Here is a 57,210-nt window from a genome sequence, read left to right as displayed (position 1 = left end):
GCCGCCGGTACCTTCCCGTCCAGCAGGTAGCCGTGCACCGCGTCCTGCACGCACTTGTTCCCGCTGTCGTACGCGCCGTGCCCCTGCCCCCGGTACGTCAGCTCCACGCCCACGCCCTCGCCCAGCGCCCGCACCATCTTCCGCGCCCCCTCGTACGGGGTGGCCGGGTCGCCGGTGTTGCCGATGACCAGGATCGGAGGAGCCCCCGGCGCGCTGACGTCGGGATGGTCGGCGGCGCCCGTCACGGGCCAGCCGGTGCAGCCGACCATGCCCCAGGCGAGGAAGTCGCCGAAGACCTCGGAGGCGGCCCGGAACGCGGGCAGCCTCTCCTCGACGTGCCCGACGCCGTACCGCGGCCTGTCGTCGGCGCAGTTGACGGCGACGTTGGCGGCGACGAGGTTGCTGTACTCGCCGTTCTCGCTGCGCCCGTTCAGGGAGTCGGCCAGCAGCAGCAGGATCCGGCCGTCACCGTCGTACGCCTGCTGAAGCCCCTCGGTGAGGTACTCCCAGAAGTCCTTCGAGTACAGCGCCTGCGCGATGCCACCGGTCGCCGCCGTCTGGGTCAGTTCGCGCGGGAAGACGCCCGGGATCGGCCTGCTGTCGAGGTCCTTCAGGAGCCTGGCGATACGGTCCTTCACGTCCTGGGCGCTGTCGCCGACGGGGCACTCCTCGGTCCTGGAGACGCAGTCCTCGGCGAAGTTGTCGAGCGCGCGCTGGAAGCCCCTGGCCTGTCCCAGCGAGCCCTGCTCGGGTGTCTGCGTCGGGTCGACGACCGCGTCGAAGACGGCCCGGCCCACGTTTCCGGGGAACAGGTGGGCGTAGACGCCGCCCAGCTCGGTGCCGTAGGAGATGCCGAAGTAGTGCAGCTTGGCGTCGCCCAGGACGTGGCGCATCAGGTCCAGGTCGCGGGCCGCGTCGGCGGTTCCGACGTGCGGCAGCATCCTTTCGGACCTCTCCTCGCAGGCCTCGTTGAACTCCTTGGTGCCCTCCAGGTACTCGGCGCGCTCGGCAAAGTCGTCGGGCGTGGCGTCCTGCTGGAAGTAGGCGTCGAGCTGCTGGTCGGTCTGGCAGATCACCGGGGCGCTGCGGCCGACCCCGCGCGGGTCGAAGCCGACCAGGTCGTAGCGGGTGCGCAGTTTCGCGTAGTCCTCGCCGAAGGCGGGCAGCGCCGTGACGCCGGAGCCGCCGGGGCCGCCGAAGTTGAAGACGAGCGAGCCGATGCGCTCGCGTGCGTCGCCGTCGGCCTCCGCCCGGATCAGCGCGAGGCCGATCGTGTCCCCCTCGGGCTTGTCCCAGTCCAGGGGGGCCTTCATGGTCGCGCACTGCCACGTGTCGCCGTCCGGCAGGGGCGAGGGGGCGTCGCCCCCGCCCTGCGCCTCCGACGGAGCCGGGCAGTCCTTCCAGCTCAGTCTCTGCTCCGTCAGGTCCTCGTCCCTGGGCTCGTCGCCGCAGCCGCCCAGCAGGGCCGACAGCAGCAGGGCGGTGACGGTGAGGGCGGCGGCGCGCGGCCGGAAGGGGCGGGGCATGCCTCCATGCTGCGACCGTACGGGGCGCGACGCGCGCGGGAGGCGGGCCGTACGAGGGAGGGACGGGGGTCCGCCGGGGCGGGACGGCGCCGCGCGCGTTACAGGGCTTCCTTGCGGGTGAGCTGGGTGAAGGCCAGCCAGCCCGGCAGCACGGGCAGCCACAGCGTCAGCAGCCGGAACAGCAGGACCGCGGGCGCGGCGACCTCCTTGGGGAGCCCCACGGCGATCAGGCCGACCGTCAGGGTCGCCTCGACCGCGCCCACACCGCCCGGTGTCGGCGCCGCGGAGCCGAGCGCGTTGCCCGCGAGGAAGACGACGGCGACGCTGGCGAGGCTGATCGAGGTCGTCTCGTCGCCGAACGCCCGGATCGAGGCGTCCAGGCACATCACGAAGCACGCGGTCAGCAGCAGCATGCCGCCGATGCCGGTGACCAGCTTCTGCGGCCGCTGCAGCACGTCGAGCATGCGCGGCACGACCCCCGCGAACAGGGACCGCACGCGCGTGACGACGAACTTGCGCAGGAACGGCACCGAGGTCACCACGAGCACGAGCACCGCCACCGTCAGCAGACCGGCGATGACCGTCCGGGACGGCGACAGCGACGGCGTCTTCTCGGTGCCGGTCAGATAGCCGAAGGCCAGCAGCATCAGGATGTGGCAGCCCAGTCCGAACAGCTGCGAGGCGCCCACGCTCGCCACCGCGAGCCCCGGCCGCACCCCCGCGCGCTGCAGGAAGCGCGTGTTGAGGGCGACACCGCCCACCGCGGCCGGCGCGACGATCTTCACGAACGACCCGGCGACCTGCGCGGCCACGGTCCGCAGGAACGGCACCCGCTCGGGCACGAACCCGAGCAGGGCCAGCGCCGCCGCGAAGTAGCTGCCCGCCGAGAACAGCACGGCCGCGGCGACCCAGCCCCACTCGGCGTTGGCGATCAGCGGCCCGAACTCGATGTGCGTGAGCTGCGTCAGCAGGAAGTACGCGCCGATCGCACCGGCGATGAAGCTGATCAGCGTGCGCGGTCTGACCCGCTCCAGACGGGCCGGCTCCACCGGCGCCTGCGGCCTGATCCGCAGCACCTCGTGCCGGATCTGGCTGAGCAGGTCCTCCTCGCGCGCCTCCTCCAGCGCCTCGTCGATGGCCCGCTTCTCGGCTCGCTGCTCCGCGCGCACGGCCTTCTTGTCGGGCTTCTCCAGGACGGGCCCGGCGTCGTCGCCGGCCTCCTCCAGGCGCGCCTGCTTGGTCTGCCGGGAGGCCTCCAGGACCGCCTCGCGCTCGCGCTGCGCCCGCTCCCGGGCCAGTCTGCGCAGCGTCGCGCGCGTGGAGCGGCTGAGCGCGATGGGCTGGAGCATCGGCAGGCAGTCCGCCACGGCGTCGGGGCCGAGCACGCCCACCGCCGAGGCCACCGCGCGTTCGGCGCCCACCCGCAGGCCCAGGGTGACCAGCAGCTGGGAGACGTCCATGCGCAGCAGCAGGTCGCCGGCCGCGATCTCGCCGACCCGCAGGTCGGTGAGGATCACCGTGCCGGAACGATCCACCAGGATCGCGTCGCCCACCAGCCTGCGGTGGGCGATGCGCCGGGACTGCAGGGACCTCACTTGCTGCCAGGTGTCGCGCAGCAGTTCGTCGGTGATCTCCTCGTCCGGCAGCGTGTCCAGGCTGCGCCCGCCGGTGTGCTCGTAGACGAGCATCACGGCGTCGGGGCCGAGTTCGGAGGTGGCGATCAGCTTGGGCGCGTTGGCGCCGGCCGCGATGGCCGCGTACGCCAGCAGCGCCTCCTGCTCCAGTGCCTGGCGCAGCGACTGCAGGCTGCTGCGGGTGGCGAAGCCCCGCAGGGTCAGGTTGCGCCACGCGCGGTAGAAGAAGCCCTGCGCCTGCTGCTCCCGGTCGACCACCGTGACGTCCAGCGGGGGGCCGTCCTCCAGGGTGACGAAGTAGCGTCGGCCGCGGTCGCCGGTGTCGGGGTTGTCCGGCGTCTCCTCGCGGGACGCGCTCACCGGGCGGAAGCCGACGGTCCGCAGGCCCGCCATCAGGGTCCGCCCGGTGGGGCGGACGTTGGGGGAGCCGACCGCGTACAGCGTGCCGTAGGCCACGGTCCAGCCGATCAGCACCGTCAGGATGATCGAGAACGGGGTCGTGTACCCGGTGACGAGCATCGAGAAGGCGTCGAGCATCAGTACGACCCACAGCACCGCGCGCCAGCGCGGTCTGCGTGACATGCCCACGGCGGTCATGTACGCGATGACCGGAGCCAGGTAGCCGTGCACGGGATCGGTGAGGGCGTGGATGTCGCCGGGCGAGGGCTGGGTGAGCGCTTCCTGGATCGAGCCGGGGGCGGCCCGGGCGACCCACAGATCGGTGGCGAGGGTCACGCCGTGCGCGAGGACCGCCGCGAGCACGCCGTCGGCGATGCGCAGCCCGTCCCGTTTGATCAGCCGTTCGACGGCGAAGGCGACGGGCACCAGCAGGATCGCGATGCTGGAGGCCAGCCCGGCGACCTTGATGAGCAGGTCGGGGGCCTGCCCGGTGCCCTTGTTGATGTCCTGTTCCAGGCCCGAGGTGGTGCCGTGCGCGAACGCGGCGACCGCCAGCAGCACGATCACCGCGAGCACGCCCACCAGCAGGCGCATCAGGTCGGAGGGCCGGTGCACGCGCGCGGGCAGCAGCGGCTCGTCGCCCTCGACCTCGTCGATGTACGCCGTGTCGGTGTCGCCCGGGTCCATGCCGGCCCCGTTGTCGGCGCCGTCGGTGTCCGGGCGCGAGGAGGCGTCGGCGGTGTCCGGGCGCGAGGGGGCGCCGGAGGTGCCCTCCGTCTTCCCGGGGTGCGCACCCTGCTGCTTCATCGTCTCTTCTTGGTCTCGTATCACCGGTCACCGCCCGCACGATGGTGGCATGCCGCACCGACACACGGGGGCATCAGGGTGCACATGCGGGGGCGGACAGTCTGCCCGAAGCGCCGCCCGCGGGCGAGGGATGCGCTCCGTCACGAGCGCGTCGCGTTGTCGGTGGGGTGGGGCAGGATGGGGCGGATGAGCGAGCAGAGCCTTCCCGACGAAGCCCGCGCGCGGTACGCGGGCGCCCCGCCCGAGTACGCCGAGCGGGTCCTCGAGGTGGCCGAACTCATTCCGCCGGGTCGTGTCATGACCTACGGGGACGTGGCCGAGTGGCTCGGGGAGGGCGGCCCCCGCCAGGTCGGCCGGGTGATGTCCCTCTACGGGGGAGGGGTGCCGTGGTGGCGCGTGGTGCGCGCGGACGGCGTCCTGCTCCCGGGCCACGAACTGAGGGCGCTCGACCGCTACCGTGCCGAGGGCACGCCCCTGAGGGAGGCGGGCAGGGCGGCCGGGGGCCACCTGCCGCGCATCGACCTGAGGCGGGCGCGGTGGGACGGCGGCGGACGCGCGGAGGGTCACACCTGACAGCTTCCGCCATCCGGCGGGCCGCCGTGTGATCCGTGATCCGATCGAGCGAAGGGGGACATCTCTGTGGCATGACGTACGTTCGTGGGACGAGGGGCATGCGTGCCGTACGTGACCGGAGGGAAGAAGGGGAAGCCCTGCTTCCGTCTCGCCCGTCGGCGTAGCGTCGGCTGCACGCGCCTCACTCACCCTCCGGCCACCGCCCTCCACGCGCGGTAGCGCCCCCACCAGCACACCTTCCAGGACCGGCGAACCACGTGAGCTCCTCCTCCACCACCAGCGGCCTGTCGCACCCCCGGGTACGACAGGGGAACCGTGGCGCTTACCGACTGGTACGTACCCCGCCGGCTCGCACCGACCCCCCCCGTCTGGACGCCGCGCAGCGCCGTGTGGTTGACCACACGACCGGACCGCTGCTCGTCCTGGCGGGCCCGGGCACCGGGAAGACCACCACGCTCGTCGAGTCCGTGGCCGCGCGCGTCGCCCGGGGCGGCGACCCCGAGCGCATCCTCGTGCTGACCTTCAGCCGCAAGGCGGCCGTCGAGCTGCGGGACCGCATGGCGCTGCGCATAGGGGCGGCGCGCGCCCCGCAGGCGACCACGTTCCACTCGTTCTGCTACGCCCTGGTCCGCGCCCACCAGGACAGCGACCTGTTCGTGGAGCCGCTGCGCCTGCTGTCGGGTCCCGAGCAGGACGTCACCGTCCGGGAGCTGCTCGCCGGGCAGGCCGACCTCGAACGGCTCGGGCTGGCGCACGTGCGCTGGCCGGACGAACTGCGCGCCTGCCTGACCACCCGCGGCTTCGCCGACGAGGTCCGCGCGGTCCTGGCCCGCAGCCGCGAACTGGGCCTCGGCCCGGACGCCCTGGACGTCTTCGCCCGCCGCACCGGACGCCCCGACTGGCGGGCCGGGGCCGCCTTCCTCGCCGAGTACCTCGACGTGCTCGACCTCCAGGGCGTGATCGACTACGCCGAACTCGTCCACCGCGCGGTGCTCCTCGCCCACCGCCCCTGGGTCGGCGAGGAGCTCGCCGCCCGGTACGACGCGGTCTACGTCGACGAGTACCAGGACACCGACCCGGCCCAGGTGCGGCTGCTGCACGCCCTCGCGGGCGGCGGACGCACCCTCGTCGCCCTCGGCGACCCCGACCAGTCGATCTACGCGTTCCGGGGCGCGGACGTGAACGGCATTCTGGAGTTCCCGTACGCCTTCCCGCGCGCGGACGGCCGCCCCGCCCCCGTCGAGGTGCTGCGCGCCTCCCGCCGCTCCGGCGCCGCCCTGCTGGCCGCCACCCGGCTGCTGACCCGGCGCATGCCGCTGCCCCGGCTGCCCGCCGACAAGGTCCGCGCCCACCGCGAGCTCACCCCACTGCGGGACGGCGGCCGCGTCGAGGTGTACACGTATCCGACACCCGGTACGGAACTGGACAACATCGCCGACATCCTCCGCCGGGCCCACCTGGAGGACGGCGTCCCCTGGGGCGACATGGCCGTCCTGGTGCGCGCGGGTGCGCGCACCATCCCCGCCGTCCGCCGCGCGCTCACGGCGGCCGGCGTGCCCCTGGACGTCGACGGCGACGACCTGCCCCTGCGTCAGGAACCGGCGGTGGCGCCGCTGCTGACGGCACTGCGGGCGGTGGCGACGGCGGAGGCGGCGCGGCAGCCCGGCGCGGAGGAACCGGGGCCGGACACCCGCTGGCTCGACACCGAGACCGCCCTCACCCTGCTCACCTCCCCGCTCGCCGGCATGGACACCGCCGACCTGCGCCGCCTCGGCCGCGCCCTGCGCGAGGAGGAGCGGGCCGCCGGCAACCCGCTGCCGCCCCCCTCGGACGAACTGCTCGCGCGCGCCCTGGCCGAGCCGGAGCGCCTGGCCGTGCACGACCCCGTGTACGCGCGGGGCGCCCAGCGCCTGGGCGCACTGCTGCGCAAGGCCCGCGAGCGCCTCGCCGGCGGCGGTACGGCCGAGGAGGCCCTGTGGGACCTGTGGGAGGGCACGCCGTGGCCCGCGCGCCTGGAGCGGGCCGCCCGGCGCGGCGGCGCGGCCGGCCGCAACGCCGACCGCGACCTGGACGCCGTGTGCGCGCTGTTCGCGACCGCCGCGCGCGCGGAGGAGCGCACCGGCGGCCGGGGCGCCCTGAACTTCCTGGAGGAGATCGAGGCCGAGGACATCGCCGCCGACACCCTCACGCGGCGTGCCGTGCGCCCCGACGCCGTACGCCTGATGACCGCGCACCGCGCCAAGGGCCTGGAGTGGTCCCTCGTCGTCGTCGCGGGCGTCCAGGAGGGCCTGTGGCCGGACCTGCGCCGCCGCGGTTCCCTGCTGGAGGCCGACCGCATAGGCCGCGACGGACTCGCCGAACCCCTCACCCCGGGAGCGCTGCTCGCCGAGGAACGGCGGCTGTTCTACGTGGCCGCCACCCGCGCACGCGACCGGCTCGTCGTCACGGCGGTGAAGGCCCCCGCCGACGACGGCGACCAGCCCTCCCGCTTCCTGGCCGAGCTCGGTGTCGAGCCCAAGGACGTCACGGGCCGCCCGCGCCGCCCCCTGTCCGTCGCCGCGCTCGTCGCCGAACTGCGCGCCACGACGGTCGACCCGCGCGTGTCCGACGCCCTGCGGGAGGCCGCCGCCCGCCGCCTGGCCCGGCTCGCCGCGCTCGCCGACGAGGACGGCCGCCCCCTGGTCCCCTCGGCGCACCCCTACCGCTGGTGGGGCATGTTCGAGCCGACCGAGTCCAAGGTGCCGCTGCGCGACCGCGACCAGCCCGTCGTGCTGTCCGGCAGCGCCCTGGACCAGCTCGCCAACACCTGTGCCCTGCAGTGGTTCCTGGGCCGCGAGGTGAAGGCCGACGCCCCCGCGACCGCCGCCCAGGGCTTCGGCAACGTGGTGCACGTCCTCGCCGACGAGGTGGCCTCCGGACACACCCCGGCCGACCTCGCCGTCCTCATGGAGCGCCTGGACTCCGTGTGGAACGCGCTGGCCTTCGACGCGCCGTGGAAGTCGGCGCAGGAGAAGGAGAACGCGCGCGTGGCGCTCGAACGCTTCCTGAAGTGGCACGTCATGGACCGGGCCGGACGCACGCCCGTCGCCAGCGAGCACGACTTCGACGTCACCCTGGAGGCGGGCGACTACCAGGTCCGCATCCGCGGCCAGATGGACCGCGTCGAGGCGGACGGCGACGGCCGCGCCTACGTCGTCGACTTCAAGACCGGCAAACAGGCGCCCACCGCCGCCGAGGTGGCCCGCCACCCCCAACTGGCCGTCTACCAGCTCGCCGTCCGCGAGGGCGCCGTCGACGAGGTCTTCGACGGCCACCGCCCCGAACCGGGCGGCGCCGAGCTCGTCCAGCTGCGCCGGGGCGCCGCCCGGCGGGACGGCGGCGAGACCCTGCCCAAGGTGCAGGCCCAGGAGCCCCTGGAAGGGGCGGCGGGGGAGTGGGTCGGCGAGCTGCTGGCCACGGCCGCCGGCAAGGTCCTCGACGAGCGGTTCACCCCCACCGCCGGCCAGCACTGCACGCACTGCGCCTTCCGGGCCTCGTGCAGCGCGCGGCCCGAGGGACGGCACGTCGTCGAGTGACCCCCGCTGCGCGGCACCGCGCGCCGGCGGACGTGACGCACCACACCTCATGTGCTGACCTGTGTTTCTTCCGTCCCGTCCGCCGATCCGGCATCCGTTGTCGGCGGCCGCCGCTAGCCTCTCTCGGGTGCCCGCTCGTATCACCCACCCCGATCAGCTCAAGGAGCTCCTCGGCATCCCGTTCACCCCGGAGCAGACGGCCTGCATCACCGCGCCGCCCGCCCCGCAGGTGATCGTGGCCGGGGCCGGCTCGGGCAAGACGACCGTGATGGCGGCGCGTGTGGTCTGGCTGGTCGGCACCGGCCAGGTCGCCCCCGAGCAGGTCCTCGGGCTCACCTTCACCAACAAGGCCGCCGGCGAACTCGCCGAGCGCGTGCGCAAGGCCCTGGTCAAGGCGGGCGTCACCGACCCGGACGTCATCGACCCGGACAACCCGCCGGGCGAGCCGGTGATCTCCACGTACCACGCCTTCGCGGGCCGCCTGCTGACCGACCACGGCCTGCGCCTGGGCCTGGAACCTGCCTCCCGCCTGCTGGCCGACGCCACCCGCTACCAGCTCGCCGCACGGGTCCTGCGCGAGGCCCCCGGGCCGTACCCCGCGCTGACCCGCTCCTTCCCGGACCTCGTGGGCGACCTCCTCGCCCTGGACGCCGAGCTCGCCGAACACCTCGTACGGCCCGAGGACCTGCGCGCCCACGACACCGAGCTGCTGCGCACCCTGGAGACGGCCGAGCTCACCAACGCCGACCTGCGCAAGGTCCCCGAGGCGGCCGCCGCCCGCCGCGAGCTGGCCGGCCTGGTGATCCGCTACCGGGCCGCCAAGCGCGAGCGCGACCTGCTCGACTTCGGCGACCAGATCGCCCTGTCGGCGCGGCTCGCCGCGATCCCGGAGGTGGGCCGCATCCTGCGCGAGGAGTTCCGCGTGGTCCTCCTCGACGAGTACCAGGACACCTCCGTCGCCCAGCGCGTCCTGCTGGCGGGCCTGTTCGGCGGGGGCACCGGCCACCCGGTGACCGCGGTCGGCGACCCCTGCCAGGCGATCTACGGCTGGCGCGGCGCCTCCGTCGCCAACCTCGACGACTTCCCCGAGCACTTCGCGCACGCCGACGGCCGCCCCGCCACCCGCCAGGCGCTCAGCGAGAACCGCCGCAGCGGCGGCCGCCTCCTGGACCTCGCCAACGGCCTCGCCGAGCCCCTGCGCGCCCTGCACGCGGGCGTGCAGGCCCTGCGCCCGGCCCCCGGCGCCGAACGGAACGGCCTGGTCCGCTGCGCCCTGCTGCGCACCCACGCCGAGGAGATCGAGTGGGTCGCCGACTCCATCGCCCACCTCGTGAACACCGGCAAGGCGCCCGGCGAGATCGCCGTCCTGTGCCGCACGGCGGCCGACTTCGCCGAGATCCAGGGCGCGCTGGTGGCCCGGGACGTCCCCGTGGAGGTGGTCGGCCTCTCCGGACTGCTGCACCTGCCCGAGATCGCCGACCTGGTCGCCGTCTGCGAGGTCCTCCAGGACCCCGGCGCCAACGCCTCCCTGGTCCGGCTGCTGACCGGCCCGCGCTGGCGCATCGGCCCGCGCGACCTCGCCCTGCTGGGGCGGCGGGCCCGGCTGCTCGTGTCCCGCGCGCCCGTGACGGACGGCGACGACCCCGACCGGCGGCTCGCCGAGGCCGTCGAGGGGATCGACCCGTCCGAGGTGATCTCGCTCGCCGACGCCCTCGACACCTTCCTGGAGACGCCGCTGGACGGCCGCGGGGACGACGACGGCCTGCCCTTCTCGCCCGACGCGCGCGTGCGCTTCGCCCGCCTCGCCGCCGAACTGCGCGACCTGCGCCGCTCCCTGTCCGACCCGCTCATGGACGTCCTGCACCGTGTCCTGGCCGTCACCGGCCTGGAGGTCGAACTGTCGGCGTCCCCGCACGCCCTGGCCGCCCGCCGCCGCGAGACCCTGTCGAACTTCCTGGACGTCGCCGCCTCCTTCGCCGCCGGCGACGACGAGGCGACCCTGCTGGCCTTCCTCGCCTTCCTGCGCACCGCCGCCCAGTACGAAAAGGGCCTCGACAACGCCCTGCCCGGCGGCGAGAACACCGTCAAGGTGCTCACCGCGCACAAGTCCAAGGGCCTGGAGTGGGACGTGGTGGCCGTCCCCGGCCTGGTCACCGGCACCTTCCCCAGCACCCAGGGCCGCGAGAAGTGGACCGCGCAGGGCAGGGTGCTGCCGCACGCGCTGCGCGGCGACGCCGACACCCTGCCCGACGTGGAGAGCTGGGACTCCCGGGGCCTGAAGGCCTTCCACGAGGCCATGAAGGACCACCAGCACACCGAGGAGCTCCGCCTCGGCTACGTCACCTTCACCCGCCCCCGCTCCCTGCTCCTGGGCTCCGGCCACTGGTGGGGCCCCGCCCAGAAGAAGCCGCGCGGACCGTCCGCGTTCCTGTGGGCCCTGCACGATCACTGCGCGGCCGGGTACGGCGAGATCGAGGCGTGGGCGGACGAACCCGCCGAGGGCGAGGAGAACCCCGCCCTGCACCGGGCGGCCGCCGACCAGGTGTGGCCCCTGCCCCTGGACGACACGGCCATGGCCCGGCGCCGGGCGGCGGCGGAAACCGTCCTGGCCCACCTGGACGCCCTCGCCGCCCGCGAGGACGGCCGCCCCGCAGCCGTACACGACCCGGACAGCCACGACGACCCGGACTGGCCCCCGCCACCGGACGACGAGGAAGCCCTCCACGAGGAAGCCCTCCACGAGGAGGCCGCCCCCTTCTTCGAGGAGGACGACCCCTTCCTCGGAGAGGACGAGCACCTCCTCGCGCCGGACCCGCAGGACCCGGACGGATGGGAGTCCTGGCCGGCGGACCGCCCGGCCATTCCCCGCCAGGCGCCGCCCCCGGACCCGGCCGGACACCCCGCCGCGCGCGAGGGGGCGCGCCCCCACCCCGCGGGACCGGACCCCCTCACCCCCGAGGAGGCCCGCGTCGTCGCCTCCTGGGACCGCGACCTCGACGCCCTCACCGGAGAGCTCCTGCGCGCCCGCGAGAGCGTCACCGAGGTCCCCCTGCCCACCTCCCTGACCGCCTCCCAGCTGCTGCACCTGGCCGCCGACCCGGACGGCTTCGCGCAGGAACTGGCCCGCCCCATGCCCCGCCCGCCGCAGCCCGCGGCACGCCGGGGCACCCGCTTCCACGCCTGGGTCGAGGCCCGCTTCGAAGAGCTGACCCTGCCCATGCTGGAACCCGGGGAACTGCCCGGCGGCGACGCCGAGATCGCCGACGAGCGTGATCTGGAGGCCCTCAAGGACGCCTTCGAGCGCACCGAGTACGCGCACCGCACGCCCTACCGCGTGGAGGCCCCCTTCCAGCTCGCGATCGCCGGCCGTGTCGTACGGGGCCGCATCGACGCCGTCTACAAGGAGGGCGACGGCGAGGAGGCCAGGTACGAGATCGTCGACTGGAAGACGAACCGCGGCCGCACCGCCGACCCGCTCCAGCTCGCGGTGTACCGGCTGGCCTGGGCCGAGCAGCAGGGAGTGCCCCTGGAGTCGGTCACGGCCGCGTTCCTGTACGTGCGCAGCGGCGAGGTCGTCCGGCCGGACGGCCTGCCGGACCGGGCCGGGCTGGAGAGGCTGCTGCTGGGGGAGCCCTCCGGTGACGAACCGCACGATCAGGACGTCACCGCGGGCCGATAGGCTCGGGGACATGAGCCAGCCCGTTGACAGTGCCGTCAGCGCCGTCCGCACGTACATAGAGCAGCACCGCGCCGCCTTCCTCGACGACCTCGCACAGTGGCTGCGCATCCCGTCGGTCTCGGCCCAGCCCGAACACGCCCCCGACGTCCGGCGCAGCGCCGACTGGCTCGCCGCCAAGCTGAGGGAGACCGGCTTCCCGGCCGTCGAGGTCTGGGAGACGCCGGGTGCCCCGGCCGTCTTCGCCGAGTGGCCCTCCGACGACCCCCGGGCGCCCACGGTCCTCGTCTACGGCCACCACGACGTGCAGCCCGCCGCCCGCGAGGACGGCTGGCACAGCGACCCCTTCGAGCCCGTCGTCCGGGAGAACCGCCTCTACGCGCGCGGGGCGGCCGACGACAAGGGCCAGGTGTTCTTCCACACCCTCGGCGTCCGCGCCCACCTGGCCGCCACCGGGCGCACCACCCCGGCCGTGCACCTGAAGCTGCTCGTCGAGGGCGAGGAGGAGTCCGGCTCGCCGCACCTGCGCGCCCTCGTCGAGGCGCACGCCGGCCGACTCGCGGCCGACGCCGTGATCGTCTCCGACACCGGCATGTGGTCCGAGGACACCCCCACCGTGTGCACCGGCATGCGCGGCCTCGCCGAGTGCGAGATCCGGCTGCACGGCCCCGACCAGGACATCCACTCCGGCTCCTTCGGCGGCGCGGTGCCCAACCCGGCCACGGCCGTCGCCCGCCTGGTCGCCGCCCTGCACGACGAGCACGCGCGCGTGGCGATCCCCGGCTTCCACGACGGCATCGTCGAGCTCACCGACCGCGAGCGGGAGCTGTTCGCCCAGCTGCCCTTCGACGAGCGGCGGTGGCTGCGCACGGCCAGGTCGCACGCCACCCACGGCGAGGCCGGGTACACCACCCTGGAGCGCGTCTGGGCCCGCCCCACCGCCGAGGTCAACGGCATCCAGGGCGGCTACCAGGGCCCCGGCAGCAAGACGATCGTGCCCTCCTCCGCCCTGGTGAAGCTGTCCTTCCGGCTCGTCGCGGGGCAGGACCCCGACCACGTGGAGAAGGCCGTCCGCGCCTGGGCCGAGGCGCAGGTGCCTCCCGGGATCCGCTGCGACATCACGTTCGGCGCGGCCACCCGCCCGTGCCTGACCCCGCTGGACCACCCGGCCCTGCAGTCCGTCGTCCGCGCCATGGGCCGCGCCTTCGGGCAGCCGGTCCGCTTCACGCGCGAGGGCGGCTCCGGACCGGCCGCGGACCTGCAGGACGTGCTCGGCGCACCGGTGCTCTTCCTCGGCATCTCCGTCCCCTCCGACGGCTGGCACGCCCCGAACGAGAAGGTCGAGCTCGACCTGCTCCTCAAGGGCGTCGAGACCACCGCGTACCTGTGGGGCGACCTCGCCGAGCACTGGAGCCACGCGCCCTGAGCGCCCCGCGCCGTCCGGACCGGCGGCCCGCGCGGGGCACACTGGAGGAACCGCCCCGCACCGCCGAGTCCGGCCGCCTCCCGCCGCACGTCCCGCCGAACCGCCCGCGAAACCAACCGTTCCACCGGGGGAGTTGGAAGCACCCGTGACCACCTGGACCGATCACCACGCAGATCGTCCCATCTCGCTGACCGCCCCGAGCGGCATCGACCGGGCCGCGCACCACCGGCTCGACGAGGCCTGGCTCGCGGCGGCGTGGAGCCACCCGTCGACGCGCTGCTTCGTGGTCTCCGGCGGCCAGGTCCTCATCGACGAGACCCCCGACGGGCGCACCGAACTCGTCATGACCCCCTCCTTCGAGGCACCGCTCACCGAGGCGCACCGCTACTTCCTGGGCATCGACGAGGACGGCGTCAGCTACTTCGCCCTCCAGAAGGACTCCCTGCCCGGCCGCATGGACGACTCCGCGCGCCCGGCGGGCCTGCGCGAGGCCGGTCTGCTGCTGTCACCGCGGGACGTGGGCCTGATGGTGCACGCGGTCGGCCTGGAGAACTGGCAGCGCACCCACCGCTTCTGCTCCCGCTGCGGCGAGCGCACCGTCATCGCGGCGGCCGGCCACATCCGCCGCTGCCCCGCCTGCGGCGCCGAGCACTACCCGCGCACCGACCCGGCCGTGATCATGGCCGTCACCGACGAGGACGACCGCATCCTGCTGGGCCGCCAGGTCCACTGGCCCGAGGGCCGCTTCTCGACCCTCGCCGGTTTCGTCGAGCCCGGCGAGTCCATCGAGCAGTCGGTGCGCCGCGAGGTCCACGAGGAGGTCGGCATCACCGTCGGCCACGTGGAGTACGTCGCCAGCCAGCCCTGGCCCTTCCCCTCCAGCCTCATGCTGGGCTTCATGGCCCGCGCCACCTCGACCCGGATCGACGTCGACGGCGACGAGATCCACGAGGCCCGCTGGTTCTCCCGCGACGAACTGCGCGCCGCCTTCGAGTCCGGAGAGGTCCTCCCGCCGTACGGCATCTCGATCGCGGCCCGTCTGATCGAACTCTGGTACGGCAAGCCCCTGCCGACGCGGAGCGTGGCCTGACACCACGCGCGGCCCACCGGGCCGGAACCACGACGTCCACCACCGCGCGGTCCTCGCCGCGCTCGATGCTCCCGGCCGGCGAGGAGCGAGGGCAGCAACCAGGGCTTTCCGAACGGGAAAGCCGTCGCCCGGGGCCTTCTCGACTTCCGGGGGCCTCGCCGAGATGATGCGGAGCGGTGAGCACCGGGTTCCCGGCGGTCGGCGGACGGAGCGGAGGCAGCGGCGTGCAGGTGTACATCAGCGCCGACATGGAGGGCGTCACCGGATTGGTGGGCGCGCAGGACGTGCAGGTCGGCGGGCAGGACTACCAGCACGGCCGGGCCATGATGACCGAGGACGTGAACGCGGCGGTGCGGGGCGCGCTCGTGGCCGGCGCCACGCGGGTTCTGGTGAACGACGCGCACAGCTCCATGCGGAACCTGCTTGCGGATCGGATGCACCCCGAGGCGGAGCTGGTCAGAGGCAAGCCCAAGCGGATGGGCATGCTCGAAGGCCTGGACGGCGGCTTCGACGCGGTGCTGTGCGTCGGCTACCACTCACGCGCCGGTGCCCTGGGCGTCCTCAGCCACAGCTACATGGGCCACGAGATCGAGGACATGTGGCTGGACGGCCGGCCCATGGGAGAGACCGGATTCGCGCATGCCACGGCCGCCGCACTGGGGGTGCCCGTGGTGATGCTCTCCGGCGACGACGTGGCCTGCGACGAGGCGGCGGCCTGGGACGCCCGGATCGTCACGGCGCCGGTCAAGTACGCCAGGGACCGCTTCAGCGCTCGGCTGAGGCCCGCGACCGAAGCGCGCAAGGCAATCGAGGAAGCCGCCGCCGAGGGGGTGCGCCGTGCCGGCTCCCGCCCCCGGCTGCCCGGCTCGGAAGCCGCGGCGACCCTGGCGGTGCGGTGGCAGTCGGCCACCGTCGCCAGTCAGCTCGAGGCGATCCCCGGAGTCGGTCTGCGGGACTCGCGCACCGTCGAGGTAGCCGGGCCCGTTCCGCAGCTCTACCGGCTCTTCGGCGTCTTCATGCGGGTGGCGACGGCACTGACCGACCAGCAGCCGTACTGCTGAACGGCCGGACCGCGACGGGACCCGCGCCCGTGATCCTCGGGCGGGGTCCCGTGCGCCTGCTCCCGGGTCAGACGCCGAGCGCCTGCTTCACCTGGGCGAGGCTCGGGTTCGTCATCACGACCTCGGGGCCACCGCCGGAGGGAACCACCTGAACCGTCGGAACCGTCTGGTTCCCGCCGTTCGCCTTCTCGACGAACGCCGCGGACTCCGGGTCCTGCTCGATGTTGATCTCGGTGTACGCGATGCCCTCGCGGTCCAGCTGGCTCTTCAGCCGACGGCAGTAGCCGCACCACGTCGTGCTGTACATCGTCACAGTGCCCGGCATGTCTCTCGTGCTCCTTCGGCGGCTCGGAAAGTGTGCTCGCAGGGGAAAACGTGCTTGAAAGCGCAGGCATTCCCGTGAGCGGCGCCCGGCCGCGTGACGCCTGCCGCATCAGTACGACTGTCGGTGCAGCCCTGTGGACAACCGCCTCACCCGTCTCCGGCGACCTGGCAGCATGGCTGTGTGACAGCAGCAACGCACTCCACGCTCTTCCCGCAGGTACCGGACTCGGCCGACGCGGTGCTCGAAGGGCTCGACCCCGAGCAGCGCGAGGTGGCCACCTCCCTGCACGGCCCGGTGTGCGTGCTGGCGGGAGCCGGCACGGGCAAGACCCGGGCGATCACCCACCGCATCGCCTACGGGGTGCGCGCCGGGATCCTGCAGCCCTCCAGCGTGCTCGCCGTCACCTTCACCAACCGCGCCGCCGGTGAGATGCGCGGCCGGCTGCGCCAGCTCGGTGCCGCCGGCGTCCAGGCCCGTACGTTCCACTCGGCGGCCCTGCGCCAGCTCCAGTACTTCTGGCCGAAAGCCATCGGCGGCTCCATGCCCCGGCTCGTCGACCGCAAGATCCAGCTCGTCGCCGACGCGGCCGCGGCCTGCCGCATCCGGCTCGACCGGGGTGAGCTGCGGGACGTCACCGCCGAGATCGAGTGGTCCAAGGTCACCCAGACGGTCCCGGCCGACTACCCGCTCGCGGCCGCCAAGGCCGGCCGCGAGGCCCCCCGCGACCCGGCCGAGATCGCCCAGCTCTACTCCGCCTACGAGGACCTCAAGCGCGAGCGCGTCGTCATCGACTTCGAGGACGTGCTGCTGCTGACCGTGGCCGTCCTGCAGGACCGGCAGGACATCGCCGACCAGGTACGCGCCCAGTACCAGCACTTCGTGGTCGACGAGTACCAGGACGTCAGCCCCCTCCAGCAACGGCTGCTGGAACTGTGGCTCGGCGACCGGGACAACCTGTGCGTGGTCGGTGACGCCAGCCAGACGATCTACTCGTTCACCGGAGCAACCCCCGACCACCTGCTCGACTTCCGCGTCCGCCACCCCGGCGCCACCGTCGTGAAACTGGTCCGCGACTACCGCTCCACCCCCCAGATCGTGCACCTCGCCAACGGGCTGCTCGCCCAGGCCCGGGGCCGGGCCGCCGACCACCGCCTGGAGCTGGTCTCCCAGCGGCCCCCGGGCCCCGAGCCCGTCTACAGCGAGTACACCGACGAGCCCGCCGAGGCCGAGGGCGCCGCCCGCCGCATCCGCGAGCTCATCGACGCCGGGGTCCCGGCCGGCGAGATCGCCGTCCTGTTCCGTACGAACGCCCAGTCCGAGACCTATGAACAGGCCCTCGCCGACGCCGGAGTCCCCTACCAGCTGCGCGGCGCCGAGCGCTTCTTCGACCGCCCCGAGGTGCGCAAGGCCGGCATCGCCCTGCGCGGCGCGGCCCGGTTCGGCGGCAACGACTCCCTCCTCGACGACGCCGTCGACCTGCCCTCCCAGGTGCGCGCCGTGCTGTCGGGGGAGGGCTGGACGCCCAAGCCCCCGGCAGGCTCCGGCGCCGTGCGCGAACGCTGGGAGTCCCTGGCCGCCCTGGTCAACCTCGCCCAGGACTTCGCCGCCGCCCGACCCGGCGCCACCCTCGCCGACCTCGTCGCCGAGCTCGACGAGCGGGCCAGTGCCCAGCACGCCCCGACCGTCCAGGGCGTCACCCTCGCCTCCCTGCACTCGGCCAAGGGCCTGGAGTGGGACGTCGTCTTCCTCGTCGGGGTCGCCGAGGGCATGATGCCGATCACCTACGCGAAGACCGACGAGCAGATCGAGGAGGAACGCCGTCTGCTCTACGTCGGTGTCACCCGTGCCCGCCGGCACCTCCATCTCTCCTGGGCGCTGGCCCGCTCGCCCGGCGGCCGTCCGAACCGCCGTCCCAGCCGCTTCCTGGACGGGCTGCGCCCCGGATCCGTCACCGCCGCGGGGCGCACCGCCGCCGGTGCCTCGGGCGGCATCGAACGCGGTTTCTCCGGAAGCGGGGCGTCCGCCCCGCGGCGGACGCAGCGCATCCCCGCCCGCTGCCGGGTGTGCGGCCGCACCCTGACCGACGCGGGCGAGATGAAGCTGATGCGCTGTGAGGACTGCCCCTCCGACATGGACGAGGGCCTCTACGAGCGGCTGCGCGAGTGGCGTGCCCGGCAGGCGGGAAGCAGCGGGCAGCCCGCCTTCTGCGTCTTCACCGACAAGACGCTGATGGCGATCGCCGAGACCGCCCCCGAGGACGAGCACGAGCTCGCCCGGATCCCCGGGGTCGGCATGCGCAAGCTCCGCCGCTACGGAGCCGACGTTCTGGCCATCTGCGCAGGCCGGCACGGTGCGGACGAGGCCGGGGAGGACTGATCCCAACTCATCGAAAAAATAGTTTGCGCATGCCCCAGCAATCCCCATAGGTTCTTAGGCACGAGAGCAGCGGCCTTCTCGGAGGCCCTGATTCCGTGTTGTACTTGCATATCCGTCGGACTGGTTCACCCAGTCCTCCGAGACGCCGAGAGGAGGCGAGTCCAGTGATCAGCATCAACACCAGCTCCATCAGCACCGTGAAAATGACCGATCGCTCGGCCGTCTCCCTGTGCATGCTCGGCGTCTCCAACCTGGGCACCGGTCTGTCCGGCATTCGTGCCGTGCGTCCGGCGTCCTTCTCCTCTGCTCCCGCGGGCCTTCCTGTCCGTGAGCGCAACGAGCGACCGACCAAGGCACTGGAAGCGGCAGTAGAGGCACAGGCGCAGGCCTATGCCTTTGCGGCGACCGGTGCCGGATTCCGGAAGCAGACGACGCAGCACCACCTGATGTGGGCCTTCCGTGGGCCGAAACCCTGGAGTGATCCAGCCTGATCGCCGATCAGGCCGGCGCCTTCAGGGCCGCGGAACCCCATCCGGGATCCGCGGCCCTTCTGTTTTCCCCGAACGGGGACGGCAGGACGAAGGGGCCTCGGGACAAGAAAAGAACCCGGTACCAAGCCGCCCCCCGGCCAACCGGCCGGAACGACCAGACGAGGAAGACGACCCGTGCAACTCGAAGCGCACGCCCCGTCCGTACCGCCTTCCGAAACGATCCCCAAGCCCGGCTCCACGGAGGACCCGACCTTGACTCCGCTCACCGCGCTCACCGCGCTCGACGACGCCATCGAGAACCTGGGCGTGCCCGTCCCCTGCCGCTCCAACGACCCGGAGGTCTTCTTCGCCGAGTCGCCGGCGGACGTCGAGTACGCCAAGTCCCTCTGCCGCACCTGCCCGCTGATCGAGGCATGCCTCGCCGGCGCCAAGGAGCGGCGTGAGCCCTGGGGCGTCTGGGGTGGCGAGCTGTTCGTCCAGGGTGTCGTCGTCGCCCGGAAGCGGCCGCGTGGCCGCCCGCGCAAGAACCCGGTCACCGCATGAACACCGCAGGAACGATCGACCGCCCCCTCACGCACGACCCCCAGAAGCAGGCCCCGATGAAGCCGTCCATCCATGAGCCCGCAGGCTCCGCGACCGAAGACTTCACTACCAGCGGCGCGAACGACTCGCGCCAGAACAGGACCCGAGAGATGCAACTCATCCCAGAAGCCCTGGCTCGTGCGCATATGCACGAGCGACTGCAGGAGGCGCAGCGGGAACGCCGGGCCATGCGTCTGGTGACCGCCCGCCGGATGCAGCGCCGGGCGGAGCGCGCCTCGCGGCGCGCCCGCAGGGCGCTCGCCATGGCGGTCATGCAGTAACCGCCCACCCGAAGCGGTGTCCTCCCCTCGGGAGGCGAAGCTTTCCCGCGGGGGCCGGTCCGTGCCGAACGGACCGGCCCCCGCGGCGCGTCGTGCCCGCCGAGCGCCGGCCGCGGCGCCGTCGTCGCCGGATGACGAGCCCCGCCCGGGGACGGTGACGACGGCGCCTCCTCCACGCACCCCGAGTTCCTGGTGGGCGCCCGTCGCGGCACCCGGGCCCAAGGCCCGCGGCCGGCCTGGACCTCCCGCGTGGAGAACGGCACCCGCCGCTGTCTGCGTGCGTCCTGCTCGCGGGGGAACCGCAGGGCGACCGGCGGCGGAACCGCAGGGCGACCGAGGGACGTCCGGGCTCGGCCCGGTGACGAGGTGAGCGGACGGTCCTCCGCGGTGCGCCGAGCGACCGGCCGCCGTCGCGCTAGGCCTCCGCCGCCGGTTCCTCCTCCACGCTCTCCTCCGGCACGAACCCCGGCAGCCACTCCTCCAGCTCCTCCCGCAGACGCACCGTCGCGCCGAGCTGGCACAGGACACCGATCGTGCTCAGGGTCACCCGGTGGATCAGGAGGTAGGCCGGGGGCAGGTTGAGCTGCTTGCCCAGCTGGTAGGCGGGGGAGCGGGGGTCGGCGATGCGGGCCGCCTGGTTGCGCATCCAGCCGCGGGTGAAGGTGAACGCGTCGACCTGCGCCGGTTCGATGATCGGCAGCAGGTAGTCGAGGACGGCGTCCGGGTCCAGCTCCATGGACTCCTTGATGAAGCCCTCCTCGCAGAGCAGCTCGTGGACGGCCTCCGCCTGGCCGTCGAGGGTCATCCGCAGGGATTCGCCGATGGTGGCCGGCAGGCCGCCCGGGAGGCGGTCGACCGTGCCGAAGTCCAGCACGCCCAGGCGCCAGTCGTCCTCGCCCTCCGGGCCGCCGGGCAGGAGCCGGAAGTTGCCCGGGTGCGGGTCGGCGTGCAGCAGGCCGGTGCGGGCCGGGCCGGAGAAGAGGAAATGGGCCAGGAGCTGGCCGGCCCGGTCGCGCTGTTCCTGAGTGCCCTGCGAGATGATCTCCGACAGCGGGATGCCGTCGATCCACTCGGTGATCAGGACCTGGTCGCACTGGTGGACCACGTGCGGCACCACGACGTCCGGGTCGCCGGTGAACTCCTCGGCGTGGGCCTGCTGGGCCTGGGCCTCCAGACCGTAGTCCAGTTCCTCCGACACCCGGTCCTTGAGCTCTGTGATCAGCGGCTTGATGTCCATGCCGGGGATCAGCGGGCCCAGCAGGCGGGCGAAGCGGCTCAGCTGGTTCAGGTCGGACAGCAGGGCCTCGCCCGCACCCGGGTACTGCACCTTGACCGCCACCTCGCGGCCGTCGTGCCACACCCCTCGGTGCACCTGACCGATCGAGGCCGCCGCGGCGGGCTTGTCCTCGAACTCCCGGAACAGCTCGTGCCAGTCCGCGCCGAGCCGCTCCCGCAGCACCGCGTGCACGGTGCGCGTCGGCATCGGCGGCGCCGCGTCCTGGAGCTTCGTCAGCGCGGCCCGGTAGGGACCGGCGATCTCCTCGGGCAGCGCCGACTCGAAGACGGACAGGGCCTGACCGAACTTCATCGCACCGCCCTTGAGCTCGCCGAGCACCTTGAACAGCTGCTCCGCGGTGCGCTGCTGCAGCTCGCGGCCGACGATCTCCGCTGACTCGCCGACGATCCGCTTGCCGAGTCCCCAGGTCGCCCGGCCGGCGAAGCCGAGCGGGAGCGCGGCGAGCTTGGCGGTACGGGTGACCGCCTTCCGGGGAAGATCAGACATGCGCCCTCCAAGTCCCAGCCGACCGCTCCGCGTCTGCCTGACGGCACCACCGCTCCGACGGCCGTTGCACAGCCATTGTCTCGTGCGGCGCCCCGTCCTCGGAGGCGCGTTCCCCGTTACCTTTCTCCGCGGCTCCGCACGGGCACGCGGGATGGGCCCGGACCGGCCGCGCGTGCCAGGTGAGGCCGGGAACGGAGACTTCCCAGCGTGCTCCGGCACTCGACGGTGTCCGGCCGTCCAGGAAAGCGAGCGCGTGGGCGGCCGCGAGTCCGGCCACCGTAGTGGCCAGTGTCACGTCGCACGGACGCACCTGGTGCTGCTTTCCGGAGCGCCACTGGGCGACCAGGCGCGGCCAGGCCGGGTCCCGGTCGGTGCGGCTCTCCTGCAGGCAGCCCGCGCAGCCCGTCTCACCCGGCAGGACGAGAGGACCGACCACGCCGGTTCCCTCCACGACACCCGCGTGGAGGTGGGGCGTGCCGGAGGCCATGAGGGACTCCGCGGCGGACGGGGCGGGCGCGTGGACGGCGACGTCGTCGCGCGGGACGAGGATCACCAGGGAGAACCCCGGGTCGTCCCCGTCCCGCCGTGCCCGAGGGCCGCGGCGCGGCGGCCGGTCGGGAGCGGCGCGGCGGGCCGCGCGGCGGGCCGCTTCGTCCCTGCGCTCGCCGGCCGCCTCCGCCGGCAGGCCGCCCGGGGCGACGTCCCAGGGCTCGACGCGGCCGACGTCGCGTACGTCGACCTCGCCCACCCCGGCCGCCGACAGCAGTGAGGCCAGTACCGCGCCCACCCGGCCGGCGCCCCGCACCTGCACGCGCAGGGAGCGGCGGGCGGCCAGAACCCTGATCGCGTCACCCGGCTCGGACGTGGTCAGGGACAGTGAGGCCAGATCGGGGCGCAGCCGGTCGAGGACCTCCTTCCTCTTCCGCAGGGCGTCGGCGGCCGGTCCGCCGCCGAGCGCGTCGTCGAGGAGCCCGGCCCGCCCCAGCCTGGTCACCAGGGCGTCGACGTGGCCGTCGGGCAGGTCCATGCGGCGTCCCTCCTCGCGCAGGAGCCCGAGCCCGCGGGTGCCGTTGAGCAGGTCGAGGAAGCTGCCCGTCGCGGTGTCCATCGGGCCGAGCGTCATCGCGTGCGCCGGGGTCATCCCGAACTGCACGGTGTTGAGGTCGCGCCAGCCGCGCCGGAGCGCGGGTTTCACCATCGGATGCATGAGCAGGCCCCCCGTAAGTGCTCGACAAGTCTTCGGCAAGTCCTCGATCGTCCCCGTCCGCCGGCCGGACCCGGTCGCGGTTCCGTCGGCGAGTGCCAGCATGCCCCGGTCCGTGAGCGATTGCAGAAAGTTGTCCACAAGCGGGGAGAATCGTCGTACAAATCCGGCGCGCGGTGGGGCGATCGGCACCGAAGCGTCCCGGAGCCGGGACTTCCCCGGGCGCACCCGGTAACGTCGGGGCGTGCCCGCCGACCCCCTGCACCGCGCCGGAAAGCCACAGCGCAGTACGACGAGCCAGCCGCCTAGCGGCTCGGGGGCGAGCGCGATCGAGGTCCGCAGGAGCACCCGTCGACGCAGGACGGTCTCCGCGTACCGCGAGGGCGATCGCACCGTCGTGCTCATCCCCGCCCGGATGTCCGAGGCGGAGGAGCAGCGCTGGGTGAACGTCATGCTCGACAAGCTGGCGGCCCAGGAGAGCAGGCGGGCCCTCGGCGACGCCGAGCTGGCCGAGCGCGCCGGGCGGCTGTCCACCCAGTACTTCGGCGGGCGCGCCCGCCCCGTCTCGGTCCGCTGGGTGACCAACCAGAACACGCGCTGGGGCTCGTGCACCCCGTCGGAGGGCAGCATCCGCCTGTCGCACCGCCTGCAGGGCATGCCCGAGTACGTCGTCGACTACGTCCTCGTCCACGAGCTGGCGCACCTGCTCGTCCCCGGACACGGACCCCGTTTCTGGCGGCTGCTGGAGGCCTACCCGCGCACCGAGCGGGCCAGGGGCTACCTGGAGGGCGTGGTGGCCGCCGAGCGGCTGCCGCACCCTCCCGGTACGCGGGGTGAGTGACCGCTTTGTGTGATCGAGCTGCTGATACGGCTCTGCGCGGGTTGTGTACCGGGTCTGTACCGACTTCCTCCGATGTCCGTCTTTGCCGTTAGCCTGGCGCGACGCACTCACATCGGGATGGGGGACGGTCGTTACGCATGGCCAGGGAATTCCAACGCGGCCACAAGGCCAGGATCAGTGACCTCACGGCGGGTACGGATCTGTACGTGGGCGTACAGATCTCCGGCCCCGGGCTGACCTTCGACATCAGCTGCTTCGGTCTGGACGCCGACGAACGGCTCTCGGACGACCGCTACTTCGTGTTCTACAACCAGCCGAAGTCCCCCGAGGAGGCCGTCCAGCTCCTGGGTGCGCAGGCGGGCGACACGGAGTCCTTCAGGGTGACGCTGGACAGGATCCCGCCGCAGATCCACAAGCTGTCCTTCACGGCGACGATCGACGGCGCCGGGCAGATGTCGCAGATCGCCCCCGGATACCTCCGCATCGTCGCGGGGGGCGAGGAGGTGGCCCGGTACCCCTTCGACGGCTCGGAGTTCTCCACCGAGCGGGCCGTGATGCTGGGCGACTTCTACCTCAAGGACGTGTGGCGTTTCGCCGCCGTCGGGCAGGGCTTCGACGGCGGCCTGGACGCGCTGCTGAAGAACTTCGGCGGCGAGGTCGCCGAGGAGGAGACGCCCGCCGCCCCGCAGCAGCCCCCGTCCGGCGCCGTTCCGGGGTTCGCCCCGCCCGCCCAGGCCTCCGCGCCGCCCGCCTTCGGCGTCCCCGGCGCCCCGGCGCCCGCGCCCGCCCCCCAGCCCGCCGCGCAGGGTTTCGCACCCCCGCCCGGAGCCACCCCGCCCCCGCCCTCCGCGCCCGGGGTGCACGCCGCGCCGACCATCGTCGCGCCGATGCACACCCCGCCCGGCGGGACCGTCCCGCCCCCGGCACCGCCCGCGCCCTACGGCGCGCCACAGCCCCCATACGGCCAGACCGCCCCGCCGCCCGGCCACACCCAGCCGCCCGCCCCGCAGGCTCCGGCCCCGCCGCCCGGCTACGGACAGCCGACCCCGCCGCCCGGCTACGGGCAGCACCCGGCCCCGCCGCCCGGTCACACCCAGCAGCCCACCCCGCCTCCCGGCTACGGCCAGCACCCCACCCCGCCTGCGGGGTACGGCCAGCAGCCGCCGTTCGGCCAGGACCCGGGCCGGCAGGCGCCCTACGGAGCACCCCAGGGCGCCGTCCCGCAGGGCGCCGGGGTCGCCGCCGCGCTCCAGCAGTTCAAGGAGACGCCCACGGGACAGCGCTGGACGCAGCAGAACAAGAAGATGGTCCGCGTGGACCTCGGCGTCGGCGGCCAGCCGGTGCTCGCCCGGCAGGGCAGCATGGTGCTCTACCAGGGCAAGGTCGACTTCAGCTACAAGGGCGCCGGCTTCGCCGGCCGGATCGTGGGCAACGCCACCGGCCAGGAGATGCAGCTGATGCGCTGTACGGGCCAGGGCCAGGTGTTCCTCGCCGAGAACTCGACGATGCTGCACCCGATCGAGCTCCAGGGCGACGCCGTGTGCGTCTCCGCCGAGAACGTCCTCGCCTTCGACGAGAGCCTGCAGTACGAGGTCCGCCGCATCGAGGGCCACGGCATCCCCGGCGGCGCGCTGTTCACGATGCAGTTCCAGGGCACCGGCACGATCGTCGTCAAGACGCACGGCACGCCCGTCGTCCTGCCCGTCACGCCCACCACGTTCGCCGACTGCAACGCCGTCGTCGCCTGGTCGGCCGCCGCCCAGGTGGTCGTCTCCAGCCAGGTGCGGATGCGCCGCAACGCCTATCCCGGCGACACCGGGGAGAGCGTCAACCTCCAGTTCCGGGGAGCCCCCGGCAACTTCATCGTCGTCCAGCCGTACGAGGTCTAGGGGGAGCCCGTCATGACCCAGCAGCTCGCGGGCCACGCCCCCGCACCCGTCACCGCCCGCATGGAGAACCACGGCAACCACATGCTGAAGGTCGCCCTGCAGAGCGGGCACGACCTCCTCGCCCGCGTGGGCTCGATGGTCGCCTACGAGGGCTTCATCCAGTACGAGCCCAACCCGCCCGCCGTGCGCCAGATCGCCCGGGACTGGGTCACCGGCGAAGGCGCGCCCCTGATGAAGTGCTCCGGCGACGGCCTGCTCTACCTCGCCGACTACGGTGCCAACGTCGTCGTCATCAACCTCGACGGCGACGGCATCTCCGTGAACGCCACCAACCTGCTCGCCTTCGACGCCCACCTGACGTGGGGCGTCGAGCGGGTCAAGGGCCTGGCGAAGTTCGCCGGGCAGGGCCTGTGGAACACCAGGATCTCCGGGCAGGGCTGGGTGGCGCTGACCTCCCGGGGCAAGCCCATCGTCGTCGACTGCGGCGGCGGCGAGGACGAGACCTACGTCGACCCGGACGCGCTGGTCGCCTGGTCCCCGAACCTCAAGGTGAAGGGCAAGCGCAGCTTCCGGGCGCAGTCGCTGATCGGGCGGGGCAGCGGCGAGGCCTACCAGATGGCCTTCTCCGGCCAGGGCATCGTCGTCGTCCAGCCCAGCGAGGACAGTACCGACCGCCTCCGGGTCCGGGGCTGAGGGGGAGCAACACACCATGCAGAGCCCGATTTTCGCCTACAACGAGCAGCAGACCCAGGAGCGCTGGAGCCTGCAGAACAAGCAGATGCTGCGCGTCGCCCTGGAGGGCCACGACGACGTCCTGGCCCGCAAGGGCACCATGGTCGCCTACCAGGGCCTGGTCGAGTTCGACGCCGAGTACCGGAGCAACGACCAGGCACGCGCGCGTGCGCACACCGGCGAGGGCCTGGACCTGATGCGCTGTCACGGACAGGGCACCGTCTACCTCGCCAACCTCAAGCAGCACATCCACGTCATGGAGGTGGACCAGGACGGTCTCACCGTCGACAGCAGCTACGTGCTGGCGATGGACTCCTCCCTGCACCACGAGGTCATCGCCGTCGACAGCCTGTACGGCATCTCCGGCTCCGGAAAGTACCAGCTCAACATCACCGGCCGCGGCAAGGTCGCCCTGATGACCTCGGGCATGCCGCTGCTGATGCAGGTGACGCCCGACAAGTACGTCAACTGCGACGCCGACGCGATCGTCGCCTGGTCCACGAGCCTGCGCGTGCAGATGCAGGCCCAGACGCACTCCTCCGGGGTGTGGCGGCGCCGCGGCAGCACCGGTGAGGGCTGGGAGCTCAGCTTCATGGGCACCGGCTTCGCGCTGGTCCAGCCCAGCGAGCTGCTGCCGCCGCAGAACGCCCGGATCGGCTCGGGCCTCGCCGCCCAGTACGGCATGGGGCAGCAGGGCGCCCGGGGCCAGAACCAGGGAAACGCCTGGAGCTGACCGGCCGCCGGCAGGCACGGGCGGGAGTGACCGCGAAGGCGCTCGCCCCCGCCCGTGCCTCGGACTCCGTGCCGCGGACTTCGTGCCTCAGACTCCGAGTCTCCGGCGCGTCGCCTCCACCAGGCGCACGACCGACTCGTCGGCCACGTCCGACACCTCCTCGTACGCGAACCAGCGCACGTCGAGGGACTCCTCGCTAACCACGTGCACGGCCCCCGGCGGGGCCAGGGCCGCGTACTGGACGTCGAAGTGGCAGTGGCACGGCGGCGGGATCGGGTGCCGGTCGAGTCGCACCGGGCCGCCGGGCAGCAACGTCAGCCCGCCGACGCCCGACTCCTCCGTCGCCTCGCGCAGGGCCGCGGCAGCCAGGGAGGCGTCGCCCGGCTCGCAGTGGCCGCCCATCTGGAGCCACCTGCGCAGCTTCCTGTGCAGGGTCAGCAGCACCCGCCCGCCGTCGGGGTCGATCACCAGCGCGCTCGCCGTGAGGTGACCCGCCCGGCAGGACTTCTCCATGCCGTCCGGATGCTCCGCCAGGTGGTCCAGGTAGGCCTGGCGCAGCTCGGCCTGGTCCTCGTACTCCTTCAGGACGAGGACCGCGTCGTTGTACAGGCTCACTCGGCGCCGTCGCCCTTGCCGTCGCCCTCGTCCTTCTTCCCGGGGGCCGGCCTGTCCGCCGCCTCGCCGAGCATCTTGTCCCACTCGGAGAAGTCGATCTGCTCGCGGTGCACGAAGCCGTCCGGATCGTCCAGGTCGGTGGCCGTCGGCAGCATGTCCGGGTGGGACCACAGGGCGTCCCGGCCGTCCACCCCGCGCGCGTCCGTGAGCGACGCCCACAGGCGGGAGGCGTCCCGCAGGCGGCGCGGGCGCAGTTCCAGGCCGATCAGCGTGGCGAACGTCTGCTCGGCGGGACCGCCCGAGGCGCGGCGGCGGCGCAGCGTCTCGCGCAGCGCGTCCGCGGACGACAGACGGGGCTTGGCGGCGGCGTGCACCACCGCGTCCACCCAGCCCTCGACGAGTGCCAGAGCCGTCTCCAGACGGGCCAGGGCGGCCTTCTGCTCCGGCGTGTCCTCCGGCTGGAACATGCCCTGCTGGAGGGCCTCCTGAAGCTGCTCGGGGTTCTGCGGGTCGAACTGGCCGACCACGTCCTCCAGCTTGGCCGTGTCGACCTTGATCCCGCGCGCGTAGCCGTCGACCGCGCCGAACAGGTGCGAGCGCAGCCACGGCACGTGCGCGAAGAGGCGCTGGTGGGCGGCCTCGCGCAGGGCGAGGTACAGCCGCACCTCCTCCTTGGGCACGCCGAGGTCCTTGCCGAAGGTCTCCACGTTCACCGGCAGCAGCGCGGCCTTGCCGGCCGGGCCGAGCGGCAGGCCGATGTCGGAGGAGCCGACGACCTCGCCGGCGAGCACGCCGACGGCCTGTCCGATCTGCGTGCCGAACATGGCGCCGCCCATCGAGCGCATCATGCCGATCAGCGGGCCGGCCATGGCCTGCATCTCCTCCGGCAGGACGTCGCCCATGGCGGTGCCGACGCGCTCGGCGACCGGGTCGACGAGCTCCTGCCACGCGGGCAGGGTCGCCTCGACCCACTCCGCGCGGCTCCAGGCCACCGCGGAGGCGGCGCCGGACGGCAGCGACGTGACGTCGTCGAGCCACAGGTCGGCCAGGCGGACGGCGTCCTCGACGGCCCTGCGCTCGGCGGGGCCGACGCTCGCGTCCCTGGAGCCGTCCGGGGTGCCCTGGGCGACCGTCTGGCGGGCGATCTGCTTGGCCATGTCCCAGTTCACCGGGCCGCCCTCGTAGGAGAGCATCTGGCCCAGCTGCTGGAACGCGGCACCCAGGTCGGTGGGGTTCAGGGAACCGAACATGGCGGCGAACGGATTGTCCGCACCGGGGCCACCGGGGCCACCGCCAAAGCCCCCGGCTCCGGGCAGTCCGCCGAAACCGAACGGGTTGGCCGGTCCCTGACCACCACCGCTCTGCTGGTCCTTCTTCTTGCCCTCGTCGCCGTCGTCCGGCTCCTCCGGCGGAAGGCCGAATCCGAATGGGGTGTCACTCACGGGATTCCTCGGCTGGTAGGGCCGCCGGTTCTGTTCCGGCGGCGCGGCTGCCCGACAACACCACCCAGCGTAGACACCTGGGACGGATCGGGCCTCGGTGCTTCGCCGGCCGAAGGCCTGCGGCAGGATGGATGCCACCTGGTACGTACGCGTCACTCGCGTGCGTACTGAAGACAACCGCTGGAGACGCCCGGTGAGTTCCCCAGATCCGCAGGTTCGCGCAGCGCGAAACCAGTCAACCAGTCCTGTGGGCCCCGCCGCGCGCGGGCCCGTCGTCGCGGTCACCGGCGCCGCGTCCGGTGTCGGAGCGCTGCTCACCGAGCGGCTCGCCGCCTCGGAGGAGATCAAGCAGGTCATCGCCATCGACGAGCGGCGCGGCGAGTGCGCGGCGGCGCAGTGGCACATCCTGGACGTACGGGATCCCGCCATCGCGGACAAACTGCGCGGGGCCGACGTGGTGGTGCACCTGGCGCTGGACCTCGACCTGGAGACGGACGCGGCCGCCCGGACGGCCTACAACGTGCGGGGGACGCAGACCGTTCTGACGGCGGCCGCCGCGGCCGGGGTGCACCGGGCCGTGCTGTGCACCTCGGCGATGGTCTACGGCGCGCTGCCGGACAACGAGCTGCCGCTGTCCGAGGACGCGGAGCTGCGGGCCACGGCCGAGGCGACGGGGGTCGGCGACCTCCTGGAGATCGAGCGGCTCGCGCGCAGGGCGCCGCGGGCCCACCCCGGGCTCAACGTCACCGTCGTACGGCCCGCTGTGCTGGTCGGGGGCACGGACACCGCGCTGACCAGGTACTTCGAGTCGCCTCGGCTGCTGGTCGTGGCCGGGTCGCGGCCCGCGTGGCAGTTCTGCCATGTCGAGGACCTGTGCAGCGCTCTGGAGTACGCCGTGCTGGAGAAGGTCGACGGGGAGCTGGCCGTCGGCTGCGACGGATGGCTGGAGCAGGAGGAGGTCGAGGAGCTCAGCGGGATCCGGCGCATGGAGCTGCCGTCGGCGGTCGCGCTGGGCGCGGCGGCGCGGCTGCACCGCATCGGGCTGACGCCGTCCCCGGCCGGGGACCTGGCCTACACGATGTACCCCTGGGTGGTGAGCGGGAGCCGGCTGCACGACGCCGGGTGGCGGCCGAAGTACACGAACGAGGAGGTGCTCGCGCAGCTGCTGGAGGAGGTCTCCGGCAGGCACACGGTGGCCGGCCGGCGGCTCGGCCGCAAGGACGCGACGGCGGCCGGGGCCGCGGGCGCGACGGTGGCCCTGCTGGGCGCCGCCGCGGTCGTGCGGCGGGCGCGGAAGGCGCGGCGGCGGGTCTGACGCGGGGCCGCGCCTGGTCTCCGGCCCGGCCGGCGGCCCGCCTGCGGGGGCCCGCGGAGCGGCGGGCGCGCCTGCCGGGCGACAGCACCGTTCCGCGCTGTCGCCGTCGTGGGGCACGATGGAGCCATGGCACCCACGAACGACCATCCCGGCGAGCGGGCCGCGCAGGATCCCGTCAAGCTGATCGCCGTCCGGGAGACGCCCCTGTCCCTGGAGGAGGTCTTCCGGGCCGTGGGGGACGACGCCGCCGGCGGCACCGCGCTGTTCGTCGGGACCGTGCGCAACCACGACGGGGGCGCCGACGTCGACGCGCTCGGGTACTCGTGCCATCCCAGTGCCGAGGCCGAGATGCGGCGGATCGCCGAGAAGGTGGCCGCGGAGTATCCGGTGCGGGCGCTGGCCGCCGTGCACCGGGTGGGGGACCTCCGGGTCGGGGACCTGGCCGTGGTCGTCGGCGTGTCGTGCCCGCACCGCGGGGAGGCCTTCGAGGCCTGCCGGAAGCTGATCGACGACCTCAAGCACGAGGTGCCCATCTGGAAGCACCAGAAGTTCTCCGACGGCACCGAGGAGTGGGTCGGCGCCTGCTAGGGCCTGTCGTCGCGGGGCAGGCGGGAGTTCGACGACAGCCCCTGGGCCCCGCCGGGCCGCGGGCCGCCCTCCGGTTGCGTAACCGTACCCCGGGCGTGAGCGTTGTCACTGCGGATGGTTAATCTGCTGATCAGTCAGTCGCGGACGCTCACGTGGGGTTGGGAGGTCGGCATGGCGGCGCTCGCCTGGTTGCTGATACCGCTGATGGCCGCGATCGGCGCGGGGCTGTGGGGCAGTTGGGCCAACCGGACCCGCAAGGTCCGCGGCGACGGCCCCGAGCTCATCGGTTACGCCCGCTTCTGCGAGGTCATGGAAAAGTCCCGGACCGGAAGCTGAAGTCCACTGAAAGCGCAGGTCACAGGCGTACACATCGATGGGGCCGCCTCGGACGGGCGGCCCTGACGGTGCGCTGACAGAAGCGTCCCGTACTGTCGAGGCATGCCACGCCGCACTGCGACGATGCTCGCCTCCACCCTGATGCTGATCGCGCTCCTGTGCGCGGGAGTGTTCATCCCCGTGCCGTACGCGGAGATGTCCCCGGGGCCGACGGTGAACACGCTCGGCGGCCACGACGGCGAGCCGGTGCTGCAGATCTCCGGCCGGAAGACCTACGCGACCTCCGGGCACCTGAACATGACCACCGTGCGGGTCACCAGCGCCGACTACCGGATGAACCTCGTCGAGGCCGTGTACGGCTGGCTCGCGCACGACAACAAGGTCGTGCCGCACGACACCCTGTACCCGGACGGCAAGACCGAGGAGGAGTCCACCCAGGAGAACGCCGAGGAGTTCAGCCAGTCCCAGGAGAGCGCCAAGGTCGCGGCGCTGAAGGAACTCGGCATCCCGGTGACGTCCTGGGTGATCGTCTCCACCGTCGTCAAGGACTCCCCGGCGCAGGGCAGGCTGCACGCGGGCGACGTGATCAAGGCCGTCGACGGCACGGCGGTGAAGGAGCCCGCCGACGTCGCCGAACTGGTGACCAGGCACAAGCCCGGCCAGGACGTCGTCTTCACGATCGTGCCCGCCAAGGAGCAGGCCGCGGCCGAGAAGGAGAAGCGGGCGGCGACCGGGACGCGGGACGTCACCGTCACGACGAAGGCGTCCGACGACGGCGGCGAGAAGCGGGCCATCGTCGGGATCTCCGCCGGGACCGACCACACGTTCCCGTTCACCATCGACATCAAGCTCGCGGACGTGGGCGGGCCGAGCGCCGGTCTGATGTTCGCGCTCGGCATCTACGACAAGCTCACCCCGGGCAGCCTCACCGGCGGGAAGTTCGTCGCCGGCACCGGCACGATCGACGACGAGGGCAACGTCGGGCCGATCGGCGGCATCGAGATGAAGATGGTCGGCGCGCGCGGCAAGGGCGCCGAGTACTTCCTGACACCGGCCGACAACTGCGCGGCCGCCGCCCGGGACACCCCCGAGGGCCTCACCCTGGTCAAGGTGAAGACCATGGACGACGCCCTCGGCGCCCTCGGGGACATCCGCTCCGGCGACACCGCCGACCTGCCGAAGTGCACGGCCGGGTAGCCCCCGGGGCTACTCCTCGAACGTCGCCGCCAGCGCCTCCGCCAGGCCGGGCACCAGGTCGGAGCCGGTGAGGACCTCCGTGGGGGAGTCCTTCTCGCGCAGCCGCAGGGCCGACTCGCGGGCGCCGTCGCGCAGCACCGCGACCGTCATGCGCACCTCCTGGCGGTCGGGGTGCTCGGCCACCCACTTCGTCAGCGCGGCCTCGTCGAGATCCTGCGGAACCTGCGCCTCCGCGGACGGCGGCAGCATCAGCCGCTCCACGGCGAGGGCGCAGCCGGTCACCGCGTCGGGCCAGGCGATCGTGCCGAGGAACTCGTCCAGCGGCTTGCCCGCCGGAATCTCGTCCTGCTCGATCGGGGTGAGGTGGGAGGTCTCCGGCTCGTCGCCCAGACCGAGCCGGTCGGCGAGCGAGGGCTGCTCGGCCCGCAGCCGTGCGGTGTCGACGAGGGCGAAGAGGCGGGCGGGCTGGTCCCAGCCGAGACCGGAGACGTACTCGTCGATCTCGAGCACGGCCCGGGTGAGCGGGTTCGCCGCCATGGGAGTGTTGGACATGGTCACAATCCTGCCTCGTTCCCGGCCGGAATCGGGAACCGAGTAAACGGTGAGTAAGTTGCATAGGTGTGGGCCCACGATCAGGGGGGACCACGGACGGTCCGCGAACACGCGGGCCTGACGAATCAACAGCGACTTCGAGGTGCGCACCTTGGCTTTCCAGATGCCGGACCGCGGCGGAGGCCCGACGGGGCCACGGATGAGAGTGGGCCGCCCGTCCCGGCGTGTCCGGACCCTGCTCATGACGCTGGGCGTCCTGGCCGTCCTCGGCATGGCGTTCACCATGTTCGCGGGCTTCTGGACGGACTGGCTCTGGTACCGGTCGGTGAAGTACTCGTCCGTCTTCACCACCACCCTGGCGACGAAGATCGGGCTGTTCTTCGTCTTCGGCCTGCTGATGGCCCTCGCCGTCGGCTTCAACATCTGGCTGGCGCACCGGCTCAGGCCGCCGCTGAGCGCCATGTCGATGGAGCAGCAGAACCTCGACCGTTACCGGATGGGCATCGCGCCCTACAAGAAGTGGCTGCTGCTCGGGGTCACCTCCCTGGTGGGCCTGATCGCCGGCGCCTCCGCCTCCGGCCAGTGGCGGACCTGGCTGATGTGGGTCAACGGCGTGTCCTTCGGCGAGAAGGACCCGCAGTTCCGGCTGGACGTCTCCTTCTACGCCTTCGACCTGCCCTGGTACCGGTTCCTGCTCGGCTTCGGCTTCGCCGCCACGATCCTGTCGGTGATCGCCGCCGCGCTCACCCACTACCTGTACGGCGGGCTGCGCGTCACCAGCCCGGGCGCGCGCGCCACGGCCGCCGCCACCGGGCACCTGTCGGTGCTCCTCGGGATCTTCGTCGCCCTGAAGGCGGTCGCGTACTGGCTCGACCGGTACGGACTCGCCGTCAAGTCCAGCGACTTCAAGGCGACCGACAACTGGACGGGCCTGAGGTACGTCGACGCCAACGCCTACCTGCCGGCCAAGACCATCCTGTTCTGCATCGCCGTGATCTGCGCGCTGCTGTTCTTCGCCACCCTGTGGCGGCGCACCTGGCAGCTGCCCGTGATCGGCTTCGGCCTGATGGTGCTCTCGGCGATCCTCATCGGCGGCCTGTACCCGGCGATCGTGCAGAAGTTCCAGGTCCAGCCGAACGAGCAGGCCAAGGAAGCGCCGTACGTCGAGAAGAACCTGAAGGCGACGCGTGAGGCGTACGGCATCGACGGCACCAAGGTCACCGACTACTCGGGCACGAGCAGGACCGCGGACAAGGCGACGCTGCGGGACGACGCCGACGCCACGGCGAGCATCCGCATCATGGACCCGAACATCGTCTCGCCGACGTTCCAGCAGCTCCAGCAGATCAGGAACTACTACGCGTTCCCGACCAACCTGGACGTCGACCGCTACGCCGAGGACGGCAAGGAGCAGGACACCGTCATCGGTCTGCGCGAGCTGAACCTCGCGGGCATCCCGAAGAAGAACTGGATCAACAACCACTTCCGTTACACCCACGGCTACGGCGTCGTCGCCGCCGAGGGCACCAGCGCCGACGCCCAGGGCCGCCCGGTCTTCACCGAGTCCGACCTGCCGTCCAAGGGCGACCTCGGGACGTACGAGCAGCGGGTCTACTACGGCGAGAAGACCACCACGTACTCGATCGTCGGCGGTCCCCAGAAGGAGATCGACTACTCCGACGACAACGGCGAGAAGACCACCAGCTACAAGGGCGACAGCGGGGTCAACCTCTCCAGCCCGGTGAACCGGGCCGCGTACGCGGCGGCCTTCGGCGAGCCGCAGATCCTGTACTCCGGCGCGATCGGCGAGGGCTCGCGGATCCTGTACAACCGCACGCCCAAGGAGCGCGTCGAGGCGGTCGCCCCGTGGCTGACCATCGACGGCGACGCCTACCCGGCGGTCGTGGACGGCCGTATCCAGTGGATCGTCGACGCGTACACGACCACGAACGGATACCCGTACTCCTCCCGCACCACCCTCGGCGACACGACGGCCGACTCGCTGACCGCCACCAACGACAACCGCGCGGTGGTGGCCCAGCAGAACCAGGTCAACTACATCCGCAACTCGGTGAAGGCGACCGTCGACGCCTACAGCGGCGAGGTCAAGCTCTTCCAGTGGGACACCGAGGACCCGGTCCTGAAGACTTGGATGAAGGCCTTCCCGGGCACGGTGGAGTCCAAGAGCGAGATCTCCGACTCGCTGATGGCCCATCTGCGCTATCCGCAGGACCTGTTCAAGGTCCAGCGGGAGCTGCTCACCCGCTACCACGTGAAGGACGCGACGACGTTCCTCAGCGGCAGCGAGGTGTGGCAGGTGCCCGACGACCCGACCAACCGGACGGGCGACGCGGTGCCGCCGTACTACCTGAGCATGAGGATGCCGGACCAGAAGGCGCAGGCGTTCTCGCTGACGACGACCTTCACGCCCAACGGCCGGGACAACCTCAGCGCGTTCATGGCGGTCGACGCCGAGGCGGGCACGCCCGACTACGGCACGATCAGGATCCTGAAACTGCCGACGAACACGACGGTCAACGGACCCAAACAGGTCCAGAGCCAGTTCAACTCGCAGGAGGACATCGCCGAGTCGATCAGGCTGCTGCGGGGCGGCGACTCGGAGGTCGAGTACGGCAACCTGCTGACCGTGCCGCTCGACGGAGGACTGCTGTACGTGGAGCCGGTCTACGTACGCGGCGGTGGACTCAAGTACCCGCTGCTGCGGAAGGTGCTGGTGACCTACGGCGGCGAGACCGCCTTCGAGAACACCCTGGAGGAGGCCCTCGACAAGGTCTTCGGGGCGGAGGGTTCGACGCCGACGCCCGAACCGCCGGACGAGGGCGGGGACACGCCACCGCCGCCGGCGTCCGACAACCCGACGGTCGAGGAGGCGCTGGGCGACGCCCAGGAGGCCTTCGAGGCCGGCCAGGAGGCCCTGAAGAACAACGACTGGGAGGCGTACGGCCGGGCGCAGAAGGACCTCGAGGACGCCCTGCGGCGGGCGGAGGAGGCGCAGGCCCGGGCCGGCAGGGCCGCCGACGGCGGCCCGAGCCCGAGCCCGAGCCCCGATGCCGGCCGTGAGGGCACAGGCTGATCAAGCCCTCCCCGCGTCGTGGTACGGTGGTGACACAACGACGCGGGGTGGAGCAGCTCGGTAGCTCGCTGGGCTCATAACCCAGAGGTCGCAGGTTCAAATCCTGTCCCCGCTACTGAAGAAGCGAAGGCCCGGATTCCGCAAGGAATCCGGGCCTTCGTGATGTGTGAACGCATGTGCTGGCGCGGTGTGCGGCCGTGCCGACGGGGGGAGTTGGGCCGATCTGTGTTTGACTTGTCTCTCTGTGGGCATGTCGACAAAACGCTGAAGTGACCTCACTGACTGCGGTATACCAGGTGTACCCAGGTTGCAGGTGGTGCGACGATGGACGTTATGGGGGACAAGGCAACTCTGTTCGGGACAGGGCGTTTTGTGCAGCTTTCCAGCCGGGAGGACACCCCGGACGAAGCCGGGGAGATCGCCGACGAGGCGGCCGAGGAGCTGCGCCGGCGGCTCGCCGCCGAGGCCGGTGACGTCGAGGCGATGAGCGTCCTCGGCGCCATGCTGCTGCGCCGGGGCGATCTGGACGGAGCCGAACCCCATCTGCGTGCCGCCACCGCCGCGGGCGACCGCGCCGCCGCCAACAACCTCGGGGTCCTTCTGCACCAGCGCGGGTACGCCGACGAGGCCGCCGGATGGTGGCGGATCGCCGCCGTCGCCGGATCCGCCGCGGCCGCGCACGCGCTCGGCCGGCACCACCGTGAGCGCGGCGACGAACCGGCCGCCGAGTACTGGCTGCGCCAGTCCGCCGAGCAGGGGCACGTCCTGGGCGCGTACGCGCTCGCCGAGCTGCTGGAGCACCGCGGGGACGCCGGCGCCGAGCAGTGGATGCGGGCCGCGGCCGAGCGCGGGCACCGGGAGGCGGCGTACCGCCTGGCACGGGCACTGGACCGGCGGGCCGCGCAGGAACCCGACGGCGACGACGGTGCCCGCCTGCTGGAGGAGGCCGCCCAGTGGTACCGGCAGGCCGCCGCGCGCGGACACCGGCGGGCCGCGCTGTATCTCGGGGCGATCCTGGAGAGGCGCGGCGAGCTCAAGGAGGCCGGGCGCTGGTACCTGACGTCCGCCAAGGACGGGGAGGCGCGGGCCGCCTGCGCGCTGGGCTTCCTGCTGCGGGACGCGGGCGACACCGAGAACGCCGCCGTGTGGTGGCTGCGCGCCGCGCAGGACGGCGACGGCAACGCGGCCAACGCGCTGGGCGCGCTGCACGCCGAGCGGGGCGAGACGCAGACCGCCGAGCGCTGGTACCGGGCCGCCATGGACGCGGGAGACGTGAACGGCGCGTACAACCTGGGCCTGCTCTGCGCCGAGCAGGACCGCACCGCGCAGGCCGAGCAGTGGTACCGGCGGGCCGCCTACGCCGGGCACCGGGAGGCGGCCAACGCGCTCGCGATCCTGCTGCTGCAGGGCGGGGACGAGGCGGGCGCGGAGCCGTGGTTCTCCAAGGCCGCGGAGGCCGGCAGCGTGGACGCCGCGTTCAACCTGGGCATCCTGTACGCCGGGCGGGGCGAGGAGGACGCCGCCCTGCGCTGGTACGAGCGGGCCGCGGCCGCCGGGCACACGGAAGCGGCGCTCCAGGTGGGGATCGCGCGGCTGCGGGACGGGGACGAGCAGGAGGCGGAGCGGTACCTGAGGTGCGCCGCTGGGGGCGGCAGCGCCGAGGCCGCGTACCGGCTGGCGACCGTGCTCGACGCGCGGCGGCCGCCGGAGCCCGCGCACGAGCTCGGGGAGCCGGTGCACCGGCGCAGCGAATGCGAGGAGTGGTACGAGCGGGCGGCCTCCCAGGGCCATCGGCGGGCGCAGGTGCGGGTGGGCATGCTCGCCGCGGCGCGGGGCGACGTGGTCGAGGCGGCGCGGTGGTACCGGGAGGCGGCCGAGGCCGGATCCCGCAACGGCGCGTTCAACCTGGGACTGTTGTTGGCCCGGGAGGGGAGCGAGCCGGAAGCGGTGGTCTGGTGGAAGCGGGCGGCCCAGGCCGGGCACGGTCGGGCGGCGCTCCGGCTGGCCCTGGTCTACGCGCGTCGGGGGGAGCTGGCGGAAGGGCAGAGGTGGGCCGACCGCGCGGTGGCGATCGGTCCGGAGGCTGTCGCGGAGCGGGCGGCGCGGCTGCGGGACGCGCTTCGGCAGGAGCTGTCGGCGTGACGGGCGAGCCGGCCGGGGGCGGTGCGCCGACAAGCGATTTGCTTCCGTCCGCGTCCTTGACGTAACGTTGCATTCACCGACGCGGGGTGGAGCAGCTCGGTAGCTCGCTGGGCTCATAACCCAGAGGTCGCAGGTTCAAATCCTGTCCCCGCTACTGAAGGCCGAGGGCCGGAACCCGAAAGGGTTCCGGCCCTCGGTGCGTTGGGGGACGTCTCGCCGGCCGCGGAGCGGATCGAGGGCGCGCGCAGCGCGAAGCCCCGGCACGCCTCGGTGCCGGGGCTTGGGGAGAACCGGGGAGCTACGCCTTCGCGCAGTCCGGGCAGAGGCCGCGGTAGGTCACCTCGACGTCCGAGACCGTGAAGCCGAAGCGCTCCGAGTCGGGGAGGTCGGCCAGCGGGTTGCCCTGCGGGTGCACGTCCCGGATCGCGCCGCACCGGGCGCAGACCAGGTGGTGGTGCGGACGGTGGGCGTTCGGGTCGTACCGCTTGGCGCGCTTGTCGGTGCTGACCTCGATCACCTCGCCGAGCGATACCAGCTCGCCCAGCGTGTTGTAGACGGTCGCCCGGGAGATCTCCGGCAGCTTCGCGACGGCCCGGGCGTGCACCTCGTCGGCCGTCAGGTGGACGTGTTCGCCGTCGAGGACCTCGGCCACCACACGCCGCTGCGCGGTCATCCGCCATCCGCGTCCGCGCAGCCGATCCAGAAGGTCACTCATGCAGACCAGCCTAACAGCAAGGGGGACCAGGTCCCGAACCGGTGTGAATTTGGAACTTCACTTGACTTAGACATTGTCCATTGTAGGATCGGGCATGGCTTTAGCCAAGCGACAGGAATGGACAGAAGTGACGCAGGAGGCGTACGTGACGCAGGGGCCGCTTACGACGGAGGCCGGTGCTCCGGTAGCCGACAACCAGAACAGCGAGACCGCGGGTATCGGCGGCCCGGTGCTCGTCCAGGACCAGCTCCTCCTGGAGAAGCTGGCCCACTTCAACCGTGAGCGCATCCCGGAGCGCGTGGTGCACGCCCGTGGCGCGGGTGCCTACGGCACCTTCACGGTCACCGCCGACGTCACCCGGTACACGCGCGCCAAGTTCCTCTCCGAGATCGGCAAGCAGACCGAGGTCTTCCTGCGCTTCTCGACGGTGGCCGGCAACCTGGGCGCGGCGGACGCCGTCCGCGACCCGCGCGGTTTCGCGGTGAAGTTCTACACCGAGGAGGGCAACTACGACCTCGTCGGCAACAACACCCCGGTGTTCTTCATCAAGGACGCCATCAAGTTCCCGGACTTCATCCACACCCAGAAGCGCGACCCGTACACGGGCTCGCAGGAGGCGGACAACGTCTGGGACTTCTGGAGCCTGTCGCCCGAGTCCACGCACCAGGTGACCTGGCTGTTCGGTGACCGCGGCATCCCCGCCTCGTACCGGCACATGGACGGCTTCGGCTCGCACACCTTCCAGTGGAACAACGAGGCCGGCGAGGTCTTCTGGGTCAAGTACCACTTCAAGACCGACCAGGGGATCAAGAACCTCACCGCCGAGGAGGCCGAGATCCTCGCGGGCAAGGACCCCGACTCCCACCAGCGGGACCTGCGCGAGGCCATCGAGCGCGGCGAGTACCCGAGCTGGACCGTGGGCGTGCAGATCATGCCGGCGGCCGAGGCGGCGACCTACCGCTTCAACCCGTTCGACCTGACCAAGGTGTGGCCGCACGCGGACTACCCGGTCATCGAGATCGGCAAGCTGGAGCTCAACCGCAACCCGCAGAACATCTTCGCCGAGGTCGAGCAGTCGATCTTCTCCCCGGCGCACTTCGTGCCCGGCATCGGCCCGTCCCCGGACAAGATGCTCCAGGGCCGCCTGTTCGCGTACGGCGACGCCCACCGCTACCGCGTCGGCATCAACGCCGACCAGCTGCCGGTGAACCGTCCGCACGCCACCGAGGCGCGCACCAACTCCCGTGACGGCTTCCTGTACGACGGCCGCCACAACGGAGCGAAGAACTACGAGCCGAACAGCTTCGGCGGCCCGTTCCAGACCAACCGCCCGCTGTGGCAGCCGGTTCCGGTCACCGGCGGCACGGGCAACCACGAGGCCCCGGTGCACGCCGAGGACAACGACTTCGTCCAGGCGGGCAACCTGTACCGGCTCATGACGGAGGACGAGAAGGAGCGCCTGATCGCCAACCTGGCGGGCTCCCTCTCGCAGGTCTCGCGCGAGGACATCGTCGACCGCGCGATCGGCAACTTCCGCCAGGCGGACGACGACTTCGGCAAGCGGCTGGAGGCCGCGGTCCAGGCCCTGCGCGGCTGATCACCAGCACTGGACCGCTTGTCGCGGCGACGGGCCGGGCCCCCGGAGGGGCCCGGCCCGTTCGGCGTTCCCAGGGCCTGTCGTCGGACTCCCGCCTGCCCCGCGACGCCCTGCACGCCCTCTCGCCGCACCGGGTGCAGACCTGATTGCATCCCGTACGAGGGCCGGCGCCCGGCACGCCGGGAGCACGCACCCGACGCCGCGGGGCCCGCCCTCCGGGCGGACGACGGGAGGTCGGCGACAGACCCTAGGCCGGTACCCGCTGCCGTGCGGGTGCCCAGCAGCGGATGATGTCGCGGACCGAGACGATGCCGGCGGGCTCGCCGCGGTCGAGGACGACGAGGTGGCGGAAGCCGCCGTGCGCCATGGCGCGGGCCGCCTCCTCCAGGGTCCAGGCCGGGGCGGCGAACACGACGTCGGTGGTGGTGTGGTCGTGGGCGCGTTCGGTGTCGGGGTCCTGCCCCCGGCCGACCGCGTTCAGGACGTCGCGTTCGGTGAGGATGCCGATGCCGCCGGCGTCGGGGTCGTGGACCACGGCCGCGCCGACCCGGCGGGCGGACATCAGCGCGGCGGCCTGACGGAGGGTGTGGGTGGGGCCGATGGTGAGGACGATCGTGCTCATGGCGTCGCGGACGAGCATGGATGGAGCCACCTCCTGGTGTGTCCCCGCCGTTCGTTCGACTTTTCACAAGTTCACAAGTCCGGGGCTCCCAGAGTGACAGGCAAAGGGAGGGTCAACAAGGGGGCGGTCAGTAACGACCGTTGAGGTATCCCAGCAACTCGTCGTGCAGCAGGCCGTTCGACGCGGCCGCGTTGCCGCTGTGCGGGCCGGGCCGGCCGTCCAGGCCGGTGAAGGTGCCGCCCGCCTCGGTGACGATGACGGCGTTGGCGGCCATGTCCCACAGGGACAGCTCCGGCTCGGCGCACAGGTCGACCGACCCCTCGGCGACCATCATGTACGGCCAGAAGTCGCCGTAGGCGCGCGTGCGCCAGACCTTGCGGCCGAGGTCCAGGAAGCCGTCCAGGCGGCCCTGCTCCTCCCAGCCGCCGAGCGAGGAGTACGCGAAGGAGGCGTCGGCGAGCTCGGAGACGCGCGAGACCTGCAGACGGGTCGCCTTCGTCAGGCTGCGGCCGGTGAAGGCGCCGTGGCCCTTCGCGGCCCACCAGCGGCGGCCGAGGGCGGGGGCGGAGACGACGCCGACGACGGGCTGGTAGCCTCCCTCGCCGGCTTCCATCAGGGCGATGAGGGTGGCCCAGACGGGGACGCCGCGCACGTAGTTCTTGGTGCCGTCGATCGGGTCGATCACCCACCGGCGGGGGCCGGTGCCCTCGACGCCGTACTCCTCGCCGAGGATCGCGTCACGGGGGCGGGCGCGCTGCAGGTGGCGGCGGATGAGCTCCTCCGCCGCCTTGTCCGCTTCGCTCACCGGCGTCATGTCCGGTTTGGTCTCGACCTTCAGGTCGAGGGCCTTGAACCGGTCCGTCGTCGCGGCGTCCGCGGCGTCCGCGAGGACGTGGGCGAAGCGCAGGTCGTCGAGGTAGTCGGGCATGTGACGACGGTATCGGGCGAGGCCGGGGCGGGGCCACAGGGGGCCTGGAGGACGGGCGCGCGGAGGTGCGCGGGAGCGGGCCGTGCGGCTTCGCGCCGGGCGTGCGCCCGGCGGCCCGCACCGCCCGCCGCGAACACCCCGGGCGTCCGGTCCCGCAGCGCCTCCGTCTGCCTCCGAGGACCCTTGACAGCCCCTCCGGGCGCGTCAAACCTGGGCGCAGTGCCGCTCGTCCCGAGGGGACCAGGGAGGCGATGATGCCTGCAGCGCGGGAGTCCCTGCTGGACGCCGCTTACACGGCGCTGGCGCGCCGGCCGTGGTCCGCCGTGCGCATGGTGGACGTGGCCGCGGCGGCCGGAGTGTCCCGGCAGACGCTGTACAACGAGTTCGGCAGCAAGGACGGACTCGCCCGGGCGCTCGTCCGCCGGGAGGCGGACGGGTGCCTCGCCGGCGTCGAGCGCGTCCTCGCCGGGCACGGCGACCCCCGCGAGCGGCTCACGGCGACCGCCGAGTGGCTGGCGTCGACGGCCCGCGAGAACGCCCTGGTGCGCGCCATGCTCACCGGCTGCTGGAGCGAACGGCTGCCGTCACCGGCCCTGTCGGCCGTGCCGCCCTCCTGCGCCCTCCCGGCCCAGCGCCGCGCCGACGGCCCGCTGCCCTCACCGGGCGACTTCGTCGCGCTCGTCCGCGACCGCGCCGTGGCCGTCCTGTCCGGCCCCGGCACGCCCGCGCCGGACACCGCCGACCTGGCCCGCTCCTGCGAACTGGTGGTCCGCCTCGCCCTGTCCTGCGTGGCCGCCCCGCCGGACGGGGGCGGCGTGGCCGGCCTGGTGCGCGGTGTCCTGCACCGGCAGCCCGGGTGACGCGGCCTGAGGGCGCGTCAGTGCGCCGATCCCGACAGCTGCAGCCCGATCACCCCGACGATCACCAGCGTGATCGACACGATCTTCAGGGTCGACACCAGGTCGCCGAGGAACACCATGCCGTAGATCGCCGTGCCCGCCGCGCCGATGCCGGTCCACACCGCGTACGCGGGACCCACGTCGAGCTTCTTCAGCGCCAGGGTCAGCAGCCCGAAACTGCCGAGGGCGAAGGCGCAGAACGCGATCGTCGGCCACAGCCGGGTGAAGCCGTGCGACAGCTTCAGGCACACGGCGAAGCCCGTCTCGAGCAATCCGGCCACGATGACCAGCAGCCACGCCATGTGTCGTCCTCCCGTTGTGCCACGCCTGTGACCGCTTCGTCATGTTCCGCTCGTGCTGGCTCCGGCTCGGTGCGAGTATGCACTTACCGTCAGCACGCCCTGACAAACACGCCATGACGAACAACGCGAGGGTCAGTCGCCTTCCCCGTGCTCCCGCGTGGACAGCAGCCTGCGCAGCGAGTACAGCCGTGCCGGATCGGCGTGCCCCTCGGCCACCCACGCGTCCAGCGCGCAGTCCGGCTCGTCGTGACTGCACGCGCGGGGACAGCCCTCCGTGCCCGGCGCGAGGTCGGGGAAGGCGTGGATGACGCGGGACGGGTCGACGTGGGCGAGGCCGAAGGACCGCACGCCCGGGGTGTCGATGACCCAGTCGTCGCCGCCCGCCAGCGGCAGCGCCAGCGCCGACGTCGTGGTGTGGCGGCCGCGTCCCGTCACCGCGTTGACGTGGCCGGTGGTGCGGCGCCGGTCCTCGGGGACCAGCGCGTTGACCAGTGTCGTCTTGCCGACCCCCGAGTGACCGACGAACGCCGTGATCCTGCCCCTCAGGTGCGCGCGCACGCGGTCCGCCGCATCGCCGTTCTCCAGTTCCTCGCGGCTGGTGACGACGTACGGGATGTCCAGGTCCCCGTACAGCTCCAGGAGTTGGTCGGGCGGCGCGAGGTCGGACTTGGTGAGGACCAGCAGCGGCTCCAGGCCGCCGTCGTAGGCCGCGACCAGGCAGCGGTCGATCAGGCGGGGACGCGGCTCGGGGTCGGCGAGGGCGGTGACGATGGCCAGCTGGTCGGCGTTGGCGACGACCACGCGCTCGTAGGGGTCGTCGTCGTCCGCGGTGCGGCGCAGGACCGAGGTGCGCTCCTCGATCCGCACGATCCGCGCCAGGGTGTCCTTCGTGCCGGACAGGTCGCCCACGAGCGCCACCCGGTCGCCGACGACCGCGGCCTTGCGGCCCAGCTCCCGGGCCTTCATCGCCATCACCACCCGGTCCCCGACGAGACACGTCAGGCGACCCCGGTCGACGGTGAGGACCATGCCCTCGGCCGCGTCCTCGTGCTTGGGGCGGATGTTCGTCCGCGGCCGGGTGTTCCGGCGTCCGGGACGGGTGCGGATGTCGTCCTCGTCGGTGTGCTTGCCGTAGCGGCGCATGATGGTCCCTCGCGCCCCTATGCCCCGAGCATCCCGGTCCACAGCTCGGGGAAGTCCGGCAGGGTCTTCGCCGTCGTGGCCACGTTCTCGATCTGCACGCCCTCCACCACCAGGCCGATGATCGCGCCGGCGGTGGCCATCCGGTGGTCCTCGTAGGTGTGGAAGATCCCGCCGTGCAGGCGGCGGGGGCGGATGTGCAGACCGTCGGCGGTCTCGGTGACGTCGCCGCCGAGCTCGTTGATCTCCTTGGTGAGCGCGGCCAGGCGGTCCGTCTCGTGCAGGCGCAGGTGGGCCACGCCGCGCAGGGTCGAGGGCGAGTCGGCCAGGGCCGCCACCGCCGCGATGCCCGGCGTCAGCTCGCCGACCTCGCTCAGGTCCACGTCGATGCCGTGGACGGACCCGGAACCGGTGAACTCCAGGCCGTACTCGGTGAGCCGGCAGGAACCGCCCATCTCGGTGAAGATCTCGCGCAGCCGGTCACCCGGCTGGGTGGTGCGGGCCGGCCAGTCCGGGACGACGACCCGGCCGCCGGTCACCAGCGCCGCCGCGAGGAACGGCTGGGCGTTGGACAGGTCCGGCTCGACGGTGAGGTCCCGGCCGAGCAGGGCGCCGGGGGTGACCCGCCAGACGTTCGGCTCGCCGCCCGACTCCGGGGTGTCCACCTGGGCGCCGACCGCGCGCAGCATGTCGACGGTCATGCGGATGTGCGGCAGGGAGGGGAGCGTCGCGCCGGTGTGGCGGACCTCCACGCCCTGGTTGAAGCGCGGACCGGACAGCAGCAGGGCGCTGACGAACTGGGACGAGGAGGACGCGTCGACCGCCACCGTCCCGCCGTCCAGGGCGCCGCCGCCGTGCACGGTCATCGGCAGCGCGCCGCGGCCGTCGTCGTCGATCCGGGCGCCGAGCCGGCGCAGCGCGTCGATGACGCCGTTCAGGGGGCGCTCGTACGACCGGGGGTCGCCGTCGAAGCGGACGGGGCCGTCGGCGAGGGCGGCGACCGGCGGCAGGAAGCGCATCACCGTGCCCGCGTTGCCGACGTCGACGGCGGCCGGGCCGCGCAGGCCCGTGGGCAGCACCCGCCACGCCTCGCCGGTGCCGTCCGGGCCGATCCCCTCCTCGATCTCGACGCCCATGGCCCGCAGGGCGCCGGCCATCAGCAGCGTGTCGCGGGAGCGCAGGGGGCGGCGCAGCCAGCCGGGCTCGGAGGCCAGGGCGGCGAGCACCAGGGCACGGTTGGTGACCGACTTGGACCCGGGCACGTGGACCGTCGCGTCGACGGCTCCGCTCGCGTGCGGGGCGGGCCAGAGGGCGGTGTGTGCGGGGTTCAGGGCCATGGCCCCACTTTATAAGGAGGCCGTTGCCGGGACCGCCGTCCGGGCGCGGGTGCGTTGTGGCTGGTCGCGCCCGCGCGGCGGCGGCGCACGCCGGCACCGCCCGCCCCCTTTCCGGCCCGGCCGGTCACACCCCCAGCAGCCAGCGGCCCCCGCCGAGCAGCGAGCACAACGACACCGCGTGGAACAGGAAGAACCACAGCCCCGCGGGGACGTGCGTCAACCGCGACAACTGGTCGGCGTCCGAGTCGCCCGCCCCGCCCCGCGCCCGCTTGGCCTGCAGCTCGAACGCCGGGCGCACCCCGCCCAGCAGCAGGAACCACACCACCGCGTACGCGAACGCCGCCTGCACCTGCGGCCCGGTCAGCCAGGACACCAGCACGAACGTGCCGCCGGCGAGGAACACGGTCAGCGCGCCGTACGCGTTGCGGATCATCACCAGCATCGCCACCAGCAGGAGCGTGGCCAGCCACAGCAGCAGCGTGATGCGGCCGGTGGACAGCAGCGCGGCGCCGCCCAGGCCGAGCAGCGGGGGAGCGGTGTAGCCGGCGGCCGCGGTGAGGATCATGCCGAGGCCGTGGGGCTTGCCGCGGCTGAGGGTCAGGCCGCTGGTGTCCGAGTGCAGCCGTATGCCGGTCAGGGTCCGGCCGGTGAGCAGCGCGACGAGCCCGTGGCCGCCCTCGTGGGCGATGGTGATCGCGTTGCGGGAGACACGCCACAGGACGTGCGGGACGACCACGGCGAACGCCGCGGCCAGGGTCGCGATCACCACCCACAGGTCGGGATCGGGCTGGGTCCCCGAGACCTCGTCCCAGAGGGAGGCGAGCGAGGCGGATGCGGTGTGGTCCATGGGCGCTGAGGGCTCCTCCTGGTCGTGCGGAGTCTGGCAGTGTGGCACGTATGTGCGGACGGTATGCAGCCAGTCGTGGACCAGAGGATCTCGCGGGCATCTTCGGGATCGAGAAGTGGGAACCGGAGGAGATCCTGGGGCCCGACTACAACGTGGCGCCCACCAAGGAGGTCCACGCCGTCCTGGACCGCCCCGTGAAGGGCGCGGACGACCCGCGGCCGGTCCGGCAGCTGCGCCGGCTGAAGTGGGGGCTGGTCCCCTCCTGGGCGAAGACCCCCGAGGGCGCGGCCCGGATGATCAACGCCCGCGCGGAGACCGTCCACGAGAAGCCGTCGTACCGCCGCGCCTTCGCCGCCCGGCGCTGCATCCTGCCCGCCGACGGCTACTACGAGTGGGTCACCGGCGCGCAGGAGCGCGAGCTGGAGGTCGAGGGGCGCAGGAAGCGGCCGCGCAAGCAGCCGTACTTCGTGCTGCCCGCCGACGGGTCCGTCTTCGCGATGGCCGGCCTCTACGAGTTCTGGCGGGACAGGACCCTGCCCGACGACCATCCGCAGGCCTGGTGGGCGACCTGCTCGGTGATCACCACCGAGGCCGAGAGCACCCCGCTGGCCGTGGCTCCCGCCGAGGGCCCGGGCTCGCTGGCCGACATCCACCCCCGGATGCCGCTGATGCTCACCCCCGACCGCTGGGACGCCTGGCTCGACCCGTCCCGCACGGACCCCGACGACCTGCGCGAGCTGCTGGCCCCGCCGCCCCCGGGGCTGATGCGGGCCTACCCCGTCTCCACGGCCGTGAGCAACGTGCGCAACAACGGGCCGGAGCTGCTGACGGAACTGGAGGCCCCGGAGGAGGGCACACTCTTCTGACGTGACGAGTGTGACGGGCATGGCGGGCATGGCGGGCGTGACGAGCGAGACGGTCGAGACGGACGCGGGAACCGCCCGCGTCACCTGGCACCGGGCGACGGGCAAGGCACGGCTCGTCCTGGCCGTGGGCCACGGCGCCGGCGGCGGCATCGAGGCGCGCGACCTGCGCGCCCTGGCCGCCGTCCTGCCTGCCCACGGCGTGACCGTCGCCCTCGTCGAGCAGCCCTGGCGGGTGGCCGGCAGGAAGGTGGCCCCCGCGCCGAGGACGCTGGACGCCGGCTGGCGCGGCATCTGGCCCGCGCTCACCGCGCCGGGCCTGCCGGTGGTCTCGGGCGGGCGCAGCGCCGGGGCCCGGGTGGCCTGCCGTACCGCCACCGAGCTCGGCGCGCACGCCGTGCTCGCGCTCGGCTTCCCGCTGCACCCGCCGGGCAGGCCGGACAGGTCCCGCGCCGGGGAACTGCTCGGGACCGGGGTGCCCACGCTCGTCGTGCAGGGCGGCAACGACCCGTTCGGAAGGCCCGGCGAGTTCCCCGAGGGGCCCTACGAACTGGTCGAGGTGCCCCACGGCGACCACGGCTTCGCCGTCCCCAAGCGTGCCGCGCTCACCCAGGACGAGGCCGTGGCGCTGATCACCGGCGCGGTCGTGAGGTGGACCGGGTCACTCGGGTAAAGCTTCGGGAATGTCGCGACACCCTGCGCTGTTGTGGCGAACGTACGTGCCGGGAACCGGCACGAGCCGTCGTAGGAGAGGAAGTCCGCCGCATGGGTTCGACCTTCTGCCCGAGCCGTGGCCGCGCCGACCTGGACTGGACGGTGCTGCACGCGGCGACGACCGCCCCCGGGAGAGCGGCGGGCGGACGGAACCGGCAGGCGCCCCCGACCGTGGGTCGTCTATCCTCCGATTCGAGTGGGATCGGTTACGGTCCCACGCCATCACTGGAGGAGGTGGGTCCGGTCACTGGGACCGACGCAGGGACCGAAAACGGCCAGGCGGAGCAGCCCGAGGGCCAGGGCGGCACGGGCGCTGAGACGACCGCCGAGCGCAGCGCGCGCTTCGAGCGGGACGCACTCGAGTTCCTCGACCAGATGTACTCGGCCGCGCTGCGCATGACGCGCAACCCGGCCGACGCCGAGGACCTGGTGCAGGAGACGTACGCCAAGGCGTACGCGTCCTTCCACCAGTTCCGCGAAGGCACCAACCTCAAGGCGTGGCTGTACCGGATCCTCACCAACACCTTCATCAACTCGTACCGCAAGAAGCAGCGCGAACCGCAGCGCAGTGCGGCCGAGGAGATCGAGGACTGGCAGCTCGCCCGCGCCGAGTCGCACATGTCGACGGGCTTGCGCTCCGCGGAGTCGCAGGCGCTCGACCACCTGCCCGACTCGGACGTGAAGGAAGCGCTCCAGGCGATCCCCGAGGAGTTCCGCATCGCCGTCTACCTCGCGGACGTGGAGGGCTTTGCCTACAAGGAGATCGCCGACATCATGGGGACACCCATCGGTACGGTGATGTCCCGGCTGCACCGGGGCCGCCGTCAACTGCGCGGCATGCTCGAGGACTACGCCCGCGAGCGCGGACTGGTCCCGGCCGGCGCCGGAGAGTCGAACGAAGCGAAAGGCTCGGGGTCATGAGCTGCGGTGAGCCGCACGAGACGGATTGCAGCGAAATCCTCGATCATCTCTACGAGTTCCTCGACCGTGAGATGCCGGATGCCGAGTGCACCAAGTTCGAGCACCACTTCGAGGAGTGCTCGCCCTGCCTGGAGAAGTACGGGCTCGAGCAGGCCGTGAAGAAGCTGGTCAAGCGGTGCTGCGGGCACGACGACGTGCCGGGCGACCTGCGGGCCAAGGTCATGGGGCGGATCGAGCTGATCCGCTCCGGTCAGGCCGTGCCCGACCAGGAGGTCACCGCCGCGCCCGCGCCCCCCGCGACGCCCGTCACGCCGCAGGAGTCCTGACACTCCGGCCGCTGTCCGCCGCCCGGTCCCCGACCGGGCAGGCATCACTCGAACGTGCTAATGCGCGGGTTATCGGCCCGCGTCACCCCCCGCGCCACCCCTAGGCTCCGGATCCGACAGACGCAGTCCGGGGGCACGCTCGGGGAGGGGCTTGATGGAGGCGGTACCGGCACGGGCCCGCGCGTACGTCGCCTCCGCCGCCCTGGCGGCCCTGCTCTGCCTGCTGCCGCTGCCGGCGGTCCACACGTCCTGGGGGGCGGTCGCGCTGCTCGCCGCCCTGTACGCCGGGTGCGAACGCCTTGCCCGCTCGCGGCTCGCCGCGATCTCCTACCCGGCGGGCACCTTCTACCCGGTGCTGCTCGCCGGGGCCTTCCTGCTGCCGGCGCCCGCCGCCGCGCTCGTCGCGCTGCCCGGCGCGCTGCTGTCGCGCGTCGAGCAGCGGCCCGTCCTGCTGCGGCGGATCTGGCGCGCCGCTCAGCTGGTGCTCGCCGTGTGGACCGCCGCCCGGGTGCACCGGGCGCTCGGCGGGCGGGCCGCGGTCGCGGCGGGCGACCTCCCGGACGCGCTCGGCCCGGCCGGGGCCGCGGTGCTGGCGTTCTGCCTGGTGCTCACCCTGCTCGACGGCGGGGTCCGGGCGCTGGCCGAGCGGGTGCCCGTGCGGCGGGCCTGGCGGGGACTGCTGTCGCGCTCGCTCGCCCCCGTCGCCGTGCACGGGCTCGCCGGGCTGATGACGGCCGTGCTGTGGTGCAGCCCGTACGGGCCCGTCGCCGCGCTGCTCGTGCTGCTGCCGATGCGCGTGTCCTGGTGGGCGTTCGCCCAGTACCACCGGGAACGGGCCGCCCACCAGGCGACGATCCGGGCGCTGGTGCAGGCCGTCGACATCAAGGACGGGTACACGCGCGGGCACAGCGAGCGGGTCGGGCACGCGTCGATGATGATCGCCCGCGAACTCGGCATGGACGACGAGCGCGTCGAGGTCATCCGGTTCGCCGGGATCCTGCACGACGTGGGAAAGCTGGGCGTGCCCACCCGGATCCTCACCAAGGACGGGCCGCTCACCCCGGACGAACGCCGGGTGATCGAGCTGCACCCCGAGTACGGGCACGAGATGGTGCGGGGCATCTCCTTCCTGGGGGAGGCCCGGGCGGCGGTGCTGCACCACCACGAGCGGCTCGACGGCACCGGGTACCCCTACGGACTCGTGGGCGGCCAGATCCCCGAGTCGGCGCGGGTGGTCGCGGTCGCCGACGCCTTCGACGCGATGACGTCCACCCGGTCCTACCGCCGGGCCCGGCCCGTCGAGGCCGCGCTGGAGGAGCTCCAGCGGTGTGCGGGGGGCCAGTTCGACCCGCGGATGGTCGCGGCGCTGGTCCGCGCCCTGGGACGGTACGGCTGGCGCCCGGCCGTGACGGCCGACGACGTCCACGCCCCCGGCGCCCCGCCGCCCGGCCCGCCCGTCCCCAGCCGGCCCGGAGCGCACCGATGAACTCCCCCCGGCCGCCCGTCCTGCTCGCCCTCGTCCACGGATCCGCCGCCCTGCTCGCCGCCGTCTGCCTCGGCGTCACCCTGTGGACCGGGCTGGCGGAGCGGCCGGCCGCGCTGGCCTTCGGCGTGCTCGTGGCCGTCGGCGAGGGCATCCGGTGGAACGGCGCGGGGGTCAGGGAGGCGGCGCCGCTCGGGGCCGCGGGGGCGCTGTCGTACGCGCTGCTCGGGGAGCACGCCGGGCGGCCCACGGACCACGGCGCCGCCCAGGTCGTGACCGTGGTGCTGACCGCCTCGCTGCTCGGCAGCGTGCCGCACATCGCGCGCGGGCACGGACCCGCCTGCGACCACCTGGCACGCCGCGCGCTCACCGTCGGGTTCGTGGCCGTGTGCTTCCAGCCCCTGTTCAACCGGGGCACGTTCGACGACTGGATCGGCCCCGCGTACGCGCTGCTGCTGCTCGCGCTGCTGTCGCTGACCGCGCTGTGCGACGCGGTGCTCGCCGCCGCGCTGGCCCACGCGCGCACCGGGTGGCCGTTCGGGCCGGTGCTGCGGGACGGGCTGCGGGCGGTGCCCGGCATCGGGACGGCCGTCATCGCCACCGGCGCGGTGATGGCGCTCGCGGTCGCCGTCGTGGGTCTGTGGGCGCTGCCCGTCTTCTCCGTGCCGCTGCTCCTGGCCCAGCTGTCCTTCCGGCGGTACGCCGCCGTGCGCGCCACCTACCGGCAGACCATCGCCTCCCTGGCGCGGGCCACCGAGATTGCCGGGTACACCCCCTGCGGGCACGCCCGGCGCGTCGCCGCGCTCAGCCGGGCCGTCGGGCGGGACCTCGGCATGACCGAGCCCGAGCTGACCGTGCTGGAGTACGCGGCCCTCATGCACGACATCGGCCAACTGAGCCTGGTCGACCCGGTGCCCGCCGGGGCCACCGCCGGGCTGCCCGAGACGGAACAGCGGCGGATCGCCCTGCTCGGCGGGGCCGTCGTGCGCCGGACCGGGGTCGACCCGCGGGTGGCGACGGTCGTGGAGCGGCAGGCCGATCCCTGCCGGGAGCAGCCGCTCGCCGCGCGGATCGTGCGGGCGGTGAACGCGTACGAGGAGAGCGCGCGCGGCGGCGGGCCCGAGGGGCCCCTGACGGCGCTGGAGGAACTGCGGCTGGCGACCGGCGGGACGTACGCTCCCGAAGTGGTCGAATCGCTGGCCCGGGTGCTGGCCCGGGGGTGTCTTACCCTGCCCACCGCTGGGTAACCCATGGGTAATGAGCGCCCTTCCGGCCGCACGTGGTTGGATGCGAAGGAGAGGGTGTCCGGGGGCGCGGAAGGCACAGCCAGCCCACCACACGGAACTGGCAGGCGGGAATCGTGAGGATCTTCGGCAAGGGACGGCACCGGCCCTCCGCCTCCTGGCGGCAGGCCACCGACCGCGCGTTCACGCTGATCGGCGACGGGCGGTACGAGGACGCGGGGGCGCTGCTGACGCGGGCCGCCGATCTGGAGCCCTGGCTGTCGGAGTCCTGGTTCAACCTGGCCCTGCTGCACAAGTTCCGGCACGACTGGGAGCAGGCGCGGACGGCGGGCCTGCGGGCCGTGGCCCTGCTCGACCGGGACGCCGGGGCGCCCGACTGGTGGAACGTCGGCATCGCCGCCACCGCCCTGCAGGACTGGCCGCTGGCCCGGCGCGCCTGGCAGGCGTACGGGCTGCGGGTGCCCGGGAGCGCGACCGAGTCCGGCGAGCCGGCCGGCATGGACCTCGGCAGCGCGGCCGTCCGGCTGTCCCCGGAGGGGGAGGCCGAGGTGGTGTGGGGGCGGCGGCTGGACCCGGCCCGCATCGAGGTGCTGTCGATCCCGCTGCCCTCCTCGGGGCGGCGCTGGGGCGAGGTCGTCCTGCACGACGGCGTCCCGCACGGCGAGCGGACCACGGCCGCCGGGCACACCTACCCCGTCTTCGACGAGATCGAGCTGTGGGCGCCCTCGCCTGTGCCCACCTGGGTGGTGCTGCTGGAGGCCGCGACCGAGACCGACCGGGACGCGCTGGAGCAGCTGGCCGCCGACGCCGGGTTCGCCGCGGAGGACTGGTCGTCGTCGGTGCGGCTGCTGTGCCGCACGTGCTCGGAGTCGCGGATGCCGTCGGACGAGGGCGACGGGGAGCACCTGGACCCGCACGACCACAGTGAGCCGGGGCACCCCGGGCCGCTGGGGCACCGCACCGACGGGCAGCTGTGGGTGCCGGAGCGGGAGTGCGGCCTGGCCGCGCCGGCTTCGCTGGTGCGGGGGCTGCTGGACGGGTGGGTCGCCGACAGTCCGGATTCGCGGGACTGGCGGGACCTCGAAGAGGTGTGCTGAGGCCGTCGCCCGGACGCGGGCCCGTCGTGGCGGGTCGCGCCCGTGCGGCAGAGCCGCATGCCGGACACGGTTCCGCGCCCCTCGCGGGACGCGTTCGCCGTACCCTGTACCAGCACCACACCCCCCTGTTTTCTAGGAAGGCATACGTCGGTCATGGCTCAGCAGGACACCGATCAGCAGCACGCGGGCGTGCTCCCCGTCGACGACGAGGGGTACGTCATCGACACGGAGGACTGCGAGGAGCGCGAGACGGCCTGGCGGGAGCGCGGCACCTCGCGGCCGATCACCGTGGTCGGGAACCCGGTGCTGCACCGGGAGTGCAAGGACGTCACCGACTTCGGCGAGGAGCTGCAGCAGCTCGTCGCGGACATGTTCGCCAGCCAGCGCACCGCCGAGGGCGTGGGCCTGGCCGCCAACCAGATCGGCGTCGACCTGAAGGTCTTCGTCTACGACTGCCCCGACGACGAGGGCGTCCGGCACGTCGGCGTGGTCTGCAACCCCAGGCTCGTCGAACTGCCCGCCGAGCGGCGCCGGCTGGACGACAGCAACGAGGGCTGCCTGTCGGTGCCCACCGCGTACGCGCCGCTCGCCCGGCCCGACTACGCCGAGGTGACCGGGCAGGACGAGAAGGGCAACCCGGTCAAGGTGCGCGGCACCGGCTACTTCGCACGGTGTTTGCAGCACGAGACCGACCACCTGTACGGCTACCTCTACATCGACCGGCTCTCCAAGCGCGAACGCAAGGACGCGCTGCGGCAGATGGCCGAGAACGAGCCCCGCTACCCCGTGGTCCCCAACGACTGAGACCCCACCACCCCCTGCGCACGGCGCCTGCCCGGGAGTCCCTCCCCGCACAGGCGCCGTTCGTGTGTCCGTCGCGCGTCCGACCGCGCGCGGCCCTCCGGTGATCCGGAACCGGTCACCCGAGGGAACGTTCTCGGCACCGGGGGTGGCGAATAAGGCAAATCCGTTCCCAGGAAGGTCAGTTGTAGTGCTGAATGGGATGAGCGGGCTACGCAACGGCGCACGCCCGGCACGGGGGAGGGGGCGCGGCGCCGACCGGCGGCTGAGAGGGGTTAGTTCGTGCATGCTTTGTCACACGGCACCACATCGACACCGACCGCGATCGCAGTTCCACCGTCGCTCTCGCTCCCCGTGATCGAGGCGGCGTTTCCCCGGCGGCTCCATCCGTATTGGCCGAGGCTTCAGGAGAGGACCCGGGCGTGGCTGCTGGAAAAGCGGCTCATGCCCGCGGACAAGGTCGAGGAACATGCCGACGGCCTGTGCTACACGGACCTCATGGCGGGCTACTACCTGGGCGCCCCCGATGACGTCCTGCAGGCGATAGCGGACTACAGCGCGTGGTTCTTCGTCTGGGACGACCGGCACGACCGCGACATCGTCCACGGCCGTACGGCCGCCTGGCGCCGGCTGCGGGACCGGCTCCACGCGGCCCTCGACTCCCCCGAGGCGCACCTGCGTCACGAGGACCCCGTGGTCGCCGGGCTGGCGGACAGCGTGCTGCGGCTGTACTCCTTCCTGCCGCAGACGTGGAACGCCCGGTTCGCCCGGCACTTCCACGCGGTGATCGAGGCCTATGACCGGGAGTTCCGCAACCGTACCGAGGGCATCGTCCCGACCGTCGAGGAGTACCTCGCGCTGCGCCGGCTCACCTTCGCGCACCGGATCTGGACCGATCTGCTGGAACCGAGCGCGGAGTGCGAACTCCCGGACCCGGTGCGGAAACACCCGGCGTACCGGCGGGCGGCGCTGCTGAGCCAGGAATTCGCCGCCTGGTACAACGACCTCTGCTCGCTTCCCAAGGAAATAGCGGGGGACGAGGTCCACAATCTCGGCATCAGTCTCGTCATTCACGAGGGCCTGACACTGGAGGAGGCGATCGCGGAAGTCCGGCGCCGTGTCGAGGAATGCATAACGGAATTCCTCGCCGCCGAGCAGGAGGCCCTGCGGTTCGCCGAAGAATTAGCCGACGGCACGGTGCGGGGAAAGGAACTGAGCGCCGCCGTGCGCGCGTGTGTCCACAACATGCGGAACTGGTTCAGCTCCGTCTACTGGTTCCACCACGAGTCCGGCCGGTACATGGTCGACGACTGGGACGACCGGTCCACGCCCCCGTACGTCAACAACGAAGCGGCAGGTGAGAAATGACCCTCGAATCGGCCGGACCGGAAGCCCGCTCGTCCGCGGAGCTGCGCGAACCGCCCGTGGCGGGCGGTGCCGTCCCCCTCCTCGGCCACGGCTGGAAGCTGGTGCGCGACCCGCTGGCCTTCATGGCCCGGCTCCGGGACCACGGTGACGTCGTACGGCTCAAGCTGGGACCCAAGACCGTGTACGCGGTCACCACACCGGACCTCACCGGCGCCCTCGCCCTGAGCCCCGACTACATCATCGCCGGGCCGCTGTGGGAGTCCCTGGAAGGCCTGCTCGGCAAGGAGGGCGTCGCGACCGCCAACGGGCCCCGGCACCGCCGCCAGCGGCGCACCATCCAGCCCGCCTTCCGCCTCGCCGCCATCCCCGCCTACGCGTCGGTCATGGAGGAGGAGGCGCACGCGCTGACCGAGCGCTGGCAGCCGGGGCGGACCATCGACTGCACCTCCGAGTCGTTCCGCGTCGCCGTGCGCATCGCGGCCCGCTGCCTGCTGCGCGGCGACTACATGGACGAGCGGGCGGAACGGCTGTGCAACGCGCTCGCCACCGTCTTCCGGGGCATGTACCGGCGGATGGTGGTGCCGCTCGGGCCGCTCTACAAGCTGCCCCTTCCGGCCCATCGGGAATTCAACAGGGCGCTGGCCGATCTGCATCTCCTCGTCGACGAGATCGTCGCCGAGCGCCGCGCATCCGGTCAAAAGCCGAACGATTTGCTGACGGCATTACTGGAGGCCAAGGACGAGAATGGCGACCCCATAGGTGAACAGGAGATCCACGACCAGGTCGTCGCGATACTCACCCCCGGCAGTGAAACCGTCGCCTCCACGATCATGTGGCTGCTTCAGATGCTCGCCGAACACCCGGATCAGGCGGACCGGGTGTGCGACGAAGTACAGGCGGTGACCGGCGGGCGCCCCGTGGCATTCGAGGACGTCCGCAAGCTCACGCACACCAACAATGTCGTCGTCGAGTCCATGCGTCTGCGCCCCGCCGTGTGGATCCTGACGCGGCGGGCGGTGACCGACACCGAACTCGGCGGGTACCGCATCCCGGCCGGTGCGGACATCGTCTACAGCCCGTACGCCGTCCAGCGCGACCCGAGGTCGTACGCGCGCCACCTGGAGTTCGACCCCGACCGGTGGCTGCCGGAGCGCGCCAAGGACGTGCCGAAGCACGCCATGAACCCGTTCAGCGTGGGCAACCGGAAGTGCCCGAGCGACCACTTCTCGATGGCGCAGCTGACGCTGATCACGGCGGCGCTGGCCGCCAGGTACCGCTTCGAGCAGGTGCCCGGCTCCGACGACGGCACGCGCGTGGGCATCACGCTGCGCCCGCAACGGCTGCTGCTGACACCGGTGCCGAGGTGACCTTCAGGCGGCCTGCGGCCCCCTGAAGGTGCGCCGGTAGGCGTGCGGGGTCGTGCCGAGGGCCCGTACGAAGTGGTGGCGCAGCGCGGCCGCGGTGCCGAACCCCGTTCGGCCCGCGACCGCGTCCACCGTCTCGTCCGTCGCCTCCAGCAGGTGCTGGGCCAGCAGCACCCGCTGGCGCAGGATCCAGCGGTAGGGCGTGGTGCCCGTCTCCTGGTGGAAGCGGCGGGCGAAGGTGCGCGGCGCCATGTGGGCACGGGCGGCGAGCTGCTCGACGGTGACCTCCCGGTCCAGGTGCCGCTCCATCCAGGCCAGCACCTCGCCGATCGTGTCGCCCTCGGAGGCCGGCAGCGG

Annotated in this window: 48 protein-coding genes and 2 tRNA genes (2 of these 50 only partly in view); 34 read left to right on the top strand and 16 right to left on the bottom strand. The window is 72.9% G+C overall.

Annotated elements, in window-relative coordinates; all coding sequences use genetic code 11:
• Positions 1-1,526 carry the 5' portion of an alpha/beta fold hydrolase gene (locus AB0L29_RS11985; protein WP_365825974.1) on the bottom strand. The gene continues 19 nt to the left of window position 1, outside the view, so 1,526 of the gene's 1,545 nt are visible here — the first part of the coding sequence; the start codon lies at positions 1,524-1,526; its stop codon lies beyond the left edge, outside the window.
• Positions 1,527-1,624: 98 nt separating this feature from the next.
• Positions 1,625-4,366, bottom strand: a complete 2,742-nt coding sequence (locus AB0L29_RS11980; RefSeq protein ID WP_365825972.1) for a lysylphosphatidylglycerol synthase domain-containing protein — start codon at positions 4,364-4,366, stop codon at positions 1,625-1,627.
• 186 nt (positions 4,367-4,552) lie between these two features.
• Here AB0L29_RS11980 and AB0L29_RS11975 point away from each other — a divergent pair, with 186 nt between their 5' ends.
• The 6 genes from AB0L29_RS11975 to AB0L29_RS11950 all read left to right on the top strand — a co-directional run bounded on the left by AB0L29_RS11975 (position 4,553) and on the right by AB0L29_RS11950 (position 15,767).
• On the top strand, positions 4,553-4,939 hold the full coding sequence (locus AB0L29_RS11975; RefSeq protein ID WP_365825970.1) for an MGMT family protein: 387 nt from the start codon (positions 4,553-4,555) through the stop codon (positions 4,937-4,939).
• A gap of 257 nt (positions 4,940-5,196) precedes the next feature.
• Complete coding sequence (locus AB0L29_RS11970) at positions 5,197-8,514, top strand: ATP-dependent DNA helicase (RefSeq protein ID WP_365825968.1); 3,318 nt, start codon at positions 5,197-5,199, stop codon at positions 8,512-8,514.
• A gap of 127 nt (positions 8,515-8,641) precedes the next feature.
• On the top strand, positions 8,642-12,193 hold the full coding sequence (locus AB0L29_RS11965) for a UvrD-helicase domain-containing protein (RefSeq protein WP_365825966.1): 3,552 nt from the start codon (positions 8,642-8,644) through the stop codon (positions 12,191-12,193).
• Positions 12,194-12,203: 10 nt separating this feature from the next.
• Positions 12,204-13,616, top strand: a complete 1,413-nt coding sequence (locus AB0L29_RS11960; RefSeq protein ID WP_365825964.1) for a dipeptidase — start codon at positions 12,204-12,206, stop codon at positions 13,614-13,616.
• A gap of 145 nt (positions 13,617-13,761) precedes the next feature.
• Positions 13,762-14,706: an NAD(+) diphosphatase gene (gene nudC / locus AB0L29_RS11955; RefSeq protein WP_365825963.1), complete on the top strand. Its 945-nt coding sequence runs from the start codon at positions 13,762-13,764 to the stop codon at positions 14,704-14,706.
• Between the two features lie 224 nt (positions 14,707-14,930).
• Entirely contained in the window at positions 14,931-15,767 is an 837-nt protein-coding gene (locus AB0L29_RS11950; RefSeq protein WP_365825999.1) for a M55 family metallopeptidase, read from the top strand.
• A gap of 67 nt (positions 15,768-15,834) precedes the next feature.
• Here the strand turns inward: AB0L29_RS11950 and AB0L29_RS11945 are convergent, their stop codons facing one another.
• Positions 15,835-16,092, bottom strand: coding sequence for a mycoredoxin (locus tag AB0L29_RS11945; protein ID WP_365825961.1), 258 nt, complete (start codon positions 16,090-16,092; stop codon positions 15,835-15,837).
• 123 nt (positions 16,093-16,215) lie between these two features.
• Here AB0L29_RS11945 and AB0L29_RS11940 point away from each other — a divergent pair, with 123 nt between their 5' ends.
• The 4 genes from AB0L29_RS11940 to AB0L29_RS11925 all read left to right on the top strand — a co-directional run bounded on the left by AB0L29_RS11940 (position 16,216) and on the right by AB0L29_RS11925 (position 19,822).
• Positions 16,216-18,468, top strand: a complete 2,253-nt coding sequence (locus AB0L29_RS11940; protein WP_365825959.1) for an ATP-dependent DNA helicase UvrD2 — start codon at positions 16,216-16,218, stop codon at positions 18,466-18,468.
• 164 nt (positions 18,469-18,632) lie between these two features.
• Positions 18,633-18,959, top strand: a complete 327-nt coding sequence (locus tag AB0L29_RS11935) for a hypothetical protein (RefSeq protein WP_365825958.1) — start codon at positions 18,633-18,635, stop codon at positions 18,957-18,959.
• A 174-nt stretch (positions 18,960-19,133) separates the two neighbouring features.
• A complete protein-coding gene (locus AB0L29_RS11930) occupies positions 19,134-19,502 on the top strand; it encodes a WhiB family transcriptional regulator (protein WP_365825956.1) in 369 nt (122 codons plus the stop codon).
• Entirely contained in the window at positions 19,499-19,822 is a 324-nt protein-coding gene (locus AB0L29_RS11925) for a hypothetical protein (RefSeq protein ID WP_365825954.1), read from the top strand. The genes AB0L29_RS11930 and AB0L29_RS11925 overlap by 4 nt, the downstream gene beginning before the upstream one ends.
• A 415-nt stretch (positions 19,823-20,237) precedes the next feature.
• Here AB0L29_RS11925 and AB0L29_RS11920 read toward each other — a convergent pair whose 3' ends face one another.
• Both AB0L29_RS11920 and AB0L29_RS11915 read right to left on the bottom strand, forming a co-directional pair.
• Positions 20,238-21,605, bottom strand: coding sequence for an AarF/ABC1/UbiB kinase family protein (locus AB0L29_RS11920; protein WP_365825952.1), 1,368 nt, complete (start codon positions 21,603-21,605; stop codon positions 20,238-20,240).
• Complete coding sequence (locus AB0L29_RS11915) at positions 21,598-22,812, bottom strand: TOMM precursor leader peptide-binding protein (protein WP_365825950.1); 1,215 nt, start codon at positions 22,810-22,812, stop codon at positions 21,598-21,600. The genes AB0L29_RS11920 and AB0L29_RS11915 overlap by 8 nt, the downstream gene beginning before the upstream one ends.
• Positions 22,813-23,053: 241 nt before the next feature.
• Here AB0L29_RS11915 and AB0L29_RS11910 point away from each other — a divergent pair, with 241 nt between their 5' ends.
• The 4 genes from AB0L29_RS11910 to AB0L29_RS11895 all read left to right on the top strand — a co-directional run bounded on the left by AB0L29_RS11910 (position 23,054) and on the right by AB0L29_RS11895 (position 27,004).
• Positions 23,054-23,650 (top strand): M48 family metallopeptidase, encoded by a 597-nt coding sequence (locus AB0L29_RS11910; protein ID WP_365825948.1) that lies wholly within the window; start codon positions 23,054-23,056, stop codon positions 23,648-23,650.
• Between the two features lie 137 nt (positions 23,651-23,787).
• Positions 23,788-25,539: a TerD family protein gene (locus tag AB0L29_RS11905; protein ID WP_365825946.1), complete on the top strand. Its 1,752-nt coding sequence runs from the start codon at positions 23,788-23,790 to the stop codon at positions 25,537-25,539.
• Between the two features lie 12 nt (positions 25,540-25,551).
• A complete protein-coding gene (locus tag AB0L29_RS11900; RefSeq protein WP_365825944.1) occupies positions 25,552-26,232 on the top strand; it encodes an AIM24 family protein in 681 nt (226 codons plus the stop codon).
• 16 nt (positions 26,233-26,248) lie between these two features.
• A complete protein-coding gene (locus AB0L29_RS11895) occupies positions 26,249-27,004 on the top strand; it encodes an AIM24 family protein (RefSeq protein ID WP_365825942.1) in 756 nt (251 codons plus the stop codon).
• Positions 27,005-27,091: 87 nt separating this feature from the next.
• Here AB0L29_RS11895 and AB0L29_RS11890 read toward each other — a convergent pair whose 3' ends face one another.
• The gene (locus tag AB0L29_RS11890) at positions 27,092-27,619 is read right to left on the bottom strand and encodes an NUDIX hydrolase (RefSeq protein ID WP_365825940.1); all 528 of its coding nucleotides are present in this window, start codon (positions 27,617-27,619) and stop codon (positions 27,092-27,094) included.
• Positions 27,616-29,061 carry a zinc-dependent metalloprotease gene (locus AB0L29_RS11885; protein ID WP_365825938.1) on the bottom strand — a complete coding sequence of 482 codons (1,446 nt, stop codon included), beginning with the start codon at positions 29,059-29,061 and terminating at the stop codon, positions 27,616-27,618. The genes AB0L29_RS11890 and AB0L29_RS11885 overlap by 4 nt, the downstream gene beginning before the upstream one ends.
• A gap of 193 nt (positions 29,062-29,254) precedes the next feature.
• On the opposite strand from AB0L29_RS11885, the gene AB0L29_RS11880 reads away from it, so the two are divergent.
• The 4 genes from AB0L29_RS11880 to AB0L29_RS11865 all read left to right on the top strand — a co-directional run bounded on the left by AB0L29_RS11880 (position 29,255) and on the right by AB0L29_RS11865 (position 32,497).
• Positions 29,255-30,376 carry an SDR family oxidoreductase gene (locus AB0L29_RS11880; RefSeq protein WP_365825936.1) on the top strand — a complete coding sequence of 374 codons (1,122 nt, stop codon included), beginning with the start codon at positions 29,255-29,257 and terminating at the stop codon, positions 30,374-30,376.
• Positions 30,377-30,502: 126 nt separating this feature from the next.
• Positions 30,503-30,964 carry a molybdenum cofactor biosynthesis protein MoaE gene (locus AB0L29_RS11875; RefSeq protein ID WP_365825934.1) on the top strand — a complete coding sequence of 154 codons (462 nt, stop codon included), beginning with the start codon at positions 30,503-30,505 and terminating at the stop codon, positions 30,962-30,964.
• 114 nt (positions 30,965-31,078) lie between these two features.
• Positions 31,079-31,300, top strand: a complete 222-nt coding sequence (locus tag AB0L29_RS11870) for a hypothetical protein (protein ID WP_365826001.1) — start codon at positions 31,079-31,081, stop codon at positions 31,298-31,300.
• A 102-nt stretch (positions 31,301-31,402) separates the two neighbouring features.
• Positions 31,403-32,497, top strand: coding sequence for a PDZ domain-containing protein (locus AB0L29_RS11865; protein WP_365825932.1), 1,095 nt, complete (start codon positions 31,403-31,405; stop codon positions 32,495-32,497).
• Between the two features lie 9 nt (positions 32,498-32,506).
• Here AB0L29_RS11865 and AB0L29_RS11860 read toward each other — a convergent pair whose 3' ends face one another.
• Positions 32,507-33,049 carry a PPA1309 family protein gene (locus AB0L29_RS11860; RefSeq protein ID WP_365825931.1) on the bottom strand — a complete coding sequence of 181 codons (543 nt, stop codon included), beginning with the start codon at positions 33,047-33,049 and terminating at the stop codon, positions 32,507-32,509.
• A 163-nt stretch (positions 33,050-33,212) separates the two neighbouring features.
• On the opposite strand from AB0L29_RS11860, the gene AB0L29_RS11855 reads away from it, so the two are divergent.
• The 4 genes from AB0L29_RS11855 to AB0L29_RS11840 all read left to right on the top strand — a co-directional run bounded on the left by AB0L29_RS11855 (position 33,213) and on the right by AB0L29_RS11840 (position 38,439).
• A complete protein-coding gene (locus tag AB0L29_RS11855) occupies positions 33,213-36,143 on the top strand; it encodes a UPF0182 family protein (protein WP_365825997.1) in 2,931 nt (976 codons plus the stop codon).
• A gap of 41 nt (positions 36,144-36,184) precedes the next feature.
• Positions 36,185-36,258: transfer RNA gene (locus AB0L29_RS11850), tRNA-Met, on the top strand.
• 209 nt (positions 36,259-36,467) lie between these two features.
• The gene (locus tag AB0L29_RS11845) at positions 36,468-38,285 is read left to right on the top strand and encodes a tetratricopeptide repeat protein (RefSeq protein ID WP_365825929.1); all 1,818 of its coding nucleotides are present in this window, start codon (positions 36,468-36,470) and stop codon (positions 38,283-38,285) included.
• An 80-nt stretch (positions 38,286-38,365) separates the two neighbouring features.
• Positions 38,366-38,439, top strand: a tRNA-Met gene (locus tag AB0L29_RS11840).
• A 144-nt stretch (positions 38,440-38,583) separates the two neighbouring features.
• Here AB0L29_RS11840 and AB0L29_RS11835 read toward each other — a convergent pair.
• The gene (locus AB0L29_RS11835; protein WP_365825927.1) at positions 38,584-39,000 is read right to left on the bottom strand and encodes a Fur family transcriptional regulator; all 417 of its coding nucleotides are present in this window, start codon (positions 38,998-39,000) and stop codon (positions 38,584-38,586) included.
• Between the two features lie 145 nt (positions 39,001-39,145).
• Between AB0L29_RS11835 and AB0L29_RS11830 the strand changes: the two genes are divergently transcribed.
• Positions 39,146-40,597, top strand: coding sequence for a catalase (locus AB0L29_RS11830; RefSeq protein WP_365825925.1), 1,452 nt, complete (start codon positions 39,146-39,148; stop codon positions 40,595-40,597).
• 247 nt (positions 40,598-40,844) lie between these two features.
• Here AB0L29_RS11830 and AB0L29_RS11825 read toward each other — a convergent pair whose 3' ends face one another.
• Together AB0L29_RS11825 and hisN are read right to left on the bottom strand one after the other, a co-directional pair.
• The gene (locus AB0L29_RS11825; RefSeq protein WP_365825923.1) at positions 40,845-41,237 is read right to left on the bottom strand and encodes a CBS domain-containing protein; all 393 of its coding nucleotides are present in this window, start codon (positions 41,235-41,237) and stop codon (positions 40,845-40,847) included.
• Between the two features lie 109 nt (positions 41,238-41,346).
• A complete protein-coding gene (gene hisN / locus AB0L29_RS11820; RefSeq protein ID WP_365825921.1) occupies positions 41,347-42,147 on the bottom strand; it encodes a histidinol-phosphatase in 801 nt (266 codons plus the stop codon).
• Between the two features lie 251 nt (positions 42,148-42,398).
• Between hisN and AB0L29_RS11815 the strand changes: the two genes are divergently transcribed.
• Positions 42,399-43,007, top strand: coding sequence for a TetR/AcrR family transcriptional regulator (locus AB0L29_RS11815; protein WP_365825919.1), 609 nt, complete (start codon positions 42,399-42,401; stop codon positions 43,005-43,007).
• Between the two features lie 17 nt (positions 43,008-43,024).
• Here the strand turns inward: AB0L29_RS11815 and AB0L29_RS11810 are convergent, their stop codons facing one another.
• From AB0L29_RS11810 to AB0L29_RS11795, 4 genes are all read right to left on the bottom strand, one after another.
• Complete coding sequence (locus AB0L29_RS11810) at positions 43,025-43,348, bottom strand: multidrug efflux SMR transporter (RefSeq protein WP_189901049.1); 324 nt, start codon at positions 43,346-43,348, stop codon at positions 43,025-43,027.
• A gap of 132 nt (positions 43,349-43,480) precedes the next feature.
• The gene (rsgA, locus tag AB0L29_RS11805) at positions 43,481-44,491 is read right to left on the bottom strand and encodes a ribosome small subunit-dependent GTPase A (RefSeq protein WP_365825918.1); all 1,011 of its coding nucleotides are present in this window, start codon (positions 44,489-44,491) and stop codon (positions 43,481-43,483) included.
• Positions 44,492-44,508: 17 nt separating this feature from the next.
• Complete coding sequence (gene aroA, locus AB0L29_RS11800) at positions 44,509-45,825, bottom strand: 3-phosphoshikimate 1-carboxyvinyltransferase (RefSeq protein WP_365825916.1); 1,317 nt, start codon at positions 45,823-45,825, stop codon at positions 44,509-44,511.
• Positions 45,826-45,949: 124 nt separating this feature from the next.
• A complete protein-coding gene (locus tag AB0L29_RS11795; RefSeq protein WP_365825914.1) occupies positions 45,950-46,672 on the bottom strand; it encodes a M50 family metallopeptidase in 723 nt (240 codons plus the stop codon).
• 50 nt (positions 46,673-46,722) lie between these two features.
• Here AB0L29_RS11795 and AB0L29_RS11790 point away from each other — a divergent pair, with 50 nt between their 5' ends.
• The 10 genes from AB0L29_RS11790 to AB0L29_RS11745 all read left to right on the top strand — a co-directional run bounded on the left by AB0L29_RS11790 (position 46,723) and on the right by AB0L29_RS11745 (position 56,856).
• Complete coding sequence (locus AB0L29_RS11790) at positions 46,723-47,538, top strand: SOS response-associated peptidase (RefSeq protein ID WP_365825912.1); 816 nt, start codon at positions 46,723-46,725, stop codon at positions 47,536-47,538.
• 28 nt (positions 47,539-47,566) lie between these two features.
• Positions 47,567-48,208 (top strand): alpha/beta family hydrolase, encoded by a 642-nt coding sequence (locus AB0L29_RS11785; RefSeq protein ID WP_365825995.1) that lies wholly within the window; start codon positions 47,567-47,569, stop codon positions 48,206-48,208.
• A gap of 275 nt (positions 48,209-48,483) precedes the next feature.
• On the top strand, positions 48,484-49,170 hold the full coding sequence (sigR, locus tag AB0L29_RS11780; RefSeq protein WP_365825910.1) for an RNA polymerase sigma factor SigR: 687 nt from the start codon (positions 48,484-48,486) through the stop codon (positions 49,168-49,170).
• Entirely contained in the window at positions 49,167-49,496 is a 330-nt protein-coding gene (gene rsrA, locus AB0L29_RS11775) for a mycothiol system anti-sigma-R factor (protein ID WP_365825908.1), read from the top strand. The genes sigR and rsrA overlap by 4 nt, the downstream gene beginning before the upstream one ends.
• A gap of 154 nt (positions 49,497-49,650) precedes the next feature.
• Positions 49,651-50,982: an HD-GYP domain-containing protein gene (locus AB0L29_RS11770; protein WP_365825906.1), complete on the top strand. Its 1,332-nt coding sequence runs from the start codon at positions 49,651-49,653 to the stop codon at positions 50,980-50,982.
• Positions 50,979-52,226: an HD domain-containing protein gene (locus AB0L29_RS11765; protein ID WP_365825904.1), complete on the top strand. Its 1,248-nt coding sequence runs from the start codon at positions 50,979-50,981 to the stop codon at positions 52,224-52,226. Before AB0L29_RS11770 ends, AB0L29_RS11765 begins: the two co-directional genes overlap by 4 nt.
• Positions 52,227-52,339: 113 nt before the next feature.
• A complete protein-coding gene (locus tag AB0L29_RS11760) occupies positions 52,340-53,320 on the top strand; it encodes a hypothetical protein (protein WP_365825902.1) in 981 nt (326 codons plus the stop codon).
• Between the two features lie 153 nt (positions 53,321-53,473).
• A complete protein-coding gene (def, locus tag AB0L29_RS11755) occupies positions 53,474-54,124 on the top strand; it encodes a peptide deformylase (protein WP_365825900.1) in 651 nt (216 codons plus the stop codon).
• 279 nt (positions 54,125-54,403) lie between these two features.
• Positions 54,404-55,489: an epi-isozizaene synthase gene (cyc1, locus tag AB0L29_RS11750; RefSeq protein WP_365825898.1), complete on the top strand. Its 1,086-nt coding sequence runs from the start codon at positions 54,404-54,406 to the stop codon at positions 55,487-55,489.
• Positions 55,486-56,856, top strand: a complete 1,371-nt coding sequence (locus tag AB0L29_RS11745; protein WP_365825896.1) for a cytochrome P450 — start codon at positions 55,486-55,488, stop codon at positions 56,854-56,856. The genes cyc1 and AB0L29_RS11745 overlap by 4 nt, the downstream gene beginning before the upstream one ends.
• 3 nt (positions 56,857-56,859) lie before the next feature.
• Here AB0L29_RS11745 and AB0L29_RS11740 read toward each other — a convergent pair whose 3' ends face one another.
• Positions 56,860-57,210: the final stretch of a helix-turn-helix domain-containing protein gene (locus AB0L29_RS11740; RefSeq protein ID WP_365825894.1), read on the bottom strand. The gene runs 612 nt beyond the window's last position; only the last 351 of its 963 coding nucleotides appear in the window; the start codon falls outside the window, past its right edge — the gene reads right to left on this strand; the stop codon is at positions 56,860-56,862.

The sequence above is a fragment of the Streptomyces sp. NPDC052701 genome (assembly GCF_040678355.1).
Lineage (GTDB): Bacteria > Actinomycetota > Actinomycetes > Streptomycetales > Streptomycetaceae > Streptomyces.
This window is presented reverse-complemented; position numbering and strand designations above follow the sequence as displayed.

Excerpts from the sequence above, each read along its gene's own strand:
- AB0L29_RS11980 (WP_365825972.1), bottom strand. The coding sequence starts at position 4,366 with ATGAAGCAGCAGGGTGCGCACCCCGGGAAGACGGAGGGCACCTCCGGC.
- AB0L29_RS11975 (WP_365825970.1), top strand. The coding sequence starts at position 4,553 with ATGAGCGAGCAGAGCCTTCCCGACGAAGCCCGCGCGCGGTACGCGGGC.
- AB0L29_RS11960 (WP_365825964.1), top strand. The coding sequence starts at position 12,204 with ATGAGCCAGCCCGTTGACAGTGCCGTCAGCGCCGTCCGCACGTACATA.
- AB0L29_RS11945 (WP_365825961.1), bottom strand. The coding sequence starts at position 16,092 with ATGCCGGGCACTGTGACGATGTACAGCACGACGTGGTGCGGCTACTGC.
- AB0L29_RS11925 (WP_365825954.1), top strand. The coding sequence starts at position 19,499 with ATGAACACCGCAGGAACGATCGACCGCCCCCTCACGCACGACCCCCAG.
- AB0L29_RS11920 (WP_365825952.1), bottom strand. The coding sequence starts at position 21,605 with ATGTCTGATCTTCCCCGGAAGGCGGTCACCCGTACCGCCAAGCTCGCC.
- AB0L29_RS11915 (WP_365825950.1), bottom strand. The coding sequence starts at position 22,812 with ATGCATCCGATGGTGAAACCCGCGCTCCGGCGCGGCTGGCGCGACCTC.
- AB0L29_RS11905 (WP_365825946.1), top strand. The coding sequence starts at position 23,788 with ATGGCCAGGGAATTCCAACGCGGCCACAAGGCCAGGATCAGTGACCTC.
- AB0L29_RS11900 (WP_365825944.1), top strand. The coding sequence starts at position 25,552 with ATGACCCAGCAGCTCGCGGGCCACGCCCCCGCACCCGTCACCGCCCGC.
- AB0L29_RS11895 (WP_365825942.1), top strand. The coding sequence starts at position 26,249 with ATGCAGAGCCCGATTTTCGCCTACAACGAGCAGCAGACCCAGGAGCGC.
- AB0L29_RS11875 (WP_365825934.1), top strand. The coding sequence starts at position 30,503 with ATGGCACCCACGAACGACCATCCCGGCGAGCGGGCCGCGCAGGATCCC.
- AB0L29_RS11870 (WP_365826001.1), top strand. The coding sequence starts at position 31,079 with ATGGTTAATCTGCTGATCAGTCAGTCGCGGACGCTCACGTGGGGTTGG.
- AB0L29_RS11865 (WP_365825932.1), top strand. The coding sequence starts at position 31,403 with ATGCCACGCCGCACTGCGACGATGCTCGCCTCCACCCTGATGCTGATC.
- AB0L29_RS11860 (WP_365825931.1), bottom strand. The coding sequence starts at position 33,049 with ATGTCCAACACTCCCATGGCGGCGAACCCGCTCACCCGGGCCGTGCTC.
- AB0L29_RS11855 (WP_365825997.1), top strand. The coding sequence starts at position 33,213 with ATGCCGGACCGCGGCGGAGGCCCGACGGGGCCACGGATGAGAGTGGGC.
- AB0L29_RS11845 (WP_365825929.1), top strand. The coding sequence starts at position 36,468 with ATGGACGTTATGGGGGACAAGGCAACTCTGTTCGGGACAGGGCGTTTT.
- AB0L29_RS11835 (WP_365825927.1), bottom strand. The coding sequence starts at position 39,000 with ATGAGTGACCTTCTGGATCGGCTGCGCGGACGCGGATGGCGGATGACC.
- AB0L29_RS11825 (WP_365825923.1), bottom strand. The coding sequence starts at position 41,237 with ATGCTCGTCCGCGACGCCATGAGCACGATCGTCCTCACCATCGGCCCC.
- hisN (WP_365825921.1), bottom strand. The coding sequence starts at position 42,147 with ATGCCCGACTACCTCGACGACCTGCGCTTCGCCCACGTCCTCGCGGAC.
- AB0L29_RS11815 (WP_365825919.1), top strand. The coding sequence starts at position 42,399 with ATGATGCCTGCAGCGCGGGAGTCCCTGCTGGACGCCGCTTACACGGCG.
- AB0L29_RS11810 (WP_189901049.1), bottom strand. The coding sequence starts at position 43,348 with ATGGCGTGGCTGCTGGTCATCGTGGCCGGATTGCTCGAGACGGGCTTC.
- rsgA (WP_365825918.1), bottom strand. The coding sequence starts at position 44,491 with ATGCGCCGCTACGGCAAGCACACCGACGAGGACGACATCCGCACCCGT.
- aroA (WP_365825916.1), bottom strand. The coding sequence starts at position 45,825 with ATGGCCCTGAACCCCGCACACACCGCCCTCTGGCCCGCCCCGCACGCG.
- AB0L29_RS11795 (WP_365825914.1), bottom strand. The coding sequence starts at position 46,672 with ATGGACCACACCGCATCCGCCTCGCTCGCCTCCCTCTGGGACGAGGTC.
- AB0L29_RS11790 (WP_365825912.1), top strand. The coding sequence starts at position 46,723 with ATGTGCGGACGGTATGCAGCCAGTCGTGGACCAGAGGATCTCGCGGGC.
- AB0L29_RS11785 (WP_365825995.1), top strand. The coding sequence starts at position 47,567 with ATGGCGGGCGTGACGAGCGAGACGGTCGAGACGGACGCGGGAACCGCC.
- rsrA (WP_365825908.1), top strand. The coding sequence starts at position 49,167 with ATGAGCTGCGGTGAGCCGCACGAGACGGATTGCAGCGAAATCCTCGAT.
- AB0L29_RS11770 (WP_365825906.1), top strand. The coding sequence starts at position 49,651 with ATGGAGGCGGTACCGGCACGGGCCCGCGCGTACGTCGCCTCCGCCGCC.
- AB0L29_RS11765 (WP_365825904.1), top strand. The coding sequence starts at position 50,979 with ATGAACTCCCCCCGGCCGCCCGTCCTGCTCGCCCTCGTCCACGGATCC.
- def (WP_365825900.1), top strand. The coding sequence starts at position 53,474 with ATGGCTCAGCAGGACACCGATCAGCAGCACGCGGGCGTGCTCCCCGTC.
- AB0L29_RS11745 (WP_365825896.1), top strand. The coding sequence starts at position 55,486 with ATGACCCTCGAATCGGCCGGACCGGAAGCCCGCTCGTCCGCGGAGCTG.